This is a genomic window from Candidatus Acidianus copahuensis (assembly GCF_000632495.1).
GTDB classification, from domain to species: Archaea; Thermoproteota; Thermoprotei_A; order Sulfolobales; family Sulfolobaceae; genus Acidianus; species Acidianus copahuensis.
Genome location: NZ_JFZT01000052.1, coordinates 1 through 41,644, shown reverse-complemented (window position 1 = coordinate 41,644; position 41,644 = coordinate 1). Strand labels below are relative to the sequence as shown.

At 34.0% G+C, this 41,644-nt stretch carries 39 protein-coding genes and 1 pseudogene; 17 read left to right on the top strand and 23 right to left on the bottom strand.

Features of this window, described 5'->3' with window-relative positions:
* Positions 1–377: 377 nt before the first annotated feature.
* Both CM19_RS10175 and CM19_RS12810 read right to left on the bottom strand, forming a co-directional pair.
* On the bottom strand, positions 378–2,630 hold the full coding sequence (locus CM19_RS10175; RefSeq protein WP_048100336.1) for a heavy metal translocating P-type ATPase: 2,253 nt from the start codon (positions 2,628–2,630) through the stop codon (positions 378–380).
* Positions 2,623–2,781 carry a YHS domain-containing protein gene (locus CM19_RS12810; RefSeq protein ID WP_081801267.1) on the bottom strand — a complete coding sequence of 53 codons (159 nt, stop codon included), beginning with the start codon at positions 2,779–2,781 and terminating at the stop codon, positions 2,623–2,625. Before CM19_RS12810 ends, CM19_RS10175 begins: the two co-directional genes overlap by 8 nt.
* A 99-nt stretch (positions 2,782–2,880) precedes the next feature.
* Between CM19_RS12810 and CM19_RS10170 the strand changes: the two genes are divergently transcribed.
* The gene (locus CM19_RS10170; protein WP_048100335.1) at positions 2,881–3,387 is read left to right on the top strand and encodes a TRASH domain-containing protein; all 507 of its coding nucleotides are present in this window, start codon (positions 2,881–2,883) and stop codon (positions 3,385–3,387) included.
* Here the strand turns inward: CM19_RS10170 and CM19_RS10165 are convergent.
* The 8 genes and pseudogenes from CM19_RS10165 to CM19_RS10130 form a co-directional block, all read right to left on the bottom strand.
* Positions 3,380–5,044: an ABC transporter permease gene (locus CM19_RS10165; RefSeq protein ID WP_048100334.1), complete on the bottom strand. Its 1,665-nt coding sequence runs from the start codon at positions 5,042–5,044 to the stop codon at positions 3,380–3,382. The genes CM19_RS10170 and CM19_RS10165 overlap by 8 nt on opposite strands.
* Positions 5,041–5,985, bottom strand: coding sequence for an ABC transporter ATP-binding protein (locus tag CM19_RS10160; protein WP_048100333.1), 945 nt, complete (start codon positions 5,983–5,985; stop codon positions 5,041–5,043). Before CM19_RS10160 ends, CM19_RS10165 begins: the two co-directional genes overlap by 4 nt.
* Before the next feature lie 4 nt (positions 5,986–5,989).
* Positions 5,990–7,382, bottom strand: a pseudogene (locus tag CM19_RS10155) (ABC transporter substrate-binding protein).
* A gap of 743 nt (positions 7,383–8,125) precedes the next feature.
* Positions 8,126–8,506 (bottom strand): GNAT family N-acetyltransferase, encoded by a 381-nt coding sequence (locus tag CM19_RS10150; RefSeq protein ID WP_048100332.1) that lies wholly within the window; start codon positions 8,504–8,506, stop codon positions 8,126–8,128.
* A gap of 269 nt (positions 8,507–8,775) precedes the next feature.
* Complete coding sequence (locus CM19_RS10145; RefSeq protein WP_048100331.1) at positions 8,776–9,879, bottom strand: MFS transporter; 1,104 nt, start codon at positions 9,877–9,879, stop codon at positions 8,776–8,778.
* Positions 9,880–10,099: 220 nt separating this feature from the next.
* Entirely contained in the window at positions 10,100–11,056 is a 957-nt protein-coding gene (locus CM19_RS12610; RefSeq protein WP_052349525.1) for a DUF973 family protein, read from the bottom strand.
* 817 nt (positions 11,057–11,873) lie between these two features.
* Complete coding sequence (locus CM19_RS10135) at positions 11,874–13,340, bottom strand: M61 family metallopeptidase (protein ID WP_048100330.1); 1,467 nt, start codon at positions 13,338–13,340, stop codon at positions 11,874–11,876.
* 18 nt (positions 13,341–13,358) lie between these two features.
* Positions 13,359–14,405 (bottom strand): MFS transporter, encoded by a 1,047-nt coding sequence (locus CM19_RS10130; RefSeq protein ID WP_048100341.1) that lies wholly within the window; start codon positions 14,403–14,405, stop codon positions 13,359–13,361.
* 953 nt (positions 14,406–15,358) lie between these two features.
* Between CM19_RS10130 and CM19_RS10125 the strand changes: the two genes are divergently transcribed.
* The 3 genes from CM19_RS10125 to doxA all read left to right on the top strand — a co-directional run bounded on the left by CM19_RS10125 (position 15,359) and on the right by doxA (position 17,736).
* Positions 15,359–16,561 carry an MFS transporter gene (locus tag CM19_RS10125; protein WP_048100329.1) on the top strand — a complete coding sequence of 401 codons (1,203 nt, stop codon included), beginning with the start codon at positions 15,359–15,361 and terminating at the stop codon, positions 16,559–16,561.
* A 117-nt stretch (positions 16,562–16,678) separates the two neighbouring features.
* Positions 16,679–17,230: a thiosulfate:quinone oxidoreductase large subunit gene (gene doxD / locus CM19_RS10120; protein ID WP_048100328.1), complete on the top strand. Its 552-nt coding sequence runs from the start codon at positions 16,679–16,681 to the stop codon at positions 17,228–17,230.
* Between the two features lie 5 nt (positions 17,231–17,235).
* Entirely contained in the window at positions 17,236–17,736 is a 501-nt protein-coding gene (doxA, locus tag CM19_RS10115) for a thiosulfate:quinone oxidoreductase small subunit (RefSeq protein ID WP_048100340.1), read from the top strand.
* An 8-nt stretch (positions 17,737–17,744) separates the two neighbouring features.
* Here doxA and CM19_RS10110 read toward each other — a convergent pair whose 3' ends face one another.
* Entirely contained in the window at positions 17,745–18,851 is a 1,107-nt protein-coding gene (locus CM19_RS10110; RefSeq protein WP_052349527.1) for an MFS transporter, read from the bottom strand.
* Between the two features lie 163 nt (positions 18,852–19,014).
* Here CM19_RS10110 and CM19_RS10105 point away from each other — a divergent pair, with 163 nt between their 5' ends.
* Positions 19,015–19,743 carry an ATP-binding protein gene (locus tag CM19_RS10105; RefSeq protein ID WP_048100326.1) on the top strand — a complete coding sequence of 243 codons (729 nt, stop codon included), beginning with the start codon at positions 19,015–19,017 and terminating at the stop codon, positions 19,741–19,743.
* 615 nt (positions 19,744–20,358) lie between these two features.
* Here CM19_RS10105 and CM19_RS10100 read toward each other — a convergent pair.
* Positions 20,359–20,724 (bottom strand): putative metallopeptidase, encoded by a 366-nt coding sequence (locus CM19_RS10100; protein WP_048100325.1) that lies wholly within the window; start codon positions 20,722–20,724, stop codon positions 20,359–20,361.
* A gap of 160 nt (positions 20,725–20,884) precedes the next feature.
* Between CM19_RS10100 and CM19_RS10095 the strand changes: the two genes are divergently transcribed.
* On the top strand, positions 20,885–21,520 hold the full coding sequence (locus CM19_RS10095) for a protein-L-isoaspartate O-methyltransferase family protein (RefSeq protein WP_048100324.1): 636 nt from the start codon (positions 20,885–20,887) through the stop codon (positions 21,518–21,520).
* Between the two features lie 69 nt (positions 21,521–21,589).
* On the opposite strand, the gene CM19_RS10090 is transcribed toward CM19_RS10095, so the two are convergent.
* Together CM19_RS10090 and CM19_RS10085 are read right to left on the bottom strand one after the other, a co-directional pair.
* Complete coding sequence (locus tag CM19_RS10090) at positions 21,590–21,952, bottom strand: hypothetical protein (protein ID WP_048100323.1); 363 nt, start codon at positions 21,950–21,952, stop codon at positions 21,590–21,592.
* A gap of 86 nt (positions 21,953–22,038) precedes the next feature.
* Positions 22,039–23,433: a SelD-related putative sulfur metabolism protein gene (locus tag CM19_RS10085; RefSeq protein ID WP_048100322.1), complete on the bottom strand. Its 1,395-nt coding sequence runs from the start codon at positions 23,431–23,433 to the stop codon at positions 22,039–22,041.
* Between the two features lie 198 nt (positions 23,434–23,631).
* On the opposite strand from CM19_RS10085, the gene CM19_RS10080 reads away from it, so the two are divergent.
* The 4 genes from CM19_RS10080 to CM19_RS10065 are packed head-to-tail and all read left to right on the top strand — an operon-like array spanning position 23,632 to position 26,291.
* Positions 23,632–23,865 carry a sulfurtransferase TusA family protein gene (locus CM19_RS10080; RefSeq protein ID WP_048100321.1) on the top strand — a complete coding sequence of 78 codons (234 nt, stop codon included), beginning with the start codon at positions 23,632–23,634 and terminating at the stop codon, positions 23,863–23,865.
* Positions 23,862–25,019: an NAD(P)/FAD-dependent oxidoreductase gene (locus tag CM19_RS10075; protein ID WP_048100320.1), complete on the top strand. Its 1,158-nt coding sequence runs from the start codon at positions 23,862–23,864 to the stop codon at positions 25,017–25,019. Before CM19_RS10080 ends, CM19_RS10075 begins: the two co-directional genes overlap by 4 nt.
* Positions 25,016–25,390, top strand: coding sequence for a DsrE family protein (locus CM19_RS10070; RefSeq protein WP_048100319.1), 375 nt, complete (start codon positions 25,016–25,018; stop codon positions 25,388–25,390). The genes CM19_RS10075 and CM19_RS10070 overlap by 4 nt, the downstream gene beginning before the upstream one ends.
* 4 nt (positions 25,391–25,394) lie before the next feature.
* Entirely contained in the window at positions 25,395–26,291 is an 897-nt protein-coding gene (locus CM19_RS10065; RefSeq protein ID WP_048100339.1) for a helical membrane plugin domain-containing protein, read from the top strand.
* A 40-nt stretch (positions 26,292–26,331) separates the two neighbouring features.
* Here the strand turns inward: CM19_RS10065 and sul7d are convergent, their stop codons facing one another.
* Positions 26,332–26,517, bottom strand: coding sequence for a Sul7d family chromatin protein (gene sul7d / locus CM19_RS10060; protein ID WP_048100318.1), 186 nt, complete (start codon positions 26,515–26,517; stop codon positions 26,332–26,334).
* 217 nt (positions 26,518–26,734) lie between these two features.
* Here sul7d and CM19_RS12950 point away from each other — a divergent pair, with 217 nt between their 5' ends.
* A complete protein-coding gene (locus CM19_RS12950) occupies positions 26,735–27,265 on the top strand; it encodes a hypothetical protein (RefSeq protein ID WP_048100317.1) in 531 nt (176 codons plus the stop codon).
* On the opposite strand, the gene CM19_RS10050 is transcribed toward CM19_RS12950, so the two are convergent.
* Complete coding sequence (locus CM19_RS10050) at positions 27,241–28,278, bottom strand: glycosyltransferase family 4 protein (protein WP_048100316.1); 1,038 nt, start codon at positions 28,276–28,278, stop codon at positions 27,241–27,243. The two genes, CM19_RS12950 and CM19_RS10050, sit on opposite strands and share 25 nt — an antisense overlap.
* Positions 28,279–28,329: 51 nt before the next feature.
* Here CM19_RS10050 and CM19_RS10045 point away from each other — a divergent pair, with 51 nt between their 5' ends.
* Positions 28,330–28,953, top strand: coding sequence for an aspartate racemase/maleate isomerase family protein (locus CM19_RS10045; protein WP_048100315.1), 624 nt, complete (start codon positions 28,330–28,332; stop codon positions 28,951–28,953).
* Positions 28,954–29,306: 353 nt separating this feature from the next.
* Here the strand turns inward: CM19_RS10045 and CM19_RS12805 are convergent, their stop codons facing one another.
* Entirely contained in the window at positions 29,307–29,711 is a 405-nt protein-coding gene (locus CM19_RS12805) for a hypothetical protein (RefSeq protein WP_150111423.1), read from the bottom strand.
* A gap of 71 nt (positions 29,712–29,782) precedes the next feature.
* On the opposite strand from CM19_RS12805, the gene CM19_RS10035 reads away from it, so the two are divergent.
* Complete coding sequence (locus CM19_RS10035; protein ID WP_052349522.1) at positions 29,783–31,465, top strand: hypothetical protein; 1,683 nt, start codon at positions 29,783–29,785, stop codon at positions 31,463–31,465.
* Here the strand turns inward: CM19_RS10035 and CM19_RS10030 are convergent.
* Positions 31,443–32,768, bottom strand: coding sequence for a DUF711 family protein (locus CM19_RS10030; protein WP_048100314.1), 1,326 nt, complete (start codon positions 32,766–32,768; stop codon positions 31,443–31,445). The genes CM19_RS10035 and CM19_RS10030 overlap by 23 nt on opposite strands.
* Complete coding sequence (locus CM19_RS10025; protein ID WP_048100313.1) at positions 32,769–33,041, bottom strand: ACT domain-containing protein; 273 nt, start codon at positions 33,039–33,041, stop codon at positions 32,769–32,771.
* Positions 33,042–33,092: 51 nt separating this feature from the next.
* On the opposite strand from CM19_RS10025, the gene CM19_RS10020 reads away from it, so the two are divergent.
* A complete protein-coding gene (locus CM19_RS10020) occupies positions 33,093–34,553 on the top strand; it encodes a carboxypeptidase M32 (RefSeq protein ID WP_048100312.1) in 1,461 nt (486 codons plus the stop codon).
* Positions 34,554–34,571: 18 nt separating this feature from the next.
* On the opposite strand, the gene CM19_RS10015 is transcribed toward CM19_RS10020, so the two are convergent.
* The 3 genes from CM19_RS10015 to CM19_RS10005 all read right to left on the bottom strand — a co-directional run bounded on the left by CM19_RS10015 (position 34,572) and on the right by CM19_RS10005 (position 37,498).
* Positions 34,572–34,970 carry a hypothetical protein gene (locus tag CM19_RS10015; protein ID WP_048100311.1) on the bottom strand — a complete coding sequence of 133 codons (399 nt, stop codon included), beginning with the start codon at positions 34,968–34,970 and terminating at the stop codon, positions 34,572–34,574.
* A gap of 303 nt (positions 34,971–35,273) precedes the next feature.
* Positions 35,274–35,660 carry a rhodanese-like domain-containing protein gene (locus CM19_RS10010; RefSeq protein WP_048100310.1) on the bottom strand — a complete coding sequence of 129 codons (387 nt, stop codon included), beginning with the start codon at positions 35,658–35,660 and terminating at the stop codon, positions 35,274–35,276.
* 431 nt (positions 35,661–36,091) lie between these two features.
* Positions 36,092–37,498 carry a 4Fe-4S binding protein gene (locus CM19_RS10005; RefSeq protein ID WP_081801265.1) on the bottom strand — a complete coding sequence of 469 codons (1,407 nt, stop codon included), beginning with the start codon at positions 37,496–37,498 and terminating at the stop codon, positions 36,092–36,094.
* Positions 37,499–37,639: 141 nt separating this feature from the next.
* Here CM19_RS10005 and CM19_RS10000 point away from each other — a divergent pair, with 141 nt between their 5' ends.
* The 3 genes from CM19_RS10000 to CM19_RS09990 are packed head-to-tail and all read left to right on the top strand — an operon-like array spanning position 37,640 to position 41,144.
* Entirely contained in the window at positions 37,640–38,695 is a 1,056-nt protein-coding gene (locus CM19_RS10000) for a hypothetical protein (protein ID WP_048100309.1), read from the top strand.
* 11 nt (positions 38,696–38,706) lie between these two features.
* Positions 38,707–39,543, top strand: coding sequence for a DUF929 family protein (locus CM19_RS09995; RefSeq protein WP_052349521.1), 837 nt, complete (start codon positions 38,707–38,709; stop codon positions 39,541–39,543).
* A gap of 32 nt (positions 39,544–39,575) precedes the next feature.
* Positions 39,576–41,144: an APC family permease gene (locus tag CM19_RS09990; RefSeq protein WP_048100308.1), complete on the top strand. Its 1,569-nt coding sequence runs from the start codon at positions 39,576–39,578 to the stop codon at positions 41,142–41,144.
* Here CM19_RS09990 and CM19_RS09985 read toward each other — a convergent pair.
* A complete protein-coding gene (locus tag CM19_RS09985; protein WP_048100307.1) occupies positions 41,136–41,450 on the bottom strand; it encodes a hypothetical protein in 315 nt (104 codons plus the stop codon). The genes CM19_RS09990 and CM19_RS09985 overlap by 9 nt on opposite strands.
* Between the last annotated feature and the right edge of the window lie 194 nt (positions 41,451–41,644).

Below are 41,644 nucleotides of genomic sequence, written 5' to 3'. Positions count from 1 at the left end.
ATAAAGAATATATAAGTGAAGAAACTGATGTCACGTCCTAATAAGATACTATATCTTCATTTACATGAAGTTGGTTTTTACGAAATAATAAAGATATATTCAAATGATAGATGGAAAAATATGAGAGTTCAGACCAGTTAGTCCAACACATACCTTAAGGACGTATCGACATTATGGTTACATGAAAAGAAAATGCTTTTGCGGAGTATTTTTCTCTTCGAAAAGTTGATTACAGTGTTAGTCACGACTTCTAGGCTCACTTAACATCTCCTCTTGCACTAGTCTGTAACTAACCCAAAGATATTCTGGAGTTGACACTACATACCTTAACTAGGATTTGCTATGAAGCAGGAAGCTCAACAGAAAGGTTAAGTAGCTTACCGCAGCATCGACCATAATACAACTGACACACTATTCATACTCATTGCCAAAGCTGCATATTGAGGTGGAAGGAGAAAGGGATATAGTATACCAGCAGCTATTGGAACTAAGACTGAGTTGTATCCAAAGGCCCATACCAGGTTTTCCTTAATTTTCCTTATTGCCCTCCCTGATCCCCAAAATAGCATGTCAATATTACATAATGATGGAATAATTATATCTCCGGCATATTTTGCTATATCGCTTCCTGAAGATATGGCGATACCTACATCTGCCTCCTTTAGCGGTAAAGCGTCGTTTACTCCATCACCAATAAAAGCGACTCCTCCCTCTTTTTTAAGCTCCTTAACTAGTTCCGCTTTTTCTTCGGGGGATAAGCCCTTATAGACTTTGATACCTAGTTTATTTCCAACTAACTCTGCTGAAGAACTTGAGTCTCCAGTTGCCATTATTAACGTATATCTTGATTTTAGGCTTTTTATCGCCTTCTCTACACAACCCTGAATTTCATCTTCCAAAAATACGGAAGCCTTGATTTCTCCATCAATACAAACTAGTACATCCCCATTACCTTCTCCCTCACAATTCCTAACAACAAAGGAAGGTTTTCCAACAATAACAGAATGACCATCAACTTTTCCATAGACCCCTTCTCCAGGAAATTCTTCGAAATCCTCTACTTTTTCCGTTCCATTCCCAAGGGAAGTCAATGCTTTAGCTACAGGATGCGAACTATTTTTCTCTAACGAACTAACTAGATTTCCGATAAAACTATTTCCTGTCCACTTCTTGACTTTAAATTCCCCTGTAGTAATTGTACCGGTCTTATCTAGAATGATTGTCTTTATTTCCTGTAATCTCTCTAAGCTTTCACCGTTTCTAATAATTATGCCTTTTTTTGCTAACTTATTAACAGTTGTTAGTACAGCCAACGGTGTTGCAAGACCTAATGGGCAAGGGCATGCTGAGGCTAAGACTGCTACAGAGATTAGAATTGACAAGTTTAAAGGAAATCCAAGAATAAAATGCCAAATAAAAAACGATAATACAGATATTATTATTATAACTGGGACAAATATTGAGGCTACTCTATCCACTAAGGATTGTATGGGTAACTTAGTTCCTTGAGATTCCCTTATTGCTTGAACAACTTGGGCCATATAGGTTCTTTCCCCAGACCTAGTTACGTATATCTTCAGGAAACCATTAATGAGAACTGTTCCTCCTATTACAGGTTTCCCTTTTGTTTTCAAAGTAGGTTTGCTTTCCCCAGTGAATATAGCTTCATTAACGTCACCTTTCCCTTCCTCAACAATCCCATCAGCAGGGATAATTTCTCCAGACTTTACTAAAACTATATCACCTACTTTTAGACTGGAAGAACTTACAATCTCTTCTCTATTTCCTTTGATAAGCCTTGCGTTAACAGAATAGAGCCCTATGACAGAATTAGTAACTCTTGCCTTAACATATGCTTCTAGTGTTTTTCCTATTAAAATAAATAAAATTAGAAGAGATGATGCATCAAAGAATACGGCCGAATTAGTTAAAACACCATAAACACTGTAGAACCAAGCTACATTTGAAGCTAATGAAACTAGAGTGTCCATGTTAGTTGTCTTGTTTTTTAAGGCCCTATAAGCACCCTTATGAAATCTAAGCCCAGAATAAAACTGGACAGGAAAAGATGTAAAGATAGCAAAGAACGGAAAACCTAAGTATTGAAGGATAAGAGTTGGAACTGTAAATAAAACTGCTATTATAAGGCTTATAATGTAACTCTTTAGTTCCTTTTTTGACGCTTCGATTTCTGGAAGATCCGCTTTTTCTATAGATGCTTTGGCATAATATCCTCTTTTCCTAAGTTCTTGCTCTAAATCCTTTGCAGAAATGCTCACTGGATTTATTTCTACTGAAGCAAGATTCGTTGAAACAGAAGCACTTATTACACCAGGCATGCTTTCTATTAATTCTCTAATCTTCGATATCTCCTCCGGGTTTACAGAAACTGATATAAACACCTTTTGAGTCAATACATCGTAGCCTGATTTCCTGACAGCATTAATTATATCTTTGAGTTTCGCGTTGTCTAGCTCGACTCTAGCCTGACCTGTAGCTAAGTTTACTCTTACATCATTTACACCTTTAACCGAGGATATTGCTTTTGATACTGTTGTCTCACATGTTGCACAGTGCATCCCAATAACTTTTAGCTCTTCTTGTCTCTTTATTCTAAGTTTCTCACTCATGAGGCATACCCTTGGGCCCTTCCCTCAGATATTTTTCTGGATTTGATTCAAATGCTCTTTTACATCCTGTACTGCAGAAATGGTAAACTTTTCCCTTATACAACGTCTTTATTTCTTCTTTGCCTTCCATTCCACAAACAGGGCATTTCATAATTATTGTTCAGATCAAACTATATTATAACTTACCTTAACAATGTAATTTTTGACCTTAAAAGTAAACGTTTTAACTTTCAGAATGTAAATTTTTAATGTGGAATCTAGATCAAGTGTTTCAAAAATAAATAATTTGGAGTATGAAGTTCTCCAACTACTTAAGGAGGATTCAAGACTTTCAGCGAGCGAAATAAGCGAAAAACTAGGAGTTAGTAGAGTTACAATATCCCGTATTATTTCATCTCTCAAAGAAAAAGGAATTAAGTTTACTGTAGAGTTCTATGAAGAAGGAGAGTTTACTGCATTTATCGTGGCTAAGACTTGTTTCTCAAGCGAGTGTTATAACCTGATCGAAGGAGGTTACATGAATATTGTTAGGTCTAATAATCTAGAAGAAATCCATAAATCTCTTAGTAATGTACAAAAGGATTCGGTCTTTGTTTCCTATGGGAAGAAAGGACTTAAGATTTCACCTAAATTGGTCTGCGATTACTGTGGAGGAGAAATTAATGAAAAACCCATTAAATTAAAAATAGGTAATAAGATATATTATGCATGTTGCAATACATGTTATACTTTATTGAAAAAGAAAAAATCTAAATGAACTTTATTCCACCTTCAGCAGAACCCTTTAATATCCTGTCTATGGCAAAAACTGTAACTATCATTACGGGTAATGCTGCAACTAAAGCCGATGAAGCAAGAATACCCCAGTTCACGCTCTCGTCACCCAACGCCAGTAAAGCAAATATAGTTACTGTCTCAGAACCTTGAGGAGGGAAAGAGAAGTTATAAGGGGAACTAGAAAATATTAGAGGATAAAATAGCATATGCCAACTAAATATAAATGATAACAAGAAGACAGAAAAAGTGGAAGATTTAGATAAAGGTATGACTATTCTCCACATCTTTCTCTTTATTGAAAAAACTTCTGCTGCGTCATTATATCCCCTAGGAAAATCAATGAAGAAGTTGTAAAATACCCACACGCCAAACGTAGCAGTAAATATAGGAAATGATAGAATTAAGGATAGCCAATTATTTAGTAACCCAGAGTGTTCAAACATCAGAAAAAGTGGAATAACATATGACGTACTAGGCAAGGAATATATGTAAATAGATAACGGTAAGATCCATCTCCACGTGCCTTGTGCAGTCTCATATCCTGCAGGAAGAGATAGAAAAACCGTAAAAGTTGAAGCTAATATGGCTACTACTATACTAGTAACTAAATATGGGATAGCAGAAATGAAAGAGGATATTAGGTAATGGTCATCTAATGATACTGGAAGAAGAACTGGAGGGGATCTAAAGTCTAATGATGCGCTCCTTAAACTCACTAGGAACATCCAGTAAACAGGAAATACAAGAAAAAATATCAAGAACGATGATATTACATAAATTAAACTCTTAAATACTTTATCTGGAATATTTAGCTTTAAAGATGGTAAAAGCTTAACTTTATTGGTTTTTCTAACTAGAAGGAAGAGTAGTGCTATCGCTGGTATAGTGGATATAGCCCCCAAAATTATGCTAGCAAACGCTCCTCCTGGGAAATTTCCATAATCAAACATCTCATCAAAAACTAATAACGGAAGAGTAGTGCTAGAGAAACCAGGTCCTCCACTAGTTAAAACATAAGGAAGGTCAAAATTGCCCATAGCTAATACAAATTCCAATAAGAAGGAAAGCCAGAACGCTTTTCCAAGAAAAGGTAAAGCGATCTCACCATAGAACTTTGACAGCGGCATATTATCAATAGCTGAGACCTCTCTCATCTCTTTTGGTATACCTCTAATTGCAGAAAGCAATATTAGAAAAGCCATTGGAATCGAGGACCATATGCTCACTAATGTTACACCCCATATTGAAGTTGAAGAAAAATATAGTATATCATAAGGTAAGTGTAAAAAATACGAAAACCAGCCATATTTTCCATAAAGGCTTATACCCCATATTAAGGCAGAAGAAGTAAAAGGAATCGTGTAAGGTAACATTATAAGCAAAGAGATTAGTCTTTTACCTTTATGAAGCATATCAACCATTACAGCCAATAATAAACCTAAAATAGATGAAAATAATGCAGTAAAGAATGAAAATATTAATGTATTGTAAATAACTATATCAACTGGGACTGAGGAAAACACTTGAACTATAGCCTTTGGATCGTCACCTACAATAGCAAATGTACTTACAAATGGGATTAATCCGAATATAATTATATAAACAAGATAATAGGTCGAGGACCTCAATTCTCTCATAATCTTTTAGCATTTCTTATAGTAAAGTTTATGTCTTGTCCAACCTTTAATTTCAGAGGAGAGAATCCTCTTAACTCGTTATCTTCAACTCTAATGTAAACTAAGTATCTATCTCCCCAAAATTCTACATCGTCTATAACCCCTTTTGTATCTCCTTTACCAATCTCTACATCTTCTGCTCTTACAGCTACTTTTCCCTCGATGCCAGTAATTTTTCCATCTATTACTGCCATAGGAGGGTTACCAAAAAACGTTGCGACAAATTCATTAACTGGATTACTATAAATTTCCTCTGGAGTTCCAAACTGAATTAAATCGCCTTTATCTATTATTGCAATTTTATCAGCTAAAGTCATTGCCTCTATCTGATCATGAGTTACGTAGACGGTAGTTACACTATTTTCCCTTTGTATATCCTTTATTAGTTTTCTAGCACTTATTCTTTGAGGAGCATCTAAATTAGAGAGTGGTTCATCCATAAGAAAAAGTCTTGGTCTCTTCACTAGAGCCCTCGCTAATGCTACTCTTTGTTGTTGTCCTCCAGAGAGTTCAGAAGGATATCTGCTCAGAAGGTTCAGTATACCTAGATTAGAAGAAACTTCTCTAATCAGATCCTCAGCTTCCTCTTTTCGATAAATATTCTCTATTGCCATGAAAAGATTTTCTCTTACTGTTTTGTGTGGAAAAAGCGCATAATTTTGAAAAACCATGGCAATATCTCTTCTTCCTGGAGGTAATTCAGTAACGTCATTCCCATCAATTATTACTTTTCCCTCATTCGCCTTTTCTAATCCTGAAATTATCCTTAAAAGAGTTGTCTTACCTGAACCCGAGGGACCAAGAATAACAAGAAATTCTCCTTTTTCGACATCAAGCGAAATTGAATTTAAAACCTTTATATTTCCAAAAAACTTTGTTATTTCCTTAACTTCTAATCCCATGCTCTCACTTCAGAGCTGAGATCCACTGCTGTGCAGCTTGATTTAGTACACTTGTAGCATTAGTATTTTGACCTGTTAGATATTTGAATATAGCGCTATTAAAACTAGGGATAAGTTGGGGATAAGTTTGAGGTATATTAGGAGGATTAGCATATGCTGAAGGAGGCTGAGATATATACTTCACGTAACCATTGTCTATACAGAGGAGATATTGAACTATTAGAAATCAGCTCACTAAACGCCGTCTTTGATATAGGAAACTTATTGAATTTCATAAATGCTTGTACTTGAACTTCAGGAGATACAAGGAATTTAAGGAATTCCTCTGCTAATGACACATGTAAAGAGTATTTACTAACACCTAAGAAATCTGTTCCGGTTTCAGCATATCCACCAGGTAAGGGTGCTAAAGCAGTATTATTAAGTTCACTCGAGTTTAATGATGATAATTGAGTGGTAAAAATAAAAGCACCTGGCGCATTAGGATAAAATTCTTGGAAATTACCATAACATATCTGTAATTGCGATGGATTTACTTCATAACTTATTAGGTCTTTATAGGTTTCTAACGCTTCTATTCCAGATGTAGAGTTGAAAGAAGGTAACGGGTATGTCAGCCCTGATGGTATATAACCTTCAAACATTATATTGAAACCTGGAAGTCCACCAGATAAACCATGATTTAATGATGAATTTCTAGAGTAATACCACCCATATACTGCGGGGAAAGCGTCTATTATTCCGTGAGCAACGTGATCATCTATTATAAAACCATACTTTGTGATATTATGGGATGTAAGGAAATGATCTACATCAAGAACTACTGTCCAGTTTTGCCATGTTGTTGGAGTAAAGTTTATATGATATTCATTCATAAATTCATTTAAAAGAGTAGAATTTTCAAATATATTAGTTCTATATGCTAAAAGATAAACAGCGGTTTCATAAGCTATTCCAATAGTTACATTTTGATGAGTTGTTGTATTATATATAATTCCTCCAAAAGCTTCTTGAGGACCTATTATATCTGACATATTAAATAGGGAAGAGTTAAGGCTAATCAAATAGGGAGCTACACGTTGTGCTGATGTGGAAGTAAAACCTATTATATCGTATTGAGATGAATGAGCTTCGAGCGAAGTAAGTTCCTTTTCAATATAATCGCTAAATGGGTAGGATTCTACAACGACCTTAACTCCTGGATGTTGGCTTGAGAAAAGATTTCCAGCGTATTGTATAAATTTTGCGCTCTGGCCAGAAAATGTAACAACGGTAAGTGTTACTGTTTTACTTTTATGGTGATAACTCGCTAGAAAACTCGCTAGAAATACTCCAATTGCTATTACAATTATAACCACAATAACAACTCCAACTATTTTTAATGATATTGCTTTCATAGGTTAACGTAGAAAAAGACGTTAAAAAGTCTTTACTACATAGATGATAAATTGTATATAGCTGTGTAGTTAACATGCAGGTTACCCTTAAAAAAGGCCTCATTATTTCTGACATCTAAATAAAGATACAATAATTCCTTTAGCTTTTCATTTTATCCTAAAGGGTAATGGTTAAGGAATTCCTTACAGACTACATAGATATGATTTTATAATAGCATAGACTTCGTTATGTTCCTCTATCGACGTCTATAAGAAGTTATATCATAAACATTGGGAAAAACTTTTATCATATCCCAAGAACTTAACCTTTAAGCTCATGGACTTTATAAAATGGAATTAAAAAAAAAGGAAGTCTGTAATAATGACAAGGGATCGGCATAAATACGAAGCTTCAATGAAATTCTAGACCGTTCGGTCGTTCTCACTGCTCTATCTTCTAGACTCGAACTACCCATAACTAAGGCAGAAGGTTTCTTTTGCGGATCCATTTCATTAACCCTAGTGTAGGATTATGGAGATCTTGAAGATCACAGCCTACCTCCGAGATGTGACTTCACCAAGTCCATTAAGACTGATCTCTTGCTAGTACCACGAAATTATAATGCAAAACTTACTATTTTTATAGGAGTCAACCATTCCCACTCTCATGAGTAGAATCTTACGTCGACTTAACCTCCGTAGACATAAAAGATCGAGATATCCCGCTAGCATTAAGAATTTTTTTATCTTTTTCCGTTTTATGTTTAATTTCGAGAAGTGCTCACTAAGACGCTTTCTTCCACATATTTTACCATAACAGTCAACTTTCCCCATTCATTATCATCTCGTATGAAAAGAGGCGTATAACCTTTCTTTAAGTAAAAATCTTTTGCAGTATCTAGTGCTTCTACTATAACTTTATGTTTCATTTTACTCTTAGCATAATCCTCAGCAAAACTTAAGAGTGAACTACCTATACCTCTTACGTCAACTAGTTTATTCCTTGCAAGCATATCTACTATTATGTAGTCTAATCCCTCTATAATATCAACTACTCCAGCAATCTCACCATTAACATCTATCACATACACTTCATCTCCCTGCAAGTTCCAAATATAATAGTCCTTCAAACCATACTTGTCCATCCTGATATCTCCACTAACAAAAGCTTTGGTTACATCCTCAAATTTTATCTTTCTTATCTCCCAAAGGGATTCAGCGCGATTCTATTATTCCTAGCTTGTTTTTTGAGTGGATATAATACCTTGCCTTTAACATAACTTTAAACACTTACCGAGTGTACCTTTATACAGGCGTTTAAAAAGATATCTCATAAAGTTATAACGTTGAATAAATAAAGTTTAATACATAATCTAAATCATCTTAATTTAAAGTTTATACGATATGACACTAATCAATTTAAGAAGTAAATCCCTAAGCTCGCCAATATCGCCATAGCAATTAAAACAATACCCAATGAGTCTCTTAGACTAAATGGCAACAATGTAACGAATAATGTCCCGAAACCTCCCCCTATTAACCTGCCAATCAAAAGAGCGAAGTTTGTTCCTGCTCCTCTAATTCTCTGTGGATAAAGTTCACTTAACCATACTCCAAAAAATGCGAAAAATGCTGAGAAAAAGTATACAAGAAACACACCAACAATAATAAAGGAGAATGTAAAAATAAATGATGCTATTACTGCTATACTACTGAAAACTAACGCAGCAAACCTTCTACCTTTCACGTCAGAGATATATCCAGATAAAGCGTAAGAAAACGTTGCCAAAATATCGCCTATAGCTATAATAACATCATAATTTTTAAAGTGAAGAAGTTGGAGAGTTGTAGGCATTAAGCTAAATGCTGGAATTATAAACAGGAAAGATGCAAGAGAAACTATAGACCCAATAATAGTTATTTTAATTATATCTTTTCTAAAGATTTCAGATATTTTCGACCCAGGAAATCTACTTTTTTCTTCTGGAACAAAAGGCCAAAGTAAAAACGAAAGAGCGAATATTAATCCAGGTACAAGAAAAATTAATCTAAAATTTGTAATAAATAGTGAGGTAATCGCACCTAATAGGGCACCTAGAGCATAAAATCCCTGCATTAACCCTCCGAGAAATCCCCTTAAATTCGTAAATCTTAACTCGGCTATGATTGCATAACTAATTCCGTTCTCTCCATTAACTCCAAAACCAATTAAAAACCAAAGACCGTAAAGCTCATATATATTAACTAATTTGAAATTAATAATCTCTGGAATACATATTAGGAAGAAGGAGAATAATAAAGCTTTTTTCCTACCTATCACATCTGAGAGCCGACCAAATATTAACCCGCCGATTGCTCCACCTATCCATGATAAGGTGACCGCTAGTATAATCTCTGGAATACCTGTATTAAAATAATGTGAGAGTGGATCTATAACAAAAGTTATTGAATACATTACATATGCTGATAAAAGAAATGGTATCAATACTGATACTGTCTGTAATGGTTTACTAGCCATATACAAAGTAATTTACTGCATGAATTATTATAACTTATCTTGAAATTGGATCTAATTTTATTATATCAAATATTTATTAGTTAAGATCTTTTTTCTTTATAATCTCTCAGATAACTTCTAGTGATACATTTCAAAATATAAATTTTTTATTTGAAAGCTATTAAATCTTTAACTTACTAGTTTAATATCTAGAGAAAGGGCATTTTATCTAAGTTAAAAACTAATTACCTTGATATATCACATTTGCTGATATCGTAGTTCCATCAGAAAATGTAAAAACAATTACATAGTTAGCTCCATAGGATAATGACTCACTTCCTGTAAGTTCAACAGTAATATAATTATATCCAGGATTTATTAGCTGAGGATATACTGAACTAGGCAAAACTCCTTGAGCAAGGATTTGAATAGAAGATATTTGAATAGGGCGAGGAGAGTAAATTGTTAATTGTGCTTTTCCAGCCTTTACAAATCCAACGCCAACTTGTGTAGGCTGACGTTGAAATTCTGGTGCACTATATCCAGGATTTGAATATGCTGTTTGACTAGAATAAATGCCCTGAAGAGGCGTGGAAGACGCTGAAGATATTGAATCAGCATAGGAATTTATCCACGTAAATGCCTTATATAAAGCGTAAATGAATAGAGCAGCAGGTATCCAGAAAAGGTACGAGTATCCAATATTTATACTCTCTACAACGATTTCAGCTGCTTCCGTAAATGCAGCCAAGAATAATTCTAAAGTCACAAATCCAATCATAAGTACAAATCTCTTCCAATTTTTATCAATTAATATATAAATCCCGCTGCCAGCTGCGATGGCATATGAAGGCAATTCTAACCATGAATGAGGAAGTGTCATCAAAGATAGAGCCGAAAATAAGCCTGGAATTCCTTGGCTTAATGAGATGGCGGAAAGTACTACACCGGTTGAAAAGATTGAGAAACCAAGCATAGCGATCCCAAATCCAGGAATAAATTCAGTAAGAGCTATTACAAGATTATGGGAAAATATTGATAACGCTTCAATAACGTATGGCTGTTGGACTATCTGGCTTCTTTCTGTAGAGAAGCTTTGAACCAATTTGGGATTGCTAACAGGAATTGCAGAAGCTATAAAGAAAATTGCTAACTCTGCTAGGAAAATAATGGTTATGTACTTAACATTCCTTGACATAGATAACGATTAACCTTTCCCATTAAAAATCTTCTCCATACTTTTTTAATGTATAACAGCTACTCAATTATCTAATTAAATTAATATTTTAATGATATTATTTAACTAAATAATAACTACTATAAATTTATATTAAATTTAAATCTTAATAAGAAATATCTGCATTCACCTTTAACGAAAACGTATCAACAGTTCTATCATCTTAACTTTAGATAAGGAGAGACGTTCAACAAACGCTCTACTGACATTATTACCGGTTCTTGTTAATAATATTAGACTCAACTATGAAAGCCCCCTCCAACATACAAAATCACTCCTAAACCTTCTCGTGGACATAAATAAAGACCTTTTAACTATCGTCTTAACCTCGGATTCTATTCCTCTAACATTATATGATATACTAAACAATGCTACTTCGTAATCTCATCTACAACGAAATAATCTACTTTGGGAACAGAGGATATGGGGTTTGGATTTTACGGACTTGCTATCATGTCCATAAACCCTTGGGCCTCACAACGTTCTGAGTTAACGCTCATCGTCATGATTCATTAGCTGGATAACCCAACCTACGCCACCTAAGCTGGGAGGAACCGCACATCCTTAGTACCTCTTACCTTTTTTGTCCCTCCTTCGGATCTACATACCCAGATTTGAACAAATTAATACTTTTTTAAAATATAATCATCTTAAAAAGAAAGATCGTGAAATGCATAAAAATGTCTCGATTTAAGCTAAACTGCTTTCAACGGCTTAATGATAGTCCTTATGATATTACTAAATATAATATTTTAGAGAAGAACTATTAGTGCATATTCTAGATAACTTTTGCCTCAGAGATAGCTTCAGACCTTGGAAATACCTTATCCAGCTTCACCTTAACTGAATGTCCCGGACTCTTACCTTGAAATATTTTTGTAAACTTTATCCTACCTTCCCTGATGAAATAAACATCATTTTCTTGGTCGAAATTTAACAATTTTGAACCATTAACTGATATTATCTGATCCATTGGAAAGATACCTGCAACATCAGCTGGCGATTGGTCTTCTACAAAGATTACCTTATTATCGTCTAAAGAAAATCCTATATAATCCTTGCCTTTATCTATTATTTCTACTATATTAATATCCTCTAAAGTTCTTATTATTTCATATGCGGGAGAATACACTAAATCTTCTATATCTACTCCTAGACGTCTAATTGTACTAAAAATTTGTTCTGCTGTATATTTCCTCTCTAACTTCTTGAATAGAATATCTATTCTTTCTCCTTTTCCATTTAATTCCATGTCAACATATAATGCTAAAGCGAGTCCACCGTCATAATACGAAATAGCTGAATTAAGGAAATTTGCATCTCGTTTATAGTATTTTATCCAAGTTGTCCTTGACGATTCGGCGAGACTCATTCTCTTACTTCCTGGAAATGTCAAAGTCTGTAATGAATTAGCTATTCCTTTAGCAACATCTTTAGGTTCCACTACATTTGATCTAGAAACTATTTGCCATGACATATAATCTGTGAATCCTTCTGCAAACCATAGGAGTTCACTGTAGGTCTCTGTTTCATAGTCAATATTAAGATCGGCTGGGATTAGTTGTTTTACGTTAAGTCTATGAAAATATTCATGAGCAAATATGCGCTCTATCTCCTTTGCTTCCCATGGAATAACTATGGCTGAAGAGTTCAAGTGCTCTATTCCACCATAATTTTTATCCGATCTTCTAAAGTGAAATAAGTATCTTTTACCTTTATTTTCTATGCCCATAATAGAATCAGCTATATTAACAATTTTACTTATTTTCTCAATATTAATTTCATCTATTGTAGATACTGCATGATTATCGTCTACATCTAAGAGTTTAAGATTGGGAGATGCCTCTATAGGTGAATCTGCAAATTCATTGTAATTATCAGCACAGAAAACATTTCCCTTTCTTTTAAGGGTAGTGTTTATTTTCCAGGTTATAAGTAACTCTACACAATATTCATCTGATTTATCTTGAAATGGAAATACCGCTGGAGGATTTATGAAAAGATAGTCATTAGTTGAAATTGCCTCCCTCTGATCTGGACTAGCAGCGTAGATCAAATAACTGAATTTATCTTTAACATAAAATTTGTTTTTAGAGATCCTTATACCATTAATCTCTACTATATTTCTCTCCATTTCCCTTATTACGTAAGAACCTGGAATAAAAGTAGGAAAAGTCACTATTCCTTCATTACCTTTAGCCTTAACTTCGATGTATCTGTTTTTAGGTTTTACAGTAAAGTACATATATAGAAAATATACGCATCAGCTTAAGAGTTCTATATAGTTTCTCTTCTTTAATGCCATAACTGCTAACAAGCATAAAGAAGATACTGTAAATATTGAAGCATAAACTCTAATATCGAATGAACTGATGACTGGTACTATAACTCCTCCTAAGGCTGCAGAATTCAATGCCGTTCCCATTGTTCTAGGATTAGCTCCATACATTGCTGCAATTCTTGGAGCAAGCGAATTTATTCCTAGACCAAATGCAGTAAAAACTATTAGCGCTGGAACTTGAGCAAAATAAAAGAAAAGCACACCACTCATGGATGCAATAAAAGTATAAACCATTGTAGTTCTCACTTCGCCAAGTAAACTGGATAAAGATGGAACTAAAAGATACATCGGAATTGATACAATATATCCAAAAATTAACCATTCCATTCCAGAACTCTGAACTATACTAGGTGCTAATTGTAAGACAAAGGCTGGCTCGAATGATAAAAAGAACGCTGCTATAGAGAGAATGGATGGACGAGAGGTTTTTATTTTAATTGTTTTGAAATCTTCATAACTATTTCTTATTAATACAAATGGAATTGATATTATTCCAGAAATTGCAATTAAATACCATTCTTTAAGTAAAATATAATCAAATGCACCAAATATCCAACCAAATGCCCACCCGCTCATGGTCAATGCTGTAAGCGTTCTACTTCCCTTCCTTGTGGCTGTCTCGACAGCTAGCGAAGTTGCTATTCCAAAGGCTATACCTACAGCTAATCTCACAGTTATAAGTAACATTACGTCTCTAACTGTACTTGCCAAGGATAGACTTCCCAGTAAAGCCATTGATATTGCGAATGTACTTCTAGATCCTATCAGCGATACAATTCTTTGGTACATTATAGAACCTACTACTCTTCCACCAAATGGGATTGACACAATTAAGAACGAGAGCCATTCAGGAAGACTAAACTGAGTAACTGTAAATGATGGTAAAACTAAAATAAACGTGGCTAATGCGTATGTAATTAGAGGAGCCAATGTATTAATCCATGAATTACTAACCTTTTTTATACTCATTAAGGTCATGTATAAACATTCATATGTAAATATAAGTCTTGCTTACAGTAAATTTAAACATACTAGATTAGACAGAAATAAATCATTATAAAAATTATAGATTTATGGAATTTAATAATTAAATTATAAGTAACTATTTTTAACAGGATTATTTATATATTTGGTATATTTATAGTTATAATAATAAGAAATTTCTCTAATTAACTAAATCAAACTGTATAAATCTAACTATTCTGTTATTGCAGTAAAACTCACTACTTTTGATTGGTTATTGATTCTCTAGATAAGTGAGAATCCATTATGAAAACATTAGCATTTATGAAATTCTATTAATATCAATTAGTTCATTAATAAGAGCAATATTTATTCAATAAAAATATTATAGGATATATACTCAAATAATACGTCGGATTTTTTTAAATTCCGCAAGTAATTTAAGTATTTCCCTCGATATTTTGTTATTTTCTAGGATGATTCTCCTATTAATGAAAGAACGTCTCCTTTACAGAAACGTTTTACAAAGTCCAAAAATGTAAGTCATAATGTACTATGAGACAGTTCGTTGAAACTCGGGTTTAGACCACCTAACCAGATTTAATAAATTTGGACAAATAACGTTATATTCAATCTACTAAAGCGGAAAAACCCTGCTAGGGATAAGACTATGAGGTAGCGTTTCAGAAGACACCAAATGATGTCAGAAGAAGGTAGAACTAAAATCTTTGCAGTTGTCAGACCTTGAAGCTAAATGAAATATGTAAAAGTTTTGTATAGAAGCTCATTATAAGATCTAGTATTCTTTTTATACGTCGGCTAAGGCAGATTTCTTAAGTCAGTATTATCTTATACCTCTAATAGCTCATAAATTTAGACGAACTTATCCTTTTCTTAAGAAGAGAGATTCTTAACTCGCTAGCCCAAAATTTTTTAATTTCTTCATTTTTCTAGAGCTTATGAAAGATAGAAGTACCTTCAACTTTGTTGGATCCTACCTCTCTTGGATTATGGATTCATATGACTTAGGAGCAGTAGTTATAACAGCTTCAATACTAGAAAAATTGTATTATCCTTCTCTAGGAGTTTTAGGGGCAATATTACCTGTTGTGTTTACAGTAATGTTTAGACCATTAGGTGGATTTATATTTGGTTTCCTATCAGATACAAGGGGTAGGAAAAAAGTCTTAATATTTACAGTATTGGGATACTCCTTTTCTATAGGTATAACAGCAATTCTTCCAACGTACTACCAAATCGGAATAGTAGCACCATTAATATTATCATTATTACGAATTTTCCAAGGAATATTTATAGGGGGTGATGTATCATCGAGCTTTACAATATCTATGGAAAGCGTCAATAGACATAGAGGACTTGCTAGTGGTATTATGCAATCTGGAACACTAGTAGGGTTCGTTATAGTCGATATGCTATTTACTGAACTTTCAGCAAATGGAAGTTTTCTATTTTCTTTAGGATGGAGAATAATTTATGCCGTAGGAGTTTTTCCCGCAATTTTAGCTGTGTTCATTAGATCAAAAATGACGGAACCTAAAATTTATTTAGAAGCGGAAAAGGAAAATCCTATAAGAGGACTTAAACCTGTTTTCCAGACAATCCTTGTTATGATAGGTTTTTGGATCATGATATATGCCGGACCCCAGTTTATACCAATATATCTTGGGACAGTTTTACATTTACCTGCTCATGAGTATGGTTTCCTTGCCCTTATAATGAATCTAATAGGAATACCTTCAATGATAATTTCTGGCATGATATCTGACTATATAGGGAGAAAATCAATGAGTATGTTCGGTTTACTTATAGGTGTTATTACCGCTTTAAATCTCTACACTTCATCTGGTAATCTTATCTTACCAATTTTGCTATTCGGATTTGGTATAAACCTGCCTTCTGCTATAACTCCTGCATATTTAGCAGAAAGATTTAAGACATTTAGCAGAGCTACAGGAGTAGGATTCTCCTATAATGGGGCTTTTATTGCCGCTGGCTTTTCTCAGGTTTTTATCTCATTACTTTCTTATCTCTTTCCAACCTCAACTTCAGCTTTTCTAATACTACTATCAGGAGGAATACTGGCGTTTGCTGGATTAGCTATAGGACCGGAAACGCTAAAAAGAAACGAATTGCATGCGTGATTTTCTTTTAATATTTTCTTTTATTTAAATATTATCAAAGAGAAAATGAAATAACTTTAAAAAAATTATACTTATTAAAGGAAAGATTTTATAATCTTAAAATCATAACCATAACCCATGGCAAGTACAGATAAAGAGTTTAAAGAAACAACAAAAATGACAAGAATGGAATATCTTTTTCCCGTAAGATTTGCAGTAGGCTGGATGTTTTTAGATGGCGGATTAAGGAAAGCAGTATTAAAGCCAGCAAAACTAGATCCTAATTCTCCGTCGTTTGTTGGAGGGAAACTAGTTAACTTTCTACCTCATGCTGGTCCTTTCAAGGACTTTTTATTAATGACATTAGAAAATAGAAGTTTTGATGTAACTTTTCTTACTCTCTTTAGTTATATAGAAATAATTGCTGGTCTATTCATTATTATAGGATTTCTAACAAGATTAGCCGCTTTCGCTGCCATAGGAATGTCAGTGGGTTTCGCTCCTGCATATTGGTTAGGTTCAACTTGTGAAGATGAATGGCAGATAGGAGCACTACTTACTGCAGGTGCTGTGACTATTATGTTAACTGGAGCGGGTAGAGTTTGGGGTATAGATAGCTTAATATTCAAGAAACTTGGAGATAGGCCAATCGCCAATGTACCTATACTCAAGTGGATTAAATTATGGTGAGAAAAATGGAGAGAGTTGTAATAATTGGTTTAATATTCGCAGTTTTGGTAGTTGGATTTATATTAGCTACAGGACAGTGGGCTTATGGTAATGTTGTTGGACCTCTAGTAAATCACTCTAAACTTCCACAATTAAAGATCACATACGCTAATTCCTATCCGATTTCCAACGGAACAGAAATAATCTTAAATATAACTGACTGTGACGGACCAGATGCATATCCAGCAAGTGCGCCATTAATGGAAATTAGCAACTCTACATGGCATATTTACCTTAACTCTAGTCAGATATCTAATGATACAGTAAAAATAATTCAAGCTCCATGGAATGAAAACAAAAAGGATTCTGTAAACTGGTACAGTGGCTTCATAGTAATCTTAGGAAGTGAAGCGCAATTCCAGTTGATCGTCCCAATTCATCTATCACCTGGGACTTACAAAATCACTTTATATACTCCAGCCATAAAGTTACCCAAAGAAGCTACAACTACCATAACTATAAGTTAATTTTTAGTTTATTTTTTAATATTTATTGTTAATATTACTATTATAATTACAGATATTATAGCCGAGATAAAGGCAAACATATATGCATAGGTATAACTTATGGAATATAATATGCCCATTAAAGAATTTCCTATAAAATAACCTATTCCTCTTGAAAAGGAAAGAAATCCCATATTTCTACCTATGTTTTTCCCTGTAAACTTAGAAATTATTGTTGGCTCAAAAGTCTCAGCTGCCGCTAATGATAATCCAAGAAGAAATACCAGCGGATAAAGTCCTAGAGCGCCGTAAACGAATAAAAATACAAAACCCAAACTGGCTATTCCAGAGATAGTATACCCTAAACCTAACCCGTATAGATCATTTATTCGCAAATAGCTAAAAACATAACCAAAAAGCGCTGAAGAACCTAGAAATATCCCATAAGTTAGAGCTCCAAGATAAATTTCATGAGTAGACTGAGAGACAGATATTATCGGAAATCCTGGACTATATGTACTTATGCCAAAAAAAATGGTAGCTATAAAAATTCCTAGGATCACGTTCGTCTTCTGTATTTCACTTTTAAAGGTTTTTCCTTGTTTAGTAAGGACTAACATGAGGGTACCGATGGTTATAGGAATTGCAGTAAGAGGTAAAAGAAAGTAAAAAGGAACGCGAAAATATATTGCTATAGTTAAATAGACTATTGCTAACATACCCCCAAATACATCTAGCGCATGAAGTATTCCAAAAGCTCTTTTCCTTTCGTTTTCAGAAGTGATTTGCGCAACCATGGTTCTTCTAGCAGGAGATCTTAAGTTTCTCATATACCAGCCTGAAAGAAATAGTATAATTGCTTGTATAGCATCCTTAGCAAAACCAGTAAATGATAGAAGAACTATAAATGTATTCCCAAATATCGCTACCTTTTTACTTCCCCACTTATCAGCTAATAATCCCCCCAAAAAGGAAAAAAAGAGACCTATTCCATAACTAAAGGACTCCACTATACCATAAATAAATATCGGTAAATGAAAGTAAAATACAAGAAGAATTGGGAAAGAAGCAACTACAGCTTGATATCCTAAATCGCTAAAAAAAGCAGAAAGAGCTATTTTATAGACGTCCTTCATAATCTCTAGAAAACTCCATTCCATAAAAGTCTTCTTATAACTCCAGATCAGTATTTAAGTTCAGCATTTAAGGAAGGCATTGAAATTTTAAATATTATAAATATCTATATTAAATAATATCCACTCAACCTCCTTTTAAGTAATTTACGTCGAAAATGACATCATGGACTTGGGTTTTACGCTTGATTCTAACGAAATAGCAAGGAAGTGTATTGCAATATTGGGCATACGTGGTTCTGGAAAATCAAATACCGCAAAAGTTCTTGCTTCTGAACTAATAGCTGATGGTTATCCAGTTGTTATCATAGATCCGGACGGAGAGTATGAACTTAATGCAATTACTATAGATAATTTCGATTTAGATACAGATATATTAGCTAAACAAATAATTTATGATGGAGAATCAACCATAATTGATATGAATGAATGGAATAATAAGGCGTTTAACTTTCTGTTCAATCTTTTAGATTCTTTATGGAATAAATCTAAAGTCGGAGGGAAGAGCTTTTTCATTCTTCTTGAAGAAGCGCATGAATTTATTCCTCAGAATGAAAAAACAAGGCTTAGCGAAGAAATAACTAGGATTGCACTTAGAGGAAGGAAAAGAGGAATAGGTATGATTCTAGTAAGCCAAAGATCTGCAAAGATAAACAAAGACGTACTTACTCAAAGCGAGGTTTATTTCCTTCATAAAGTAGTTCATCCTGCAGACATAAAGGTATACAGAGAAATTTTGCCATGGAAAGCTAAAGATGTAGAGTCTGTAAAATCATTAGAAGTAGGTGAGGCCTTCTTTTACGTAAATGGCACAGTAAATAAGGTAAAGGTAAAAAAATATTTAGCGCCAATAGTTCCGACAAGTTTAAATGTAGATTCGTATTCGTATTCTTGACGTCTTAATCCCACTAAAGTAGGAAGCGTCACCTTATGGATGAAATTATTAAGTAGGATTACTGAGTATGCCAAGAAATAGAGAGAAGTCTTAGTTGTCTCCATGAAGCAGTAGAGTACCGTCAAACACTGAATTTAGTGCGGAATCTAAGAATCGTAACATCCACATTAAACTAGATTTAAAGGAACGATCTCACAAAGGAAACTTCCAACATAGCGATAGAGAGAACTAGTCTAAAGAATAATCAAGAAGATCATTAGAAGTTCAAATGATTCATTCGTATAAGCTTTCTTCTTAGCTTCTTCATCTCTTTCTGTACTTAATCTCTATTGTTGGCGGGTCTATCAATACCTCTTTCAGCCTTGTAATAATCATTGCGAAAACATTCGAATCATGTTCATATATGATTATATTAACTGACGTTTACGCCTGATAGAACAGACGCATTAATTTATTCCTCTCTAAAGATGATGAAACTCTTGATACATTTTCCATAGATTTCTCTTATCTCAAATCTAAGAATAGTTGTTATGAACTATACATTAATTAAAATTATAGAGAGATAAAATTTACAGGATTTTAATATAATGTCATATATTATACTTTTTCCATATATTAGCAAATCTGTTTCCTTATTTTCCTTGACATGACGTTAACCATTCTAAAGCCTTTATAATTATGTCCCCTTAAACCCTTCATAGTTCTTGGAATATGCATTAATTCGTGAATGACAACATATATTTTTTCATCACAGGTCAGGTTATCGAATTTTTCTGAAATAACTTCAATTATATAAGTTTTCTTTTCTCCATAAACAAATCTCCACTGCGCAGGTAATACAAGAGTTCTGGCAATAACATTTGACTTAGAATTTTGGCTTCTCATAAAAAAAATTTTATCGATATCATGTATAAGTTTTAAAGTGTCGTTTATCTTTTTTGCCATTTCCTCTACGTCCTTAGCCTCTTCTAACTTTAGCATAAAAGGAATATGCAGTGAAAATAATAAGTTTAAAACTTAATCTTATTTCAAGAAATAAATTAACAAGAGTATATTTGATTCTCTATCTACGAAATAAAAAAAGAAGACCCAATTTGTTAGCGCACTTAAAAGTTTTTACATTAAAAGGAAATTTTATATTATGAAAAGTTTAGATGAACTACTAAAAACTCTTAAAACTAAGGAATTAGCCGATGCTATTCTTAAGGTCAATAGAGCTGATTTTCTTCCAGATAGCATGAAGCAATTAGCTACTGAAGAAAAATACCTAGAGTCTCCTATTCCTATAACTAAACAAATAGCAACAACTGCTCTTTCTTTAGGAGTATTTATGCTTGATTCGCTAGATCTTAAAAGAGGAGATAAGGTACTAGAAATAGGAACTGGAAGTGGATATTATACCGCCTTAATAGCAGAAGTTACTGGAGATGAAAATGTAGTATCAATAGAATATAATGAAGATATGTTTGAATATGCAAAAATGAGATTATCAAAATATCCAAAAATAAAGTTAATCAAAGGTGATGGAACTCTTGGCTATCCGTATGAATCTCCATATGATAAAGTAATCGTTTGGGCAGCATGTCCTACCATACTTTGTATGCCATTTAGTCAGATGAAGGAAGACGGATTAATGGTTATTCCAGTAGGTTGTGGTAAGGTCCAATCACTTCTCCTTGTGAGAAAAAATAATAACTTGCCAGAAATTAGGAAGTTATCTAACGTTATATTCATTAAGATAGGAGGGGTTTTCGGTTTTTACGATCAAGAAAATTAGGATATAATTCCTCCTATAAAATAAACTAAATCCTTTGTGACGTTCTCACTCCTCTGAAGTGCATCGGGGTTAGGTTACGAGAAGTGATGAGACTACCTCGCTACACCAATTTACGTCCTTCAAGGGCATAAGAGGTGGAACTGTCCGGGAGCAGGGCTTCAAGTTAAGGAAATAATCGTGGGTATAGTTATGAAGTTTCATATTCTCATCTTCCTTCATGAAGCGAAGCTTAATAGAAGAGACTGAAAAGATAGGGCGAATAGCGCCATTTAATTTAAGCTTATTCTTTATAGCATTCTCTTTGATCTCATTGATAACTTCAACACCTTTTTCATCAATAAGAAAATAGTTGTGTACTTCTCTGCCTATAAGCATGAGAGCATAAATTTCTGTATCTGTTAGAAATATCTTTACCTTGGTTGAGATAAGCATTATTATTTTACTATATACTATGAGCTAAAGAATTTTGTATAAATTCATCTCCCCGCTGAAAAAGTGGGTATTCTTGACGCTTTTTCCTAAATAACCTTAAAGTATTGCAACACATTCTTTCTATGAATTAGCTTTGTTATATTGTTCCTAACTATCACAGTTCCACTTCCTCGTCCTTTTACTTTACCTATTATCTCGGGGGAGCATCCAGCTCTGGAAAGTTCCTGTGCTATATCATCTAAAACCTTTTTGTGGGCAAAAATAACCGTTGCACCATTCGTTCCTGCAGTTGAATTAGGTATAATAAAATTCTCTGTAGCAAACTCATTTATTTTCTCATTAAATACCGGAATTTTATCTAATTGTACATCTACTCTTGCCTTCTCTGCAAATTCCTTTACTACAAATATACCTGGTCCTGTTACGTCTGTAGTCATTGCTACGTGGGATTCTCTATCAAAGTTACCTCCAAATCTAGGTAGATGTTCATATATAACTTTAGCCACATCGAAATTCGGCTTTCTCATGACTTCCAGGACTTGTCTTTTTGTTTCTTCTACATCCTTTAGAGTTATACCTTGGCTTTCTAAGATGCCTATTAGTTCGGGCTCAGCTAATAACCACATGAATACATTTATTGGAGTCAATTCTCCAACAGGTCTAGTAACAAGTATCTCAAATCCTTCTTCTACATTATTATAAAAGGTAGGTAACTCATGATCTGATTTGCCTACTATTGTAGCTCCTAAGAGGAGACTTTTTGTACTAGGCTGGATATCATTAACTTCCTTTATTCCATATTTTTTAGCAAAGGAAGTGAAGTTTAGGATTATCTGCTTTTTCAATTCTTCATCTGGTGCGTCTGCTACGGGAATCATCTTTAGTTCTTGAAAAGCACCCTTCGTGAATAGGTCATTTAGAGAGTTAGATACTGCAACGTCTACTTGAAGCTGAGAACCTGGATCATCCAAAGGATCTACTATTTGAATTGTATCGTTGTTTGCAAGTGTATATGAATTTTCTTTTTCATCATCTAACCTTATGGAATCTATTACTGCTACCTCAGCTGTTGGAATATTAGTTACAATGGAATGTCCCTTTCCAATAGTTAACCTTCTTTTTGTCTTTACTGAGATATATGTTTTAAGAAGAAATTCTGCAAACTTATCCGGATTTCCAGCAGTTTCCTGATTAACCTGAATTAAGCTTACAGCTCTGTCTGCATCGAATTCTCCGCCGTTTATAAGTCTCTTTATAGTCATATTCTTCCTAGTTACGAAAATATCAGTGTCTTCCCTAGGAAGAACTTCAATATTATGTTCAAGTAGACCATTTTTAATCTTTTCAAGAGCGGGATAAACAGTGTCAATTAAATCAACCTTAACAGCACATCCGGTAGCTAAGGAAAGAGGGTTTAATCCCATTTTCTTGTATTTAGTTAAGTTATCTTTGAATCTTTCTAGAAGATCAGACATCTCTATACTAAATTATTATTAGCGAAATTTAAGACTATTCTTCTAATCTTTTTTAAAGGATAAATTATAAAATACTATATGAAAAAAATATCAATATATAACTTCCTATTTAGGGTAATTTAATCTTTTTTATTAAATTTTTAAAAAACTTGATATTTAAACAAAGATTTATAATATACAACTTATACTATATAAACGAGAGAAATGTCTTCAATGAAAATATCCTCTAAACTCGATCTAACGGGTTATTCTTGTGCAGGTCCAATTGGAGAACTAAGTGGTGTATTAGATACCATGAAAGATGGAGAAGCTGTAGAGGCGATATTAGCAGATGAATCGACAAAAAAGGATGTTTTAGCATGGGCTCAAAAGAAGGGGTATAAAGTTATCGAGGAGAAAAAGGACGGAAATAAGTTCATTGTGGTGATAGGAAAATGAAAAGAATAGTCGTTGCTGGTGGAGGAATAGCTGGGACTATAGTTGCTAATAGACTCGTGAGAAACTTATCAGAAGAGGTAAATAAGGGAGAAGTTGAGATAGTTGTTCTAAATAAGGCTAATGAACATATATATCAACCAGGACAAGCCTTATTACCTTTTGGTGTAACTGAAACAGATGAACTAATAAAGAAAGAAAGGGAAGTCCTAGATCCTAGAGTAAAGCTTTTACACGATCAAAAAGGGGATATAACTAAATTCGACCCGGCTAATCACGAAATAAGGACAGCAGATGGACTTTCACATAGATATGACTACCTTATCATAGCAACTGGTTCACACTTACACTGGGAGGATATTCCAGGATATAAAGATGCTGTGTATTCTCCATGGGATATGGAGAGTGCGCAAAAACTTAGAGAAGCCCTAGATCAATTTTCTGGAGGTACAGTAGTCATAAATGTTTCGAGACTCCCTCATAAATGTCCAGTTGCACCAATGGAAGTTACTCTAATGCTAGATGATTACCTTAAAAGGAGAGGGTTAAGAGAGAAGACAGAAATAGTTTACACTTATCCAGTACCAGGAATATTCGGGATAAAGACAACTAATGATGTGATGATTAAAATATTCCAAGATAGAGGAATTAAGGTAATATCTCCATTTACAGTTACTAAGATAGATCCTAAGGAGAGGATAATGGAATCTCAAGAAGGAGAAAAAGTAAAATTTGATTTAGCAATTGGAGTTCCAGTTCATTACGGTGCAAAAGTTCTAGCCGACTCAGGTCTCCCAATAGAAGGAAGAAACTGGGTAAAGACTGATAAGATGACTTTAAGAATGGAAGGTCATTCTGATGTTTACGTAATTGGAGATACGACAAATCTACCTATTTCTAAAGCAGGTTCAACCGCTGACTTTGAATCGTATGTAATAACAGGTAATATAGCTGGAGAGATAAGGGGAAATAAAGGAAGGAAATTTTACGATGGCTCTGTATTCTGTTATATTGCTACTGGTCTTGATTCTGGAACATACATAAGGTTTAACTACAACTATCCACCGGTTCCTCCTCCACCATCTTATGTCCATTGGTGGGGAAAATTAATGTATAATAAGCTTTACTGGACTGTCACAGCAAAGGCGATCGTATGAAAGTAGGTATAATACTGGGAAGTAATGAAGCAAGTAAAGTTACTTATGCAGGAATCCATAGCTTGATTGAAACGTCTTTAGACAATGAAGTAGTATTATTTGCCACTATGGATGGAATAAAGGCTTTTCTTAAGCAACCAGATCTAAAAAGAGAAGAAAGTTCTTCAAAGCTGATAGTTGAAAAGGAGGATCCATTCCAATACATTAGAAAGGCAAAGAATTCTGGAAAAGCAAAAATTGTTGTATGTTCATATGCTACAAAGCTGTTTAATCTTAACAAAGATGATTACTCTGATGTAGTTGATGATATAGAAGGAGTTACGTCTTTTGAACTTGAGATAGGAGATGGAAAAATTATTACTATTTGGTGAGAAAATGGAAGCGAATGTTGAAAAATTAGTGTCAAAGTTAGATGACAAAAAATTAGAGGAGCTAAGTGAATTCCTAGACCAGATACCAGTAATCAATGATACTCTGAAGAGGGTGAAGGATCTAAGAGACAGTGGGGCTCTTGATTCTCTCATTAATTTATCCTATATAGCAAAGGTTCTAAAGGATATGCTTAACGATGAAGCAATCCAAAATCTAGGGGACATGCTTTCCTCATTCGCCTCCCTAATGACGTCATTTAAGGGCAAAGATGCACAAGTCGATGAATTGATGAATCTGTTACCAGTAGCGACTGAACTCATGCAAAAAGTTAAACAGCTGAAAGACAGTGGAACTTTGGACGTTCTAGTAAACTTTTCATACTCGCTAAAGAGCCTAAGAGATGCGTTAAACGATGAAGCAATGGAGAACCTTGCAAATCAAATTGGACACTTACTAGAACTTACAAGCACTCTTGATACGCAAAGAGTAGAGGGGCTAAAAAATATACTAGGACAAAGCAAAGAGTTAAGTGAAATATTATCAAGATTAATTGAACTAAAGAATAGCGGAACTTTAGACGTTTTAGTTAATCTGGCATACGGATTAAAGAGCCTAAGAGATGCGTTAAACGATGAAGCTATTACTAACTTAGGCACTACATTATCACTATTATTTGACTTCCTTCCTAAGGGATTAGAATTTCTTGAACGTGCTATGGATCCGGTTTTTGCAAATATGATCAATGTATTAACAAGCGACGAGGCCAAGAAAATTATTTCTAATCCACCCAATATTACTATAGGAGGATTAATAAAATCAATGAGCGATCAAGATGTACAAAGAGGTCTAGGAATACTAATAAGCATGGCGAAAGTGCTTGGAAAAAATTATAAAATTTAATTAAAAAAATAAATATTTTTATATAATTTAATTATTATCTTTATTTCCCTAGTTTCTCTACTAGCTCTTTGGGGGCGTCCTTCTCACTAACTGCTCCTCTTCCAGTCTTTCCATTATCGTCGTACGTGAAGGACACCATTTTTCCTACTTTCCAAACCTTCTTTACCTTTGATATATCTACTTCTTTTTCCTCTCCTTTATACTTGAACTTTACTTTAGTTGCCATGTAAGATATCTTTGCGATACTCCCTTAAAAACCTTTCGCCGTTATACGGAATTTTATCATAAGGGTATCTTATGTTTTTCCCTAAAAGTAACTTATACTTTATAAAGAGAAAAACGTAAAAGCAAAATATTTTTCAATTATAAAGATATAAATATTCAGTTTTTTTCTGGCACAACTATATGAAAAATTTTAATTCTTGAAGGCTATAGTATAAAGAGTGAGATCTTTAAAGTACACAATTCCACTAGCTCTTGGAATATGGTGGATTCCAATAGCATCTGGAATTATTGATGGATTTATAGCTTCCTTCACAGAGAAAAAGATTACTAATTCTATAATCTCAGCTGCTTTATCGTCCTCCATAGCTTCGGCAGTGTACATTTTTATAGCGATTAAAATTCTTGTAGTACCCTTTTTAGGAAATCTTTTACCATTTTTTGCAATCCTCTTTTCTGCTGTAGATATAGGAATAAGTCTTGCTACTGCATACTTCCTATCCTCTAGGATGATAAGGACAACAATAGTTGGCAATTCGGAGGTAATGGAATTTTACGTTAATAGTCAGGATGAAATAGAGGAAAAATTAAGGCCGTTCGATAATGGATGCCAACAACCAGTTTACAGTTTTTCCGGAGAAAATAAGGTTATAGTAACTAGAAAGTGTAACGGATATCAAATGAAATATGAAATTATGAAGGAAGGTAAAAAGTACAAAGTAGTCCTTTATTTAACTGCGGATACTATGTAATCGAAGTACTGTTTAGATGTCTTATTCCAGTCATATTGTAGAGAGGATATATAACTTGAGTTAGAGAGTTCTTTCATAATATTTTCATCCTCAGAAATATAATCTATTATTTTGGCAGCCATCTCAAAGTCCTTGTAATTAACTAAGAAGCCGTTTTTCTCAGGCTTGATCACTTCTGGAATTGATCCAGTGTTATAGCCTAAAGCGGGCGTCCCACATGCATTAGCCTCAACAATTGTCATTCCCCACCCTTCTATAAACGATGTTGAGAGGATCATCCAAGAAGATTGTAATAGCTTAACCTTCTCCTTTTCACTAATTCTTCCTAAATACTTTATCCCTTCTTTATTTGCTAATATTTTAAATTCCTCTGAAAGTTCTCCCGTTCCAGCAACGACAAATTTTACTTTTGATTTTGTTTTCCGTTTTATTTCTATAATATCTAATGGATTTTTGTACTTCATCATTCTTCCTATCCAGAAGATCATTGGTACATCTGATTTAACGCCTGGATAGAATTTCTCGTGATCTATACCATTATAGATCACTTGAATTTTCTCTGATTCTATTCCAAGTTTAATCAAATCTTGCTTAGTTGTATTAGATACTGAAATTAAATGCTTGTAACTCTTTAACCTCTTTTCTGCAGTCTTAACTAATTCAGCCAAAATTGGATTCAGCTCATATTTTACGACTTGTTGATGTACATGATGAACTAAAGCTATAGCGTTCTTGTTAACCAAATACGAGAAGAAAGGCACTGCATGAGCTACGCTATCAACTACTACCTCAGCTTTCTTTGCATATAGAGGAGAATATAGATGAAGAGAAACTTTCCCACCTTTTCTGATAAATTTGATATTATCTAATTGCTCATACGAGGGCTTACCTTTAACTTTCTCAGAAAGCCAGTATGTATTTATTGGAAATCTCTTCAAGATCTCATAAAGAACCTGCTCTGCTCCTCCAGCTTTAGGATGATAGATGTCCCTATGATTTATGAAAAGCCACATCAATAAAGATTGATCGGGAAATTAAAAAGGAATCTAAGTTATTTTTATCCCATGATATCATTAATAGTTTCAGAGGAAAACCCAAATCTTCCCAAGGATATTAAACTTGTATTAAATGATGTAGCCACATTCAATATGAAATTCTATCCTGGCCATGGACTAAGAAATGATGAAAAAAGAAGGATGTATATGGAACTCTCGACAATTAAGAGAGAGGTGGAAAAAGGAGACGCAATAATATATGCGAGATCCTATGGGGTCTTTGATAAGAAAGGAATAGATGAACTTAAGAGGTTTTTCTCTAAACCGGTGATAATTTCTACAGAGGCAATAATTAAAAGATTAAGAAACCTTAATGCAAAAGAACTATACGTTATAACCCCATATAATCAAAGAAGGCACGACTACGAAATAAAGTGGTTATATAATAATGGTTTTAGGGTAGTCGGGTCAATAGCTTTAGGGAGAACTGGAGGCCCTGCTATAGCTTCTACACCAAGCGAACTAGTTATAAATGCGGTTCGAATAGCCCAAGAATCTAAGGCGAATGCCATATACGTTGCCTGTACCATTCTATCTACTATTCCTTTTATCGATAAGCTCTCTGGAAGGCTTCCCGTTATTACTGCTGCTTCTGCTTTGATTGACGAAACCAAAGAGATTATTAATCTCTGACATTATATTCAGAAAATCTCTAGCCCATAAAGAAAATACCGCCTCTTTTCTTATTTCTACAAACCCATAGGGATGAAGAATTCTAGATATATTGGAGTAAATGTTCATCAGATTCTTTGTACTTTTTCCTGAAAGATCCTCTGCGAGTCCAATGAGTGCGCTAGCCTTTGGCATAGCAAGCGTAAAGTAATCAGCATTTCTGTTACAAAATTTACATTTGATCTTAATACTTTTCCTTAATTTTTGTTGTATATCCTCTATTGGAATTGAATATTTTATAAACTTAATATGTTTCTTACAAACTGGGATACCCATAAGATATACGGTAGTACTATCTAGCCTAATTTTTCTACCTATAACTTTTTTATTCTTCCTAAACCCTCCCCTGCAGATCTAATTATATATCCATTGTCTACAAGTATATGCCATTCTCTTTGTTTTAATGCCCTTAGATAATAGTCAGTCGTAGATCTAACAAGCAGTTCCAACGTAGATCTTTCAATAATAAATCTATTACTCTCTTCAGCAGATCTAAGGAATCCAGCTAACGCGTTGGTATATCCGCTCATCATAGCCGATTTAATGTCGTCCTTAAACACGAAATTATCAAATAGTTTTTCTTGATTTTGCATTATTTCTCTTATATATCTCCTGAACCCAGGATAGGATTTTGGAGCTTCATGTATTATATCTAAAGTGCCTTCTTTTCTTTCAAGAAAATTTGAAATCTTTATACATTTTTCGCTTCTGCATTTCATTTGAATCACTATAAGATTATTCACTTGTTATTGCCATAACTTATATTTCCCTCGACTTTCTCCATTTTTTCGTGGATTGGAAAAAAGCAGGAGCTATTAACTTATCTCAGGTTTCGCTTGCTGTGGCAATGCTAATCTTTGCTTCGCCAGACTATATTAATCCAGGATTAGACCTAGCTATGGTTATTTCTATTTTTATTCCTGGACTTTTATTATTAATTAGAATAAATGAAAATATAGCTAAAAAGATTGTCTTAGTGGAATTCCTTTTAATAGGTTTAGAATATCTAATATTATTCCAGTCCCCATTAGTTATTGTTATACTATATTATATTATATTAGGAATTGGATATGTATTTAGACGTGCTCCAGAAGCCACAGTAGTAGCATTTTTCTTATTAACTTTTTCAGTATTTCGTATTAACTTTTTTGGAACGGACGAAATCATGATAGACTACTATTCAGCATATTTATTCCTCCATGGACTAAATCCTTATATTCCTTACAATACCGCAAATGTATACCAGTTCTATCATGTTAGTTCACTCATATATGGAACTCCTATTACTACTGGCGGAGTAGTCACAAACCTTAATTATCCTAGTTTGTCATTTCTTCTTTTAATACCTGTGGTTATACTACATATCTCGCCGAATTTTGTTCCATTATCCTTCTACTTTGCTACCATTATTTTATTATATTTTATTTTAATGAAACATAATGAAAAGAGTATTCTTCCCGCTTTAATAGCTCCGCTATTAATAAACATTAATTACTTCTACTATCCAACAGGGGGAGTACCAGACGTTATTTGGGTCTTCTTCCTCCTGCTTTCCCTCTCCTCTAATAATGATACATTAAGGGGAATAGCATATGGACTTTCTGCCTCAGTAAAGCAATTCCCCCTTGCTCTACTACCTTTTTATATTATTTATCTTTATAAGGAAAGGAAAAACTATAAGAAATTTTCACTATATTCAGCCTTAACTTTTCTTTTCTTAAATGGCTACTTTATCATACTTTCTCCATTTTATTACTTTAGAGACATATTATATCCAGTAACAGCTTCTCTTATAGGTATAGGATTCGGACCATCAGTATTTTCATTTGGAGGGATATTTTACGTTTATAAACAATTCTTTCTAGTTGCTATGATTTTAGTTTTTATTTCTGAGATTTATGTTTTTATGACAAAGTATAGAGACTTTAAATTGGATTGGGTAGTTTTTCCATATTTCGTGTTCCTTTTTGAGTATAGAGTACTTTGGAATTATCTCATGTACTGGTCATTTTTGCCATACTCTTTTCAAGGAAAGAGCAGAAGTAGAAAATTTCTAAAATCTGAGCTAAAGACAGCAGCCATAAGTAGCCTTATTTTAATATCTCTTACTCTATTTTATCATTTTAATTTTTCCTTCTACACACATTCAGTTCATGTTGAGGTTTTAAAAATGCAAGAAGTTGAAGGGAGAGTATACTCAATACTATTAAACGTAAGCTATGATCCTTATGTTTCTACTCTTCCATCTAGGATTTTCCCGCAATTTAGAATATTGCCTAATTCGCCAATGATAACGGCTAATGGATATCTATGGAAATCTAACGCAACATGGCTTTCTAAAAATTCATGGGAAATAGTTAACATATCTAGTCCTATCTCATCTTTTGAACCTCATTTATGTCGATTCGCTATAGAAACATACTACGGTAATTTGCAGAGCTTTTGTTATATCAACCCATATCAATTCTCTTAATTGAATTTGGTATAAAACCGGTAAAATCTGCAATTTTCGTATCAGCATCCTTTAATTTCATGATTACAACTTTCCCAAGAAGTCCTCCAAGTTCTACTGTACTACCTGGAGGAGAGTCCACTGGAATAATCCTTACTCCCAAAATTTTATCTATAGTTATGCCTAAAGTTAGAACATCTAAAACTAAGCCTATCGCTTTTTCTTCTCCCTGACTTTTACTTAATCCTACCATATCTACACCGCTATTACATACAGAGGAAAGAGCGATTAACGTAAATAAGTCAACATAGCCCTCTTCAGCTCTTTGAGCCATTATTGAGTCCTCACTCACAGGTATAAACGCGCTACTCAAGCCTCCGATAGAGGAAGTGGCCATTGCTCCTCCTTTCTTTACAGCATCCATAAGTATAGCTAGAGCTGCTAAGCTACCGTGAGACCCCATCTTAACCCCCATTGCTTCTATTATTGCTGCTACACTATCCCCTTGCTTCGGAGAAGGTGCTAAAGACAGATCTACAACACCAAAATTCACTCCCATTTGCTCAGCTACTTTCTTACCTATTAGCTCTCCTAACCTTGTTATTTTAAAGGCAGAGGCTTTTATTATCTCATGTATTTCTCTAAAAGTCCTGGGAGAATTTCTCCTTAGGGCAGACTCTATTACTCCAGGACCACTAACAGCGACGTTTATCATTAAATTAGGCATTCCCTCCCCATGATGAGCTGACGGAACAAAAGGAGAGTCAGGTGGTGCATTAGCCATTATGGATACTCTAGAAGATGATGTCGGATTCATTGAAAACACTTGCCTAACAAACTCCTTAACGGCATCCGCATTTACTCCTGACATTGTAGACGCTGCATTTATCATTCCTGTTATCCTCTTTGTGCTTCCTATCGCTTCAGAAAGACTTTCAATCAGTCTTTTAGATCCACGTCCAATTCCTCTTTCTGCGAATGCCGAGTATCCACTTACATAATCTATTCCACTATTCTCTGCTAACTCATCTAGGACCTTGGCTATTTCAACTCCATTATTTACTGTCTCAAGGAATATCTGAACTGGAGAAACTGCTATCCTTTTTGTAACAATTCTTACACCTAAGCGTTCTGAAACTTTATCTACTGCCTCAGCAAAAGATGTAAAGGTTTTATCTAAGTCCTTAAGTTTATTAATAACTTTTCTCTCATCGTCTGAAAGAGCATAAAGAGTGTTTATGCTTAGCGTAACTGATCTTATGTCAAGATCCTCTTCATTTAGCATCCTAACAACTTCTTGTATTTCCTCTGCAGAAAACCTCATTTATACCCTCTCCATGTACTTAAATACCTCGCCATGATATGTAAGAACCTCTACTCCTAATTCCTTTCCCTTTATTTGAAGTTCTTCCCTAAGCTTTCCTATTGGTTTCTCGCTTCCAGAGATATCTACCACCATTATCATCGCAAACATCCCCCTTAACACGGTTTGGCTTATGTCAATTATATTAACGTTATTCTCAGCAAGTTTACTCGAAATTCCGGCAACGATACCTGGCTTGTCAGCCCCTACTACAACAATAACTGCACTTTCCATTTATATGGAGTTTAATGAAGAGGTTTTAATCCATTTCTGTAAAATTCATGCATGGAGAGTATTCTTTCTTCCTATAGAAGGTATTGGGCATTAGATCATAGCTCAGCCCTTCTTAATTGGGACTCTGAAACGTACCTTCCAGAAGATGGTTTTAAGTATAGGGGGGAAGCCCTCGCTCAGATAGATAGCTTGCAAAGGGAAGAGATCCTTAGATTAGCACCTCTAGTCGAGAAAGTTAAGGAAGAGGATCTAGATGATAAGAATAGAGGAATACTAAGAGTGCTTAAAAGATTGATAAAGTACTATACCGCTATCCCAACAGAAATTTCAGAAAAGCTAATTAGACTGACCACAGAAGCGTTTAACATATGGCGGAAGGCAAAAGCAAAGTCAGATTTTTCCCTTTTTTCTCCATATTTAAATGAAATAGTAGAAATAGAAAAAATTATTGCAGAAAAATTAGGCTATAGAGGAGATCCTTATAACGCATTATTGGACCTTTATGAGGAAGGAGCAACAGTAGATGATATAGATAATGTATTTAATCAATTAATACCAAGTTCAAAGAGAATTTTGGAGAATGTTTTATCAGAAGGTTATTATCCTAAGGAGCATCCTCTTGAAAAAGTCAAATACGACATAAATCAGATGAAGAAAGTTAACGAGGATATAATAGACCTTCTTGGAATGCCTAAATCCAGGTTCAGAATGGATATATCTCCCCATCCTTTTACAATAAGAATTTCAATAAATGATGTAAGGATAACTACCAGGTATGAGGGAATTGATTTTAAATCAACAATTTTTTCCGTTATTCATGAGTCTGGTCATGCAACATACGAATTAATGATAGACCCTAACCTAGAGTTTACTCCTCTAGCTTCTGGTGCTTCCTCAGGTATTCATGAATCACAATCTAGGTTTTGGGAAAATATGATAGGAAGAAGTAGGGATTTTGTAAAAATACTATTTCCTATATTAACAGAGAACCTAGATTTCGTTAGGGAATATAACGAGGAAGAGATATATAAGTACTTTAACGTTGTGAGACCTAGTAGTATAAGAGTCGATGCAGATGAGTTAACTTACAATTTTCATATAGCTTTAAGATATAATATAGAAAAAGGGTTAATAAATGGTTCCATTGACGTTAAAGATCTTCCGTCCATATGGGAGGAGAAAATGATGAGTTACTTAGGTCTAGATATAAAGAACGATTCTGAAGGAGTATTACAAGACATGCATTGGTCTAATGGTTCCTTTGGATATTTTCCAACGTACACTCTTGGAAATGTAGTTGCAGGGATAACTTACTCCAAATTACCTAATCTCCATGAAAGTATAATGGAGAGAAAATTTGACAATATAAGAGATCTATTAGCGGAGAGATTGTATAAGTATGGCAGAACATACCCACCTAAAGTTCTTCTAGAGAGATCTTTTAATGAAACATATAATCCAGAATATCTCATCAAATACCTAGAGAACAAATACCTTAACTTTAGTAATTAGGAATTTTTAAAAGAAAAATTAGGAAGTGGTATTTGATATTATATCATCTAACTTTTGTAGTAGATTATTCTCAACATGTGAAGTCCATAACATTTCTGGGACGTCTACAACTAGAAATAACTCTGAAAGAAGAATGGTTTCAACTGCAGTTACTGCTAAGTTTTGTATCCATTTTCCCACTCCAGTTGTGACCTTTAAACCATTCGCCGTCTTTTCAAATGTAAATGTTAACGCTCTATCAGCAGCGAAAATATCTCTTAAAATCCCAGCTTTTTGTGCTTGAATTATAGCTTTATCTCCATAAGTTTTATTCTGAATTTTCCAACCATCTGATTGTAGATAGTCTGAGAATTTTTGTACTACCGAATTTAGATCAAATGACCCAGTGTATGTTTTTTCCTTTTTAAATACTCCCATATACTACATTAAATACTTTGAGTTATAAAATTTTCTGGATAGAGCTTACTTTTACCTAATTATTTTGATATTTTTATCAAAAATCAATTTAGTAAAAATGTACAACTTTATAATTTAGTTTATATACAGATATAGTACAATAGATAAGTTTTTAAACTTATATAAACATTATTATTTATGCAAACTTACCTTACTATAAGAAAAACTAGTTTCTGTCCTACAAATTATGGTATTTTTGAGTGTAGCTTAGAGGGTAAAGAAGAAAAGTGTAAGTTAATAGCCTGCACACTACCTCGTGCTTCTTCAATATTTGAACCATCTTCTCCAGATCTTTCCATTTTCATCCATACCTGAAATTACCTCATAACCTGAATTAATCCATAGATTTATTCCTCCTATAACATTATAGACTTTTTCAAAGAGATAATGTCTGCTAAGCGCAAGCCTAATAGTTCTATTCCCATGCTCACATATAATAATAGCTGAAGCTTTGCCAAACATTTTAGGGAATAATTCTTCAAAGAATTCCATCGGTAATAATAATGAACCCGGGATGTGATATTTCTCATATTCCCACTCTTCCCTTATATCTAATATAGTAATATCTTTCATTAGGGATCTGACTTGTGAAGGAAGTATATTGATAACATTTCTTGGAAATTCGTAATCAATTTTAAATGATGAACCCATAAAGGATTTTAATTTTTTGATATTTAAATTCTTCTCAAAAATCAGATTTAAAAATTTTTTTTAATGATTATTAAATTTCTCATTAAAATGGAATCAAAGTATAATAATTTAATCTTAAACTAAATTAATACAATTCGCCTAGAAATTCTTAATAAATTCCACGAACGTTCTAGATTTTTATATATTCTATTAAAAATATCTTATTTTATTCTAAAAATATTATACATTAATAATATTTAATCTAAATTATTTGGTAAATTTTCTTTCTAAATGCTTAAGAGTACGGATTTATCTGGATTCCTATTATCATTAAGGCTGCAAGGCTCAAAATCCATATATGGGGTTAAGGAATTGTTCCAAAATTACAACTATGTTGTTAAGGAATGAATCCTTAGGTTAAATTAGAAGTTTCGGCAAAATATCAATCTATCTCACTTTTTCTTCATATTCCTTATTACATTTCTAATATCGAAAACCGATATATTATCGTAAGGACATGCCTCTATACAATCTCCGACTCCTATACATTTAAATGCCTTAAACTCTCCTTTCTTTATAAAAGAAGATCTCATGTCTGTTATGCCGACTGGACATGCTTTTGCGCAATCAACTGTCTTACAGGTTAAACATTTTGCCCTATCCTTAACTACAAGCTTAAATGGGCCTAAATAACCGAAGAATTGATTATAAGTTCCCCAAGGACATATACCGTGATTTACACATGCGTAATTCCCAAAATATGGAGAACCTAAAAATTGAAGATACCATATAAAATTAAAGTAAAATGTTGCAAAAAATACAGTGGGATCATTGCCAAAGAAGGTAATATTTGTTATATGAATTGAATTTAAGAATGAAATTAAAGCAAACGCAAGAAGAACTGCCCACGTTAAACTTCCTATAACCTTAAACCAAGGACTTAATTTGGACGTTAGAGTTTTCCTCCCTAGTTTCGCCTTCCTATTATATATTTTCATATCATTTACTCCTGTTCCTTGAAGCATATACGGGGCAGTACATGTTACAGAGCAAATTTGTCTGCTACCGAACATAAATGATAATATTGCTGTTACGACATACGTCCCTATAAGTCCAAGGAATAATGAAGGGGCTACTGGACCGAAAGTACCAATACCGTTAAACCAACTATAGGGTATGTTTGGAAAATAGGAAGATGCTGGAGAGAATGAAGGAAGATAAATACTATAAACCCAATAGGCTATGAACATTAATAGGAGCCTGAACTTGTTTCCTCTATTTCTAGTATGTAATATTTTATCAATCACAAGAACTGAAAGCCAGGAACCAAAGATTATCATAAACCAGCTTGAACCAATTACCGTTACTAAGTAGGAAAGAATATCAAATGCATAGTTTCCTGCAACATATCCAAGGGATAATTGGGTTATCGGATTTACTTCATAAAAAGTTATGGGTATGGACAAGAGGAAGCTTACAAGAAAAGGAAAGAGAAGGGAGAAAAATGATAAATGATTATTCATATTAAATTTAAATCTAGGAACCAGAAAAACTATAGATAATATAGCCAACAACGGATATGTAACTAAAGAAATTGCGATAAATACCAAGGATATGGAATAGTTAAAGAAGGATAGATCTTTCTGTTTATAATATCTTAATGAATAAAATCCTTCCAGAAAGCTAGCTAGTAAAGCCATTATTAAAATAAATGAGAAGGTATTTCGATAAAGAAGTACACTAGTAAGAAAAGGTATAGAATATATAACATAATTTCTATAATATCCTTGCTTTCTCCTCAATGTTATTATTATAATATCTATTATAATACATAGCAATACGAGTAAAAACGAATACATTTGGCTTATCTTAAAAAATTAGGCTAAAGATTATAGTTAAAAATCCTTTAACGACTAACAGGAAAACTACCTGATATTGTATTAGAAGATCTCTAACTAATTGATTTATACTATTTTCCTCATTCCTATTTCGGAAGCAAAATGAGTGAGAAGAAGCGCAAAAAGTCCAATCTAGGTGTATCTAATACTATATTCGTTGGGATTGTAGTAGTCCTGATAATTATAGCTGCTGTGGGATTTGCACTTTACGGAACAAAGCCTAGTGTAGTAGCAACTACTACTAAATCTATTACGATAACCTCATCTATTCCAGTAACTTCAACGCAAACTAAGACTTCTACAGTTACAAGTACTGCAACTACGACAGTTACAAGTACCGTTGTTCAGCCAGTTATGTATAATCTATCTGCAGGTTTCTATAATGGCGAGGTTATAACTTTCAACTACACTATGAACTTCGAGTGTACCACACCTTCTTCAAATATATTTCCTAATCAAAGCGTCGAACAAGCAGTTGATGGATGCGAGGTAGGGGTAAATTCAACAGCATATCCAGCTGGGGCAGCACCTGTTTATGTAATAGTTCCAGCTTTTGCCGGACTTTCAATATTCGGTAATCATGGGCCACTAAACTTAGGCGCGACTCCTCAAGGTTTACCAGTATTCTCATATAATAATTCAAACTATACTATTATTACTCAGTGCGGAGCCGATCTAACGCCTGCAGCTTGTCCAGATCATATGCCACTGATATATTCACCTGCATTTACTGCAGTTGAGCAACATATAGGTATAAAGAACGGTGTATTAGGTCTACCTGAAGGTGTTCTACCAACTCCAGCACATGAACACATAGTGACATTCACTACCAACACAAGTATACCTTGGTATATTGTTGTTGTTCTCGTATTCAATCCAAATATTTACCCCAACGGATTAACTGGACAATGCCAACAAATAGTTCCATCTAACCAATCTGATCCTACTGGCCTGTGCTTGAATAGTTATGCTAATTTACAAAAAGCTCTATCTACATATGATAGTGCAGTGGGAATTGCGAATGCAAAGAATCCAATATGGCAGACTCTAGCTCCTGGTGTTGATATAGATGCTGTAATGGTCCCATCTAATATGGTACTATTCTTTAGTGATCCCGCGATATATCCATATCCTGACGCATACTATGTGTATTCTTAAGGTGAAACTAAATGATTAAAAGATATAAAAAGGTATTATTATCTTTTTTAATTGTAGTAGTTGTAATTGTTTCTTCCTTTATAATATTAACTTATTCCTCCAATAATTCTCTTATTGGTATAGATGTATCTAACTCAATTAATATAAGATTCTCTTCAATCTCGTCTGAAGGGTATAACTACTTTAATCAGTCTTACATTAAGGCAGTTCACTACATAGGCAATAATACAGCTTTCTATGAAGGAAAACCGGTCATTATATTTATAGGTGCGGAATGGTGTCCATACTGTAATGCGGAATCTTGGGCTTTATTAATAGCTTTAGAAAGATTCGGAAATATAACAGGACTTCAGTATATGGAATCTAGCTCAAGTGATATATTTCCAAATACGCATGGTTTCTCATTTACCAACGTCAATTACTCGAGTAAATATATCTCGTTCCTTGAATATGAATATCAAGATAGAAATTACCAACCCCTACAGCCAGTTCCACAGAACATATATAAGCTTTGGATGAATTTAACCCACGGTTCCATTCCATTTATTTATATTGCAGGACATTTCTACCAAGCTGGATCTAATATATATCCAGGCATTCTAGCTGGAAAGAACTGGACCTACATTATTTCACAAATCTCAAACAAAAGTAGCCCAATAGCAAAGGCCATCTACACTTCAGCTAACATTTTAACAGCTATGATATGTCAAGCAGACGGAAATCATCCTTCATACGTTTGTGATCAAGAGTTAATACAACATATTGAACAAGATCTTCTTCAATTGCCTCTACAACCACTTCTATACTTATCATCTAATGAAGATTTTTGGGTTACCCAAAAAGCTTAATAATTACTAAAACTCGTATTTTATTGGTCAATATGCCGAATGTTCCAAGATTAAAAAGAGGGGTTGTTGGTACTGTTGAAGCTATTGCACAAGAAATAGCTGCTATGGCACCAGCTTGTGATACAGTGGCTTTCATAACCTCAGCAGCTGCTTTTGCTTTTGTATTAACACCTTTAGCTTTCCTATTAGCTATGGTAACAATGTTTATAGAGGTAAACACTCTATATCATTTATCGAAACACCACGCTAGTGCAGGAGGATATTATGGTTATGTTGCTACATCATTTGGTCCTGGTCCTGCAATTGTGACCGGAATGATGTATCCTGTCTATCAAATAGCCAGTACTGCAGCCATCCCTCTCTATGTTGCAGGAATTGTGCTCCCTGGAGTACTAAATTACTTTTGGGGCATACAGCTCCCAGGATGGATTTGGATACCATTTATCTTAACATTCGTGGTTGTCCCCATAATACTAGCAATGATTGGAATAAGACCACAGATGAAATATTTAAGATATGCTGCGCTTACAGAAGTAGGATTCTTAGCGATAACATCGGCAATAATTATTATTAAGGCTCCAGATAATTCTCTCCAAATATTTAACCCGTTTGCGTGGAATTCGGTTTATGGAAGCCTATTTAATAAGATAGGAGGACCAATAGCTGGATTAGGATTAGGAATGATTTTTGGCCTAACAAGTTTCATCGGATATGGTGGATCTGCTCCTCTAGGTGAAGAGGTTAAGCGAAGTAAAGATATAACTAAGGCATTAATGTTAGGAGTAACAATAGTTGGCGTAGTTTTAACTGAGGTATCTTATGCACTAACAGTTGGATGGGGAACAAATAACATGTTAAGTTTCTCATTATCTGCTATTCCAGGAATAATAGTTTATGCTAGGTACTTAACTATAGCGGGCGGTCTTCTATTAGCTCTCTTTGCATTTAATTCAGCTTTTTCCGATAGTGTAGCAATGCAATCCAATGCAGGCAGAGTTTACTTTGCAATGGGAAGAGAAGGGTTACTACCAAAGTTTTTTGCTGAGATTAATGAAAAGTGGATAACTCCAGCTAAGTCGCTAGCCTTTATAGGCGTAATGTCTAGCATATTAGCAATACTTTCAGGGTTTGTAATAGGTTATTTCTCTGGGTTATCTCCTTTACAAATGGTCACTTTACCAGCAACTTCTCCTAGTGTTATTAATGCATTAGAAAACTCGTTTGACTTCTTAACAACTATAGCACTAGTTGGATTCATTGTAGCACATTTTATTAATAATAGTGCAGTAATGGTATTTTTCCATAGAAATAAAAGTAGTGAGAAAAATAGACATGATATAATACATTTGGTAATTCATTACTTCCTACATTATTTCCTACCAGCATTAGCAACTGTAATATTTGCCTTTGTCTTATATGAATCTATAATTCCTCCGGTGTTCCCAGTAACGCAGGCTGTACTGTTTGGCTCAGCTATTTTAATATTCTCAGTAATTTATACTATATGGATTAAAATTAAAAAACAAGAAATTTATGCGAATATCGGAAAAAGCGTCAATGTCGTAGAGGAAGAAAGGAAAGAAAGACTTCAATCACGATAACAAAGGTAATATGGTATTTTTTCCCTTAGAAGGGTAGATCCATATCCCTCCGTTTAAGTTGCTTTCTATCTTTTTTGGACATATTGTAATTCTTATATTTTTAATTTTTATTTTTAATTTTAAATTGCTATTTTCTTCATTAAACTCAATTATGCCCCTTGTCAATTTTCCCAGGTATATTCTCTCCTTTCTATCGGTATTATGTACAACTACTTTAAATTCATTTTTTCTTAAAAAAATAATGGCTTCCTCATCTTCATAAGGAGGAAATAGACTGGCTATATAACATAATGTCTTCTCATCCATAATCCTTTAATTATTTTTTGATATGAGGGACTATACTAAAAGTCTGACCTCCTCCCCGCTCTAAAGGGCGAGGGTTCCCCTCAGAGCGGTTCATAGGTTTTGATCCATACGTTTCATCCTCATAGAATCATATCTAGCTACCAGCCCCCGATCCTCTCGTCCACGTATAGACCAGTGGGGTGGTCTTACCCCAG

Excerpts from the sequence above, each read along its gene's own strand:
- CM19_RS10125 (WP_048100329.1), top strand. The coding sequence starts at position 15,359 with ATGAAAGATAGAAGTACCTTCAACTTTGTTGGATCCTACCTCTCTTGG.
- CM19_RS10010 (WP_048100310.1), bottom strand. The coding sequence starts at position 35,660 with ATGGGTTCATCATTTAAAATTGATTACGAATTTCCAAGAAATGTTATC.
- CM19_RS10145 (WP_048100331.1), bottom strand. The coding sequence starts at position 9,879 with ATGGCTAGTAAACCATTACAGACAGTATCAGTATTGATACCATTTCTT.
- doxD (WP_048100328.1), top strand. The coding sequence starts at position 16,679 with ATGGCAAGTACAGATAAAGAGTTTAAAGAAACAACAAAAATGACAAGA.
- CM19_RS09990 (WP_048100308.1), top strand. The coding sequence starts at position 39,576 with ATGCCGAATGTTCCAAGATTAAAAAGAGGGGTTGTTGGTACTGTTGAA.
- CM19_RS10030 (WP_048100314.1), bottom strand. The coding sequence starts at position 32,768 with ATGAGGTTTTCTGCAGAGGAAATACAAGAAGTTGTTAGGATGCTAAAT.
- CM19_RS10100 (WP_048100325.1), bottom strand. The coding sequence starts at position 20,724 with ATGCTAAAGTTAGAAGAGGCTAAGGACGTAGAGGAAATGGCAAAAAAG.
- CM19_RS10090 (WP_048100323.1), bottom strand. The coding sequence starts at position 21,952 with ATGCTTATCTCAACCAAGGTAAAGATATTTCTAACAGATACAGAAATT.
- CM19_RS10080 (WP_048100321.1), top strand. The coding sequence starts at position 23,632 with ATGTCTTCAATGAAAATATCCTCTAAACTCGATCTAACGGGTTATTCT.
- doxA (WP_048100340.1), top strand. The coding sequence starts at position 17,236 with ATGGAGAGAGTTGTAATAATTGGTTTAATATTCGCAGTTTTGGTAGTT.
- CM19_RS09995 (WP_052349521.1), top strand. The coding sequence starts at position 38,707 with ATGATTAAAAGATATAAAAAGGTATTATTATCTTTTTTAATTGTAGTA.
- CM19_RS10165 (WP_048100334.1), bottom strand. The coding sequence starts at position 5,044 with ATGAGAGAATTGAGGTCCTCGACCTATTATCTTGTTTATATAATTATA.
- CM19_RS10020 (WP_048100312.1), top strand. The coding sequence starts at position 33,093 with ATGGAGAGTATTCTTTCTTCCTATAGAAGGTATTGGGCATTAGATCAT.
- CM19_RS10000 (WP_048100309.1), top strand. The coding sequence starts at position 37,640 with ATGAGTGAGAAGAAGCGCAAAAAGTCCAATCTAGGTGTATCTAATACT.
- CM19_RS10095 (WP_048100324.1), top strand. The coding sequence starts at position 20,885 with ATGAAAAGTTTAGATGAACTACTAAAAACTCTTAAAACTAAGGAATTA.
- sul7d (WP_048100318.1), bottom strand. The coding sequence starts at position 26,517 with ATGGCAACTAAAGTAAAGTTCAAGTATAAAGGAGAGGAAAAAGAAGTA.
- CM19_RS10105 (WP_048100326.1), top strand. The coding sequence starts at position 19,015 with ATGGACTTGGGTTTTACGCTTGATTCTAACGAAATAGCAAGGAAGTGT.
- CM19_RS10110 (WP_052349527.1), bottom strand. The coding sequence starts at position 18,851 with ATGAAGGACGTCTATAAAATAGCTCTTTCTGCTTTTTTTAGCGATTTA.
- CM19_RS10065 (WP_048100339.1), top strand. The coding sequence starts at position 25,395 with ATGGAAGCGAATGTTGAAAAATTAGTGTCAAAGTTAGATGACAAAAAA.
- CM19_RS10175 (WP_048100336.1), bottom strand. The coding sequence starts at position 2,630 with ATGAGTGAGAAACTTAGAATAAAGAGACAAGAAGAGCTAAAAGTTATT.
- CM19_RS09985 (WP_048100307.1), bottom strand. The coding sequence starts at position 41,450 with ATGGATGAGAAGACATTATGTTATATAGCCAGTCTATTTCCTCCTTAT.
- CM19_RS10150 (WP_048100332.1), bottom strand. The coding sequence starts at position 8,506 with ATGGACAAGTATGGTTTGAAGGACTATTATATTTGGAACTTGCAGGGA.
- CM19_RS12610 (WP_052349525.1), bottom strand. The coding sequence starts at position 11,056 with ATGTCAAGGAATGTTAAGTACATAACCATTATTTTCCTAGCAGAGTTA.
- CM19_RS10025 (WP_048100313.1), bottom strand. The coding sequence starts at position 33,041 with ATGGAAAGTGCAGTTATTGTTGTAGTAGGGGCTGACAAGCCAGGTATC.
- CM19_RS10075 (WP_048100320.1), top strand. The coding sequence starts at position 23,862 with ATGAAAAGAATAGTCGTTGCTGGTGGAGGAATAGCTGGGACTATAGTT.
- CM19_RS10130 (WP_048100341.1), bottom strand. The coding sequence starts at position 14,405 with ATGAGTATAAAAAAGGTTAGTAATTCATGGATTAATACATTGGCTCCT.
- CM19_RS10070 (WP_048100319.1), top strand. The coding sequence starts at position 25,016 with ATGAAAGTAGGTATAATACTGGGAAGTAATGAAGCAAGTAAAGTTACT.
- CM19_RS10050 (WP_048100316.1), bottom strand. The coding sequence starts at position 28,278 with ATGTGGCTTTTCATAAATCATAGGGACATCTATCATCCTAAAGCTGGA.
- CM19_RS10005 (WP_081801265.1), bottom strand. The coding sequence starts at position 37,498 with ATGTATTCGTTTTTACTCGTATTGCTATGTATTATAATAGATATTATA.
- CM19_RS10015 (WP_048100311.1), bottom strand. The coding sequence starts at position 34,970 with ATGGGAGTATTTAAAAAGGAAAAAACATACACTGGGTCATTTGATCTA.
- CM19_RS10045 (WP_048100315.1), top strand. The coding sequence starts at position 28,330 with ATGATATCATTAATAGTTTCAGAGGAAAACCCAAATCTTCCCAAGGAT.
- CM19_RS12805 (WP_150111423.1), bottom strand. The coding sequence starts at position 29,711 with ATGAAATGCAGAAGCGAAAAATGTATAAAGATTTCAAATTTTCTTGAA.
- CM19_RS10160 (WP_048100333.1), bottom strand. The coding sequence starts at position 5,985 with ATGGGATTAGAAGTTAAGGAAATAACAAAGTTTTTTGGAAATATAAAG.
- CM19_RS10135 (WP_048100330.1), bottom strand. The coding sequence starts at position 13,340 with ATGTACTTTACTGTAAAACCTAAAAACAGATACATCGAAGTTAAGGCT.
- CM19_RS12810 (WP_081801267.1), bottom strand. The coding sequence starts at position 2,781 with ATGAAATGCCCTGTTTGTGGAATGGAAGGCAAAGAAGAAATAAAGACG.